Origin of the sequence: Pseudomonas sp. URIL14HWK12:I12 (genome assembly GCF_003097135.1) — a bacterium.
Taxonomy (GTDB): domain Bacteria; phylum Pseudomonadota; class Gammaproteobacteria; order Pseudomonadales; family Pseudomonadaceae; genus Aquipseudomonas.
Window position 1 is genome coordinate 1 of sequence record NZ_QEQL01000009.1, and the last position, 56,893, is coordinate 56,893.

Annotated in this window: 48 protein-coding genes, 1 tRNA gene and 2 pseudogenes (1 of these 51 cut by a window edge); 16 read left to right on the forward strand and 35 right to left on the reverse strand. The window is 63.1% G+C overall.

What is annotated here, in order from left to right; translation table 11 throughout:
• The 6 genes and pseudogenes from F474_RS21820 to F474_RS21845 form a co-directional block, all read right to left on the reverse strand.
• A pseudogene (locus F474_RS21820) lies at positions 1-456 on the reverse strand (transposase); the annotation flags it as partial.
• A gap of 342 nt (positions 457-798) precedes the next feature.
• Positions 799-872, reverse strand: a tRNA-Gly gene (locus F474_RS21825).
• Positions 873-989: 117 nt separating this feature from the next.
• Positions 990-1,682, reverse strand: a complete 693-nt coding sequence (locus F474_RS21830) for a pseudouridine synthase (protein ID WP_097089379.1) — start codon at positions 1,680-1,682, stop codon at positions 990-992.
• A complete protein-coding gene (locus F474_RS21835) occupies positions 1,672-1,893 on the reverse strand; it encodes a cysteine-rich CWC family protein (protein WP_097089377.1) in 222 nt (73 codons plus the stop codon). Before F474_RS21835 ends, F474_RS21830 begins: the two co-directional genes overlap by 11 nt.
• Complete coding sequence (locus tag F474_RS21840) at positions 1,865-3,352, reverse strand: diguanylate cyclase domain-containing protein (RefSeq protein ID WP_097089375.1); 1,488 nt, start codon at positions 3,350-3,352, stop codon at positions 1,865-1,867. The genes F474_RS21835 and F474_RS21840 overlap by 29 nt, the downstream gene beginning before the upstream one ends.
• A 78-nt stretch (positions 3,353-3,430) precedes the next feature.
• Entirely contained in the window at positions 3,431-4,060 is a 630-nt protein-coding gene (locus F474_RS21845; RefSeq protein WP_097089373.1) for an energy transducer TonB, read from the reverse strand.
• 95 nt (positions 4,061-4,155) lie between these two features.
• Between F474_RS21845 and F474_RS21850 the strand changes: the two genes are divergently transcribed.
• Entirely contained in the window at positions 4,156-4,947 is a 792-nt protein-coding gene (locus F474_RS21850; RefSeq protein WP_097089371.1) for a class I SAM-dependent methyltransferase, read from the forward strand.
• Here F474_RS21850 and glpD read toward each other — a convergent pair.
• The 4 genes from glpD to F474_RS21870 form a co-directional block, all read right to left on the reverse strand.
• Positions 4,944-6,470 carry a glycerol-3-phosphate dehydrogenase gene (gene glpD / locus F474_RS21855; RefSeq protein ID WP_097089369.1) on the reverse strand — a complete coding sequence of 509 codons (1,527 nt, stop codon included), beginning with the start codon at positions 6,468-6,470 and terminating at the stop codon, positions 4,944-4,946. The genes F474_RS21850 and glpD overlap by 4 nt on opposite strands.
• A 200-nt stretch (positions 6,471-6,670) precedes the next feature.
• Positions 6,671-7,429, reverse strand: a complete 759-nt coding sequence (locus tag F474_RS21860; protein ID WP_097089366.1) for a DeoR/GlpR family transcriptional regulator — start codon at positions 7,427-7,429, stop codon at positions 6,671-6,673.
• Positions 7,430-7,500: 71 nt separating this feature from the next.
• Complete coding sequence (locus F474_RS21865) at positions 7,501-7,983, reverse strand: GreA/GreB family elongation factor (RefSeq protein WP_097089364.1); 483 nt, start codon at positions 7,981-7,983, stop codon at positions 7,501-7,503.
• Between the two features lie 2 nt (positions 7,984-7,985).
• Positions 7,986-8,387 carry a hypothetical protein gene (locus F474_RS21870; protein ID WP_097089362.1) on the reverse strand — a complete coding sequence of 134 codons (402 nt, stop codon included), beginning with the start codon at positions 8,385-8,387 and terminating at the stop codon, positions 7,986-7,988.
• Positions 8,388-8,471: 84 nt separating this feature from the next.
• Between F474_RS21870 and earP the strand changes: the two genes are divergently transcribed.
• The gene (earP, locus tag F474_RS21875) at positions 8,472-9,632 is read left to right on the forward strand and encodes an elongation factor P maturation arginine rhamnosyltransferase EarP (RefSeq protein WP_097089390.1); all 1,161 of its coding nucleotides are present in this window, start codon (positions 8,472-8,474) and stop codon (positions 9,630-9,632) included.
• A 48-nt stretch (positions 9,633-9,680) separates the two neighbouring features.
• Entirely contained in the window at positions 9,681-10,250 is a 570-nt protein-coding gene (gene efp, locus F474_RS21880) for an elongation factor P (protein ID WP_097089360.1), read from the forward strand.
• Positions 10,251-10,606: 356 nt separating this feature from the next.
• Here the strand turns inward: efp and F474_RS21885 are convergent, their stop codons facing one another.
• Both F474_RS21885 and F474_RS21890 read right to left on the reverse strand, forming a co-directional pair.
• Positions 10,607-11,035 carry an organic hydroperoxide resistance protein gene (locus tag F474_RS21885; protein ID WP_097089358.1) on the reverse strand — a complete coding sequence of 143 codons (429 nt, stop codon included), beginning with the start codon at positions 11,033-11,035 and terminating at the stop codon, positions 10,607-10,609.
• 139 nt (positions 11,036-11,174) lie between these two features.
• Positions 11,175-11,645 carry a MarR family winged helix-turn-helix transcriptional regulator gene (locus F474_RS21890; RefSeq protein WP_097089356.1) on the reverse strand — a complete coding sequence of 157 codons (471 nt, stop codon included), beginning with the start codon at positions 11,643-11,645 and terminating at the stop codon, positions 11,175-11,177.
• A gap of 170 nt (positions 11,646-11,815) precedes the next feature.
• Between F474_RS21890 and F474_RS21895 the strand changes: the two genes are divergently transcribed.
• Positions 11,816-12,577, forward strand: a complete 762-nt coding sequence (locus F474_RS21895) for a sulfite exporter TauE/SafE family protein (protein WP_256577854.1) — start codon at positions 11,816-11,818, stop codon at positions 12,575-12,577.
• Here the strand turns inward: F474_RS21895 and F474_RS21900 are convergent.
• Complete coding sequence (locus tag F474_RS21900) at positions 12,567-13,421, reverse strand: LysR substrate-binding domain-containing protein (RefSeq protein WP_097089353.1); 855 nt, start codon at positions 13,419-13,421, stop codon at positions 12,567-12,569. The two genes, F474_RS21895 and F474_RS21900, sit on opposite strands and share 11 nt — an antisense overlap.
• Before the next feature lie 103 nt (positions 13,422-13,524).
• Between F474_RS21900 and F474_RS21905 the strand changes: the two genes are divergently transcribed.
• The gene (locus F474_RS21905; protein ID WP_097089350.1) at positions 13,525-13,719 is read left to right on the forward strand and encodes a DUF1127 domain-containing protein; all 195 of its coding nucleotides are present in this window, start codon (positions 13,525-13,527) and stop codon (positions 13,717-13,719) included.
• A gap of 49 nt (positions 13,720-13,768) precedes the next feature.
• On the forward strand, positions 13,769-14,944 hold the full coding sequence (locus F474_RS21910; protein ID WP_097089348.1) for a winged helix-turn-helix domain-containing protein: 1,176 nt from the start codon (positions 13,769-13,771) through the stop codon (positions 14,942-14,944).
• Here the strand turns inward: F474_RS21910 and F474_RS21915 are convergent.
• A complete protein-coding gene (locus F474_RS21915) occupies positions 14,925-16,271 on the reverse strand; it encodes a class II 3-deoxy-7-phosphoheptulonate synthase (protein ID WP_097089385.1) in 1,347 nt (448 codons plus the stop codon). The two genes, F474_RS21910 and F474_RS21915, sit on opposite strands and share 20 nt — an antisense overlap.
• A gap of 147 nt (positions 16,272-16,418) precedes the next feature.
• On the opposite strand from F474_RS21915, the gene F474_RS21920 reads away from it, so the two are divergent.
• Both F474_RS21920 and F474_RS21925 read left to right on the forward strand, forming a co-directional pair.
• Positions 16,419-17,150: a spermidine synthase gene (locus F474_RS21920; RefSeq protein WP_097089346.1), complete on the forward strand. Its 732-nt coding sequence runs from the start codon at positions 16,419-16,421 to the stop codon at positions 17,148-17,150.
• 258 nt (positions 17,151-17,408) lie between these two features.
• A pseudogene (locus tag F474_RS21925) lies at positions 17,409-19,114 on the forward strand (DEAD/DEAH box helicase).
• A 163-nt stretch (positions 19,115-19,277) separates the two neighbouring features.
• Here F474_RS21925 and F474_RS21930 read toward each other — a convergent pair.
• Positions 19,278-20,045: a class III extradiol ring-cleavage dioxygenase gene (locus F474_RS21930; RefSeq protein WP_097089342.1), complete on the reverse strand. Its 768-nt coding sequence runs from the start codon at positions 20,043-20,045 to the stop codon at positions 19,278-19,280.
• Positions 20,046-20,150: 105 nt separating this feature from the next.
• Between F474_RS21930 and F474_RS21935 the strand changes: the two genes are divergently transcribed.
• On the forward strand, positions 20,151-20,807 hold the full coding sequence (locus tag F474_RS21935; RefSeq protein WP_097089383.1) for a thiopurine S-methyltransferase: 657 nt from the start codon (positions 20,151-20,153) through the stop codon (positions 20,805-20,807).
• 59 nt (positions 20,808-20,866) lie between these two features.
• Here the strand turns inward: F474_RS21935 and htpX are convergent, their stop codons facing one another.
• Together htpX and F474_RS21945 are read right to left on the reverse strand one after the other, a co-directional pair.
• Positions 20,867-21,754 carry a protease HtpX gene (htpX, locus tag F474_RS21940; protein ID WP_097089340.1) on the reverse strand — a complete coding sequence of 296 codons (888 nt, stop codon included), beginning with the start codon at positions 21,752-21,754 and terminating at the stop codon, positions 20,867-20,869.
• 181 nt (positions 21,755-21,935) lie between these two features.
• Positions 21,936-23,147, reverse strand: coding sequence for a pyridoxal phosphate-dependent aminotransferase (locus F474_RS21945; protein ID WP_097089337.1), 1,212 nt, complete (start codon positions 23,145-23,147; stop codon positions 21,936-21,938).
• A gap of 157 nt (positions 23,148-23,304) precedes the next feature.
• On the opposite strand from F474_RS21945, the gene msrB reads away from it, so the two are divergent.
• Both msrB and F474_RS21955 read left to right on the forward strand, forming a co-directional pair.
• On the forward strand, positions 23,305-23,709 hold the full coding sequence (gene msrB / locus F474_RS21950) for a peptide-methionine (R)-S-oxide reductase MsrB (RefSeq protein ID WP_097089335.1): 405 nt from the start codon (positions 23,305-23,307) through the stop codon (positions 23,707-23,709).
• Positions 23,706-24,191, forward strand: a complete 486-nt coding sequence (locus tag F474_RS21955; RefSeq protein WP_097089333.1) for a glutathione peroxidase — start codon at positions 23,706-23,708, stop codon at positions 24,189-24,191. Before msrB ends, F474_RS21955 begins: the two co-directional genes overlap by 4 nt.
• Here F474_RS21955 and F474_RS21960 read toward each other — a convergent pair whose 3' ends face one another.
• Entirely contained in the window at positions 24,192-26,504 is a 2,313-nt protein-coding gene (locus F474_RS21960; RefSeq protein WP_097089331.1) for an ATP-binding protein, read from the reverse strand.
• 151 nt (positions 26,505-26,655) lie between these two features.
• Here F474_RS21960 and F474_RS21965 point away from each other — a divergent pair, with 151 nt between their 5' ends.
• Positions 26,656-27,543 carry an ATP-binding protein gene (locus tag F474_RS21965; RefSeq protein ID WP_097089328.1) on the forward strand — a complete coding sequence of 296 codons (888 nt, stop codon included), beginning with the start codon at positions 26,656-26,658 and terminating at the stop codon, positions 27,541-27,543.
• Positions 27,543-28,028, forward strand: coding sequence for a GAF domain-containing protein (locus tag F474_RS21970; protein ID WP_097089325.1), 486 nt, complete (start codon positions 27,543-27,545; stop codon positions 28,026-28,028). Before F474_RS21965 ends, F474_RS21970 begins: the two co-directional genes overlap by 1 nt.
• On the opposite strand, the gene F474_RS21975 is transcribed toward F474_RS21970, so the two are convergent.
• Together F474_RS21975 and F474_RS21980 are read right to left on the reverse strand one after the other, a co-directional pair.
• The gene (locus F474_RS21975; RefSeq protein WP_097089323.1) at positions 28,029-28,805 is read right to left on the reverse strand and encodes a hypothetical protein; all 777 of its coding nucleotides are present in this window, start codon (positions 28,803-28,805) and stop codon (positions 28,029-28,031) included.
• Positions 28,806-28,928: 123 nt separating this feature from the next.
• Positions 28,929-30,488, reverse strand: a complete 1,560-nt coding sequence (locus F474_RS21980) for a TerC family protein (protein WP_097089321.1) — start codon at positions 30,486-30,488, stop codon at positions 28,929-28,931.
• Positions 30,489-30,860: 372 nt separating this feature from the next.
• On the opposite strand from F474_RS21980, the gene nadA reads away from it, so the two are divergent.
• Complete coding sequence (nadA, locus tag F474_RS21985; RefSeq protein ID WP_097089319.1) at positions 30,861-31,919, forward strand: quinolinate synthase NadA; 1,059 nt, start codon at positions 30,861-30,863, stop codon at positions 31,917-31,919.
• 6 nt (positions 31,920-31,925) lie between these two features.
• Here nadA and F474_RS21990 read toward each other — a convergent pair whose 3' ends face one another.
• Positions 31,926-33,092, reverse strand: a complete 1,167-nt coding sequence (locus F474_RS21990; protein ID WP_097089317.1) for an OpgC family protein — start codon at positions 33,090-33,092, stop codon at positions 31,926-31,928.
• A 333-nt stretch (positions 33,093-33,425) separates the two neighbouring features.
• Here F474_RS21990 and F474_RS21995 point away from each other — a divergent pair, with 333 nt between their 5' ends.
• On the forward strand, positions 33,426-33,956 hold the full coding sequence (locus tag F474_RS21995; protein WP_097089314.1) for a hypothetical protein: 531 nt from the start codon (positions 33,426-33,428) through the stop codon (positions 33,954-33,956).
• Between the two features lie 44 nt (positions 33,957-34,000).
• Here F474_RS21995 and F474_RS22000 read toward each other — a convergent pair whose 3' ends face one another.
• The 3 genes from F474_RS22000 to F474_RS22010 form a co-directional block, all read right to left on the reverse strand.
• A complete protein-coding gene (locus F474_RS22000; protein ID WP_097089311.1) occupies positions 34,001-34,633 on the reverse strand; it encodes a hypothetical protein in 633 nt (210 codons plus the stop codon).
• 104 nt (positions 34,634-34,737) lie between these two features.
• Positions 34,738-36,366, reverse strand: coding sequence for an FMN-binding glutamate synthase family protein (locus F474_RS22005; protein WP_097089308.1), 1,629 nt, complete (start codon positions 36,364-36,366; stop codon positions 34,738-34,740).
• A gap of 85 nt (positions 36,367-36,451) precedes the next feature.
• Positions 36,452-40,729: a DEAD/DEAH box helicase gene (locus tag F474_RS22010; protein ID WP_097089305.1), complete on the reverse strand. Its 4,278-nt coding sequence runs from the start codon at positions 40,727-40,729 to the stop codon at positions 36,452-36,454.
• 82 nt (positions 40,730-40,811) lie between these two features.
• Between F474_RS22010 and F474_RS22015 the strand changes: the two genes are divergently transcribed.
• The gene (locus tag F474_RS22015; RefSeq protein WP_097089302.1) at positions 40,812-41,204 is read left to right on the forward strand and encodes an NUDIX domain-containing protein; all 393 of its coding nucleotides are present in this window, start codon (positions 40,812-40,814) and stop codon (positions 41,202-41,204) included.
• On the opposite strand, the gene metR is transcribed toward F474_RS22015, so the two are convergent.
• The 11 genes from metR to plsB all read right to left on the reverse strand — a co-directional run.
• Positions 41,191-42,114: a transcriptional regulator MetR gene (gene metR, locus F474_RS22020; protein WP_097089300.1), complete on the reverse strand. Its 924-nt coding sequence runs from the start codon at positions 42,112-42,114 to the stop codon at positions 41,191-41,193. The genes F474_RS22015 and metR overlap by 14 nt on opposite strands.
• Before the next feature lie 127 nt (positions 42,115-42,241).
• On the reverse strand, positions 42,242-46,672 hold the full coding sequence (locus tag F474_RS22025) for a dermonecrotic toxin domain-containing protein (RefSeq protein ID WP_097089299.1): 4,431 nt from the start codon (positions 46,670-46,672) through the stop codon (positions 42,242-42,244).
• Between the two features lie 68 nt (positions 46,673-46,740).
• Positions 46,741-48,063 (reverse strand): sigma-54 dependent transcriptional regulator, encoded by a 1,323-nt coding sequence (locus F474_RS22030; protein ID WP_097089297.1) that lies wholly within the window; start codon positions 48,061-48,063, stop codon positions 46,741-46,743.
• Positions 48,060-49,952, reverse strand: coding sequence for an ATP-binding protein (locus F474_RS22035; protein ID WP_097089294.1), 1,893 nt, complete (start codon positions 49,950-49,952; stop codon positions 48,060-48,062). The genes F474_RS22030 and F474_RS22035 overlap by 4 nt, the downstream gene beginning before the upstream one ends.
• An 82-nt stretch (positions 49,953-50,034) precedes the next feature.
• Positions 50,035-50,769: an amino acid ABC transporter ATP-binding protein gene (locus tag F474_RS22040; RefSeq protein WP_097089292.1), complete on the reverse strand. Its 735-nt coding sequence runs from the start codon at positions 50,767-50,769 to the stop codon at positions 50,035-50,037.
• Entirely contained in the window at positions 50,766-51,434 is a 669-nt protein-coding gene (locus tag F474_RS22045; RefSeq protein WP_165830360.1) for an amino acid ABC transporter permease, read from the reverse strand. The genes F474_RS22040 and F474_RS22045 overlap by 4 nt, the downstream gene beginning before the upstream one ends.
• Entirely contained in the window at positions 51,431-52,177 is a 747-nt protein-coding gene (locus tag F474_RS22050) for an amino acid ABC transporter permease (RefSeq protein WP_097089288.1), read from the reverse strand. The genes F474_RS22045 and F474_RS22050 overlap by 4 nt, the downstream gene beginning before the upstream one ends.
• Positions 52,178-52,245: 68 nt before the next feature.
• Positions 52,246-53,160: a glutamate/aspartate ABC transporter substrate-binding protein gene (locus tag F474_RS22055; RefSeq protein WP_097089286.1), complete on the reverse strand. Its 915-nt coding sequence runs from the start codon at positions 53,158-53,160 to the stop codon at positions 52,246-52,248.
• Between the two features lie 181 nt (positions 53,161-53,341).
• A complete protein-coding gene (locus tag F474_RS22060) occupies positions 53,342-54,040 on the reverse strand; it encodes a DUF4197 domain-containing protein (protein ID WP_097089284.1) in 699 nt (232 codons plus the stop codon).
• 15 nt (positions 54,041-54,055) lie between these two features.
• Positions 54,056-54,475, reverse strand: a complete 420-nt coding sequence (locus tag F474_RS22065) for a YbaY family lipoprotein (RefSeq protein ID WP_371916179.1) — start codon at positions 54,473-54,475, stop codon at positions 54,056-54,058.
• A gap of 109 nt (positions 54,476-54,584) precedes the next feature.
• Positions 54,585-56,893, reverse strand: the 3' portion of a protein-coding gene (gene plsB, locus F474_RS22070) for a glycerol-3-phosphate 1-O-acyltransferase PlsB (protein WP_097089279.1). It continues 166 nt past the right edge of the window; the window shows 2,309 of its 2,475 coding nt (coding positions 167-2,475); its start codon lies beyond the right edge, outside the window; its stop codon occupies positions 54,585-54,587.

The window sequence follows — 56,893 nt, forward strand, 5'->3', positions numbered from 1 at the left end:
ACATCTCCGCTTTCTAGCCAGGCGTGTTTGATCAAGCCAAGCAGACGTTGATCTTCTTTTGCTCGGGCAGATTGAGGCTCGGGCAGCCAGGCGTAGTAGCCGATAGGGTGCACCTTGAGGGTTTGGCAAAGGCGCCGAACCGGGTAATCAGTCGAGTGCTTCTTGATGAAGGCGTACTTCAGCCGCACTCCTTGGCAAAGTACGCGGCGGCCTTTTCAAGATGTCTCGCTCTTCCGTCACGCGCTTGAGCTCAGCGCGCAGCTTGCGCAGTTCGGCCTGCTGATCGCCGTCTTGCTGACGCTGCTCTTGGGGCTTGCTGTAGACCTTGATCCAGGCGTAAAGGCTGTGCACGGACATGCCCAGGCGCTGGGCGACATCGGCGACGGGTTTGCCTTTTTCGGTCACTTGCTTGACCGCTTCGATCTTGAATTCTTCGGGGTAACGCTGACGACTCATGGCACCTCTTATTTGGGCCTCATTATGAGGCTTGGAGGTGTCTATGAAACCAGGGGCGATTCACTATTTGGGTTGGGTCGGATTGGCTCGATTCGATTTGGGGTGACCTGAGGGTAGCGAGGGATGGCTCGCAGACATGGCGTCGGAACGAGTCTTTTAGGATGTATTCCAGGGCAGTGGGGCAGGTCGCTACCGGTCGATTCATCCGTACGGACAGCGTCGACGGTGCACCAGATTTTGGTGACTCTCGGGTAGGGATTTGAAAGCTGGAAGGATAGGCTTTGATGGGACTTCAGGGCTGGGTGGGATTGCCTGGAATGCCCGGGTTTACTGGTTTGGAGGTGGAGCGGGTAGAGGGAATCGAACCCTCAACTAAAGCTTGGGAAGCTTTCGTTTTACCACTAAACTATACCCGCTCGAAGGGTGCACTTTTTACCAGAACCACCCCCGGTTGGGAACCCCACCCTCGAAATAAATCTCCCGTTGCAGAGCCTGGCATCTCTCGCCCCTTCGCTCGCAGCCTGCCCAACCCGTCACACCAACCCGATCTCCTCGCTCCTCAAAGCCCTGTATTGCCCCGGCCTTAGCCTCGGGTCCAGCTGCAGCGGCCCCATGCTCAGCCGGTGCAGGCCAGTCACACGGTTGTGGAAATGGCCGAACATGCGCTTGACCTGATGGTAGCGGCCTTCCACCAGGCTCAGCTCGGCCTTATGGCTACCCAACCGAATGAGGGTGGCGGGTTGGGTGGTGAGGTTCTCGTAGGCGAAGTACAGGCCCTCTGCGAACACCTTGGCGTAGTACTCCTCAATCGGCTGCTCGGTGTATACGCGGTAGCGCTTGTGCTGCTGGCTGCCGGGCTGGGTGAGGCGGCGTGACCACTGGCCGTCGTTGGTGAGGATCAACAAACCCGTGGTGTGATAGTCGAGCCGCCCGGCCAGGTGCAGGCCCTGGCGGTGCTCGGGGGCGAGCAGGTCCAGCACGGTGCGGTGGCTGGGGTCGGTGGTGGCACTCACGCAGCCGGTGGGTTTGTGCAACATGTAGTAGCGTGCCGGCTCGCCGGCTTGCAGCAAGTGCTCGTCGACTTCGGCGCGGTCAAAGGCACTCACTTCATGCGCTGGCTCCCGGCATACCTGCCCATTGACCCGTGCGCGGCCTTGGGCAAGCGCGAGCCGCGCCTGCTGGCGGTTGAACGGGCCGCGTAGGGCAATCAGGCGGTCAAGGCGCATGCTGTTGCAGCTGTTCAAGCACGCCGGCGCAGCGCGGGCAAAGGCAACGCGCATTGCGCAGCTCGGGCGGCAGCGCCTGCAGGCGTTCGGCACTGATGCTCACGCCGAAGCACCAGCACGGTTCAGCTGTGCCGGCTGCCACGGCACAGCCGTTGCGAGCGCCGCAGGCCGGGCACAGGGTTTCAGGCGCGGGGGCTGTTGGCTTGTTCACTGCACACTCGGTTGCGGCCGCTCTGCTTGGCGCGGTAGAGCGCGTTGTCGGCACGGGCGATGATTCTTTCGAGATTGTCGCCCGGCTGCATCAGCGTCAGGCCTACGCTGGTGGTTATACGCAGCGCTTTGCCGCGGTAATGGAACACATGAGCCTCGGTGCGCTGGCGCACTTTCTCGGCGATGGCCTGGGCCGCGTTGCCGTCGGTGTCCTTGAGCAACACGATGAATTCTTCCCCGCCCCAGCGGCTGATGATGTCGCTGTGGCGCAGCGTGTCGCGCAGCACCTCGGCAAAGCCGGCCAGCACCTCGTCGCCGGCCAGGTGGCCGTGGGTGTCATTGAGCACTTTGAATTTGTCGAGGTCGAGCATCAGCGCGCTCAAGGGCGCCCCGGTGCGCTGCACGTCGCTCAGCGCCTGGCCGGCCAACAGGTTGAAGCCGCGGCGGTTGGGCAGGTCGGTCAGGCTGTCCTGGGTCGCCAGGGCTTCCACCTGGCGCTGGTAACGGCGCAATACATGGCTGAACACTAGCACCATCAGCACGATCGCCAGGCCGCAGATGGCAAGGTTCAGGTACAGCGACTGGCGGATGCCGGAGAGTGCGCCGTTTTCGCGCGTGTCGACGAACAGGTACCAGTGCAGCTCTGGCAGATAGCGAACGTTGAGGAAGTGGCCCGTGCCTTGCTCGCTGTACTCATACTGGCCATCAGCGGGCCTGGGCAGCCGCGCCATGAGGTCGGCCAGCGCCGGCAAGCTCTGAAGAGCAGTACCGGCACGCGCGCCGCCCGGCCCGCCATCGGCGCCTGTGAGCATTAGCGTGCCTTGGCTGTCAGCGAAATACACTTGGCGCCCGTAGCGCTGTTGGTAGCGGTCCAGCAGCTTGACCACTGCGTCCACCGTGAGCCCGACCCCGGTGGCACCGATGAAGCGGCCTTGGTAATCGAACACTTTGTAGTTGATGAAAAAGGTGAGCTTGTCCTGATTGGCCATGTCCAGGTCGACGTTGATCTCCGAGGGCTCGGCCATTTCGCGTACGCGCATGTACCACGCGTCGCGAGGCTCCGCCGGGTCGATGTGCTTGAGCACACCCTTGGCCTGGTAGTAAGTGCGGGTTTGCTCGGATACGAAGAACGCGGTGTAGGCGCCGTAGTGCTCCATCACCTCGTTGAGGTAGCGGGTCATCTGTTGCGGGTTTTGCTCGCCGCTCATCACCCAATCGCGCAGAAAGGTGTCGCGCGACATCATCGAGGCAATCAGCGCCGGGCGAATCAGGTCCTTCTGGATTTCCGAATAGACGGTGTCGGAGGTTAGCGGCAGCTCCGTATTGATGATGCTGTCGCGGATCGAGCTACGCGAGGCGTAGTAGCTGAGTAAGGAGGTGGCGATCAGCGCGCCGGCCAGCAGCATCACCAGTGCCGTAATCAGCGGCCTTTGGGAGAAGAGGGAGGAGCGCGAAGGCATGTCGGTTCCGTGAGCTAGTGTCCTGTTGCCAGCATTCTACGTGGAATACGTGGCGTGCGAAGCGCTAAAAGGCTGGGCTCAGGCGGCAACGCGGATGTTCTGCAGCACCACCGGGCGAGCCCAGGCTTCGTCGAACTGCAGCTCATATTGCTGCTGCGCCATCTCGGTGGCCGAGTAGGGCGTATTGGGGGGCGGCAGCAGGTCGGTCTCGAATTCCGCGATCGGTAAATAGAGCGAGCGGGGCGAGGGGCCGGGGCCCGGCGTAGGGATAGCTTTGCCGTAGTTCATCACCACCGGGCGTGCCCACGCTTCGTCGAATTGCAGCTCGTACTGCTGCTGCGCAATCTCCGCAGGCGGGTAGGGTGTCGCAGGTTTGGGCAGCAGGTCGGTATCGAACTCTGCAATCGGCAGGAACAGCGGCTTGGGTGGCTCGATCACCTTCTCGGTGATGGGGCAGGCACGCTGGTCGTTGATTTGTTCGAGGGTTGGCTCGCCACTGGCCGGCGCTGCGTTTTCGTCGATGGGCTGCGCGAGCAGTTCGAAGGCACCTTCGGCACCGGCTTCGATATCGCCCCGGCGCTCGGCCTGCGCGCGAGCGAAGAAGTCCTGCCACAGCGTGCTGCTGCCGCCAAGGGTCTGGACGTTGCGCTGGCTGTAGTTCCCGACAGGGGAGACGTAACCGACAGGGGCGGAGACGAAATCGGACATGGGATTCGGGCGCTGGGCTGAGTTCTGGCAAAATACCGGACACTGTTGCTATCGGCTAGCCCGGCCGTCGCTTTAACCCCGTTGCGAGAAACCCCATGCCAGACCGACAGACGGCGCCTGTATTGCAAGTCCAGGCCCTAGGCGATGCTTATTCCTCCCTTGCCCGGCAGTGGGCCGAGCGCCTGGGGTTGCCGTTGTTCGATGGCTCTGCAGAGCTTGCCTTGCAGGTAGGGGAGCCGGGCCTGCAGCTGCAACTGCTTGGCCCTCAGGCACCGGGGCCGGTGCGAGTGGACTTCGTCGAGGGCGCCGCAGCCCACCGGCGACAGTTCGGCGGTGGTAGCGGGCAGATGATTGCCAAGGCGGTTGGCCTGCAGGCCGGCGTACGCCCTCAGGTGCTCGATGCCACCGCAGGCCTGGGTGGCGACGCGTTCGTGCTTGCGTGCCTGGGCTGCCCACTGCAGTTGATCGAGCGCCAGCCGGTGATCGCTGCGTTGTTGGAAGATGGCCTGGCGCGCGCTGCGCAGTCGGCCGAGACTGCCGATATCGCAGCGCGCATGCAGTTGCTCCAGGGCAACGCCATCGACGTGATGGGCCACTGGCACGGCGAGCCTCCGCAGGTGATCTACCTGGACCCGATGTTTCCCCATCGCGACAAAAGCGCGTTGGTGAAAAAAGAGATGCGCCTGTTTCGGCCCTTGGTAGGGGATGACCTGGACGCGCCTGCGTTGCTGGAGGCTGCGCTGGCGCTGGCCAGCCACCGCGTGGTGGTCAAGCGGCCACGCAAGGCACCTGCCCTCGAAGGGCGGGCGCCTAGCTTGGTGATCGAGGGTAAGTCGAGCCGGTATGACGTCTACCCGCTCAAGGCGCTCAAGCCCCCGTCGCGTTAGGCTGCCTGGCTCTGGTGCTGCCGGCTCAGGTAGTCCCGCAGTGCCTGTTGCTGCTCGGGCGTGGTGAATAGGCCGAGCTTGGTGCGGCGCCACAGGATGTCGTCGGCTTCCAGTGCCCATTCTTCGCGGCACAGGTAATCCACCTCACGGGCCGTCAGGCCGCCGCCAAAGTCCTGGCCGAGGTCGTCGACGCCGCTGGCGCCTTCGAGCAGCGCCCAGCTGCGAGAGCCGTAAGTGGTGGCCCAGCGCTGTGCGATATCTGCCGGTAGCCAGGCATGGCGGGCGCGCAACTCGGTGGCCAGGGCTTGCGGGGTGGTCATGTTCTCGCCACCGGGCAGCGGTGCCTTGGCCGTCCAGCTGCCTTTCATGTTCGGGAACCATGGCGCCAGGTCGGCCATGGCCGACTCGGCCAGCTTGCGATAAGTGGTCAGCTTGCCACCAAACACCGACAACAGCGGTGGCTCGTTGCGTTCACCCGAAAGCGCCAAGGTGTAGTCGCGTGTAATTGCCGAGGGGTTGTCGGACTCGTCATTGCACAGCGGGCGGACGCCCGAGTAGGTGCGTACGATGTCATCGCGCGAGAGCTGCTGTTTGAAGTGGCCGTTGATCACCTGAAGGATGTAATCGGTTTCGGCTTCGGTGATCGCTACCTTGGCCGGGTCACCGGTGTATTCGCGGTCGGTGGTACCGATCAGCGTGAATTGCTCCATGTAAGGAATGGCAAACACGATGCGCTTGTCTTCATTCTGCAGAATGTAGGCATGCTCGCCTTCATACAGGCGGGGCACCACCAGGTGGCTGCCCTGGATGAGGCGGATACCGTAGGCCGACTCGAGCTTGAAGTCTTCACGCAGCAGTTGAGCGACCCACGGGCCTGCAGCGTTCACCAGCGCCTTGGCGCGAATCGAGAACTGCGTGCCGTCTGCCCGTTCCATGTTCAGGTGCCAGAGGCCCTGGCTACGGCGTGCACCCACGCAACGGGTGCGGGTATGGATGTGCGCGCCGTTGTCACGGGCAGCTTGAGCGTTGAGCACGACCAGCCGTGCATCGTCGACCCAGCAGTCGGAGTATTCGAAGCCACGCTTGAGTTCGGCCTTGAGCGGGTTGCGCGGGCCGAAGCGCAGGCTGCGCGACGCCGGGAGCTTTTCACGCTTGCCCAGGTGATCGTAGAGAAACAGGCCTGCGCGGATCATCCAGGCCGGGCGCAGGTGGGGCTGGTGCGGCAGCACGAAGCGCAGCGGCTTGACGATGTGCGGCGCTTTGGCGAGCAGCACTTCGCGCTCGGCAAGCGCTTCACGCACCAGGCGAAACTCATAGTGCTCAAGGTATCGCAGGCCGCCATGAATCAGCTTGCTGCTTGCCGACGAGGTGTGCTTGGCGAGGTCGTCGCGTTCGCACAGGAATACCGACAGGCCACGGCCAGCGGCGTCCGAAGCAATCCCGACGCCGTTGATGCCGCCACCGATCACGGCAACGTCATAGGCTTCGGCCAGAGGGGGGACGGGGGTAGTGTGTCGGGACATCGGGGCAGCCTCCCAGCATTCGCACGGCGGTGGTCGGTTTCGAATCCGCGTGAAACCGAACATTCAATGTTCATTTCCGAAAATAGTAGCGCAACAAAACGAGCATCGCTACCCACCTTCGATTGATAAATTCGATCAAAGTGCAAGAAAAAGAACATAAGCGAACATTGCCACCGCCGGCCGGCGGTGGCGGGGAGGGGTCAGACGACTTCCAGGCGTACTTTGTGCTCGTTGAGCACGGCCATCAGCGCGGGGGCGGGCGCTTCGTTGGTGACCAGGCAATCGACCAGCCCGATCGAGCCCATGCGCACCATGGCATTGCGCCCGAACTTGCTGGAGTCGGCGGCCAGGATCACCTGCCGGGCGTTGGCGATGATCGCCTGCGATACGCGCACTTCCTGATAATCGAAATCCAGCAGGCTGCCATCGCCTTCATCGATGCCGCTGATGCCGACCAAGGCGTAGTCGACCTTGAACTGCTGAATGAAATCGGCGCAAGCCTGGCCGACCACGCCGCCGTCGCGCCGCACGGTGCCGCCGGCCAGCAGCACTTCGAAGTCATCCTTGCCGCTCAGGATCGAAGCCACATGGATATTGTTGGTGATGATCTTGAGCTGGTGATGGTTGAGCAGCGCCCGGGCGATGCATTCGGTGGTGGTACCGATGTTGATGAACAGCGAGGCGTGATCCGGCACCTGCTCGGCCACTTTGTCGGCGATACGCTGCTTCTCGTCGCGCATCTGGTCGGCGCGCATGGCGTAGGCGGTGTTCTCGATACTCGAGTCATAGGCTGCGCCACCGTGGTAGCGGCGCAGCAGGTTGCTCTCGGCCAGTTGGTTGATGTCGCGGCGAATGGTCTGAGGGGTGACGACGAATTGCTGGGCCATCTCCTCGATGCTGACGTAACCGCGCTCACGCACCAGTTCGAGGATCTGCTGCTGGCGGGGGGGCAGGTTCATAGGAGTCCTTGGGCTGCCTTCGGGATGGCCGCATCATGCCGGAGCAGGCAGCCGCAAAACAATGCATGGGGTTATTGCACTGCGACGATGGCATAGCCTTTGGCGCCACCTTCGAGGCTGAGGGTGACTTCATCGCCTTCGCCCAGCCCCCGCAATGCCTGGCCTAACGGCGCCTGTAGGGTGATGACCAACCAGGCCTGGCCGCCCAGTTCCAGGCGCAGGCCCGCAGCATCCGGGCCCAGGAACAGGTTGCGGCTGCTGCCGTCATCGGCGCGCAGGTTGAGCATGTCACCGGTGCGAATGCCAATCTCTGGATCGTGCGGTTGCACCTTCAAGGCCCGGTAGCGCGCAAGCGCCTGGGCGATTTCCTGCAGCCGCCGAGCCTGGCCGTGGGCCAGGTATGAGGCTTCCAGCCCCCGGGTGTCATATTTGTTCTCGGCTTTGCTCTGTTCGTGAGTAGCGGCGTCGCGTGCGGTTTGCACGGCGCGCATCAGCAGGTCGTGATCTTGCTCGAGCTTGGCGACGATGCCCGCCAGTAACGCGGTTTTGTTCATGATCAATGGCACAGGCGCGCGACATTTTCGCGGCTTTGGTCGGTAGGGGCGTTGCGCGACTGCTCCAGCCAGAACTGGCATTGCAGGTTGCTCTGGTTGGCAGGGTCGCGGCGCGCGGCGTCTTCATACTGGCGCAGCGCCTGGCTGTGCAGGTTCTGCTGATATTGCTGGAACATAGCCTCGCTGCCCGGTTGGGCAGGGCTGGGCCCGGCTGGCACAGCTGCTTCTGGCGCCGGGGACGCAGCGGGTGCTCGGCTGGCAGTAGGCGCCGGGAGGGGCGGCAACGGCGCTGCAGGCAGGTAGCGCCACGCAAGCCAGGCGCTCAGCCCTATTGCCACTGCGCCGAGCCACAGGCCCAGGGCGATGCAGAGCACCAGTTGCAGAGGGGAAAAGCGGCTGTTCATGAGTGTGCCCCCAAGGCGGAATTAACGGCCATTGTGGCACAGCCGCAAGGCTTTGCTTGGCGGGTGCAGCGGGCTGCGCGCAAAATGCGCCTTCTTTTCAGTGAGGCATGGGTTTTGTCGCGGCCAAGTTGGGATATCTTCTGCAAAGTCGTAGATAACTTTGGTGACATTGGGGTCACCTGGCGCCTGGCACGGCAATTGGTGGCCGAGCACGGCTTGCAGGTGCGCCTGTGGGTCGATCATCTGCCCTCGTTCGTTCGCTTGTGCCCGCAGGCTATGGCGAACGCCCCGCAGCAGTGGCATGAAGGCGTCCAGATACGGCAATGGCCCGAGCCCTGGCAGCCTGCACAGGTGGCGCCGGTGGTGATCGAGGCCTTCGGCTGCAAGCTGCCAGAGGCTTATGTGCAGGCCATGGCCGCGCAGGCTCAACTCTCGCTCTGGCTGAACCTGGATTACCTGAGTGCCGAACCCTGGGTAGGTGGCTGCCATGGCCTGCCATCGTTTTCGGCAACGGGTTACCGCAAGTTTTTCTTTTTCCCCGGTTTTCGCCCCGATACGGGCGGCCTGCTGCGCGAGCAGGGCCTGCTCGCCCGTCGAGATGCCTTCGATGAAGCCGCGCGCGAGCGGTTCCTGCGCAGCCTGAGTGTCATTCGCCGGCCCGGTGCCTTGCTGGTGTCACTGTTCGCTTATGAAAACCCCAGCTTGCCCAGCTGGCTGGGCGCAATGGCTGCGGGCCCCCTGCCGATCCAACTGCTGGTGCCGGAAGGCAAGGCCCTGGGTGACGTAAACCACTGGTTGGGCCAGCCGCTGGCGGTAGGCGAGCAGGCAGAACGCGGGCGCCTGCACATCCAGGTGCTGCCGTTCGTGCCACAGCAGGATTACGACCGGCTGCTCTGGGCGTGTGACTTCAATGCGGTAAGAGGCGAGGACTCCTTCGTACGCGCCCAATGGGCGGGCCGGCCTATGCTCTGGCATATCTATCGCCAGGACGAAGATGTTCATCTGGACAAGCTCGAAGCTTTTCTCGAGTTGTACAGCCAGTGTGGTTTACCGGTGCCGGCCCAGGCCGCGCTGCTGGGGCTGTGGCGTGCCTGGAATCGCAGCCTTGACATGGCCGCCCCTTGGCAGCAATGGCTTGCCCACCGGGAAACACTGGTTGAGCATGCCCGCCAGTGGTGCGCCGAGCAGGCCGCTCGGCTGGACCTCGCTACGGCGCTGGTTAAATTTCACCGAAATTGGCTATGATATGCGGCTTGAATTTGTCACCACCCCCACCGAATCCGGAATTTTGTAATGAAAACTGGTAAAGAGCTGAAACCCGGTACCGTACTGCGCATCGATAACGATCCATGGCTGGTACAAAAGGCAGAGTTCACCAAGTCGGGTCGCAACAGCGCGATCATGAAGACCAAGCTGAAAAACCTGCTGACCGGTTACAAAACCGAAACTGTCTATTTCGCCGACGACAAGCTCGATGACGTGATCCTGGACCGCAAGGAAGTTACCTTGTCGTTCATCAGCGGCGACTCCTACACCTTCATGGACACCACCGACTTCACCATGTATGAGCTGAACGCCGAAGACATCGACGCCGTTCTGCCGTACGTCGAAGAAGGCATGGAAGACGTCTGCGCCCTGACCATGTACGAAGAGAAAGTCGTATCGGTCGAGTTGCCGACCACCATCAGCCGCAAGGTCGTGTACACCGAAAACGCTGCCCGTGGTGATACCTCCGGCAAGGTCATGAAGCCTGCGAAGCTGTCCAACGGCACTGAAATCCAGGTAGCCGACTTCATCGAGATCGACGAAATGATCGACATCGATACTCGCGACGGTTCGTTCAAGAGCCGTTCGAAGAAGTAATCGCCTCGTTGCGATGCAAAAAAACCCGCCGATGGCGGGTTTTTTGTTGCTGGTCGCTACCGAGCGACACAGGCGCCTCGTGGCGCTTCAGGGGGAGCCCGCCTGTTCGCCGACTACCCAGCGCCCAAACTTCTTGGCCGAAAACGAAAAACCCGCCGAAGCGGGTTCTTTGCCATTACCATTCCAGCATCCTGCCGGCAGCCTTTCATGGCCATGGTCGACCGTCCTTGATCGTCACACTGCATTCCGTCGCAGTGCGTTGGTAGGTGTAGATTAAGGCCGGCGCGGGTCGGCCAAAAGTGGTGATTGCCACTACCGCATGTAAGCCATTGCCGACTCGAGGCCTACGCCAGGGCTCAGACGCTCACATGCAGGCGCACATCGACGTTACCGCGGGTAGCGTTGGAATATGGGCAAACCAGGTGTGCGGCATCCACCAACGCTTGCGCTTGGGCTTGCTCGAGGCCCGGCAGTTCGATATGCAGGTCGATATCCAGGCCGAAGCCGCCTTCGATCTGGCCAATACCCACATCGGCACTCACCCGCACACTGGCCGGCACGCTGAGTTTTTGCTGGGCCGCCACAAACTTCAACGCCCCGATGAAGCAAGCGGAGTAACCGGCTGCGAACAGCTGCTCCGGGTTTGTACCTTCGCCGCCGGCGCCGCCCAGCGCTTTGGGGGTGGTCAGTTTCACATCCAAGGCGTGATCGTTGGAAACGGCACGGCCGTCGCGGCCGCCGGTGGCGGAAGAGGTAGCGGTGTAGATGGCGGTGAAATGAGTCATGATAGGGCCCTTTTGATGTGCATTAATATTTTGCGTACAAGATATATGGTTAAAGTTAGCGATGTTTTATTTTGCGCGCAAGATAAAATGTGGCTTTGTGGATGAGCGGTCAACGGCCCGACCGCATCACCCAGACTCCCTACATTTTTGCCTGTAGCTGCTTTCGCAGGCCCAGCAGTTGCTCCTGCATCTGCTGCAGGTCTTCAACGTCAGAACCCGTGGCCTCGACGATACACCCGGGTACCGACTGGGCCTTGGCCTTGAGCTGGCGGCCGGCTTCGGTGAGGTTTACCAGCACGACGCGCTCATCTTCCTTGCTGCGTGTGCGGCTGAGCAGGCCTTCACTCTCCAGGCGCTTGAGCAGAGGGGTCAGCGAGCCGGGGTCGGTCAGCAGCCGGTTGCTGATCTCACCCACGGTCAAGCCGTCCCGCTCCCACAGTACCAGCATGGTCAGGTACTGCGGGTAGGTCAGCCCCATTGCCTGGAGCAAAGGTTTATAAACCTTCGTCATCATCAACGAGGTCGAATACAGGGCAAAGCACAGCTGGTTATCCAGCAATAAAGGGTCGCTGGAAGCTGCGGGCGTTACGCGAGAAGTGTCGGTGCTCATGCTGGTCCTTCATCCAAGGCCGGTGCGGCAGTGCGTGCCGCTCATGTATTTAGTGTGCCAGTGAATGTCGCTGGGCTCCATTTGCGTTGGCTGGCCACATGAAATACTGAGCGGTGCGCGTTCGCATAAGTTCGTTCTATGTTGGTTTGCATTACCCTGCGCGCTCACCGGTGAGGAGATGGGTAGTGGATATCCTGTTTTACGCAGTGCTGGGCGCTGGCATGGGGGCCTTGGGGGGCTTGTTCGGCATTGGCGGAGGGCTGATCGCGATTCCGGCGTTGGGTTTGTTGTTCGGGCTTGATCAGGCGTTGGCTCAAGGCACCGCACTGGTGATGGTGGTCCCGAACGTGATGCTTGCCTTGTGGCGCTACCATCAACGCAATCGTATCGACCTTCGGCACGCGCTGGCGTTGGGCTTGGCCGGCTTCGTCTTCGCCTGGGCCGGCTCGATGATCGCGGTGGGCTTGGATGCCGCAGCGATGCGCTGGGGGTTCATCGTGTTCCTGGTGCTGCTGGCGGGCTTCAACGCGTGGCGCACCTTCCAGGTCACGTCGCCAGCGGCCGGGCAGGTGCGCCACGGTTGGCCGGCACTGGCAGCCTTGGGGGCGGCATCGGGCGCATTGGGCGGCTTTTTCGGCGTCGGCGGGGCAGTGGTGGCCACCCCGGTGCTGACAGGTACCTTCGGCACTACCCAGGTGGTGGCGCAGGGTTTGTCGCTTGCGCTGGCCTTGCCCAGCACGGGGGTCACCCTGCTCACCTATGCGCTGCATGACCAGGTACTGTGGCGCATGGGGGTGCCGATGTCGCTGGGTGGGTTGCTCAGCATCAGTTGGGGCGTGCGTGCGGCCTACGCCTTGCCCGAGCGCGCCCTGCGCCGGTTGTTCTGTGTGTTTCTACTGATATGCGCGTTGTTGCTCGCCTTCAAAGCCTGAACCCTTCGGCAATATGCTCAGCCAGGGTGTCGAGCATCGGCGAATGGCTGGCCGGGTTACGCAGCAGCATGATGTTGGCCAGGGGCAATAATGGCAGGCCCTCGGCCTCCCCGAGGATGCGCATGTCGGCGGTCATCAGGCTCTGCAGTTGCGCCGTGACCGCCAGGCCCGCACTCACCACTGCCATGATCGCCGCCAGGCTTGGGCTGCTGTAAGCCACTCGATAGGCTCGGCCGCCAGTGTCCAGGGCATTACAGGCCCATTGCCGGCAGAAGCAGTCGTTGTTGAACATCGCAAGTGGCATCGGGTCTTGCTCGTGCGGTGCAAAGCCCGCCGCTTCGGCCCAGACGAACCGTTCCTGGCGGAGCAGCAGGCCCATGTTCTCGCCGGGCTGGCGGGTGACGATAGTCAGGTCCAGGTCGTTGCGCTGCAGCAATTGCGTGGAGTTTTCGCAATGTACCTCCACCTGCACCAACGGGTACGCCTGGGCGAACCCCGAGAGGATGCCCGGCAGGAAGCGCATGGCGTAGTCATCCGGGGTGCCTATGCGCACGGTGCCGACCATGTGCGGCTGGCGCAGGGTATTGATCGCCTCACTGTGCAGTTTGAGGATGCGCCGTGCGTAGCCCAGCAGTACTTGGCCCTCGGCGGTCAAGCGCACTTGGCGCCCATCGCGCTCGAACAGCTTGCGCTGAAGCACGTCTTCTTCGAGCCGCTTGATCTGCATGCTCACGGCCGACTGGGTGCGGTTGACCTTGTCGGCCGCACGGGTGAAGCCGCCTTCCTCTGCAATGGTTACAAAGGTGCGCAGCACATCGGAGTCGATGCTTTGGTAGCCAGTCATTGCCATCAATCTCTGAGATGGGTCGCATAAGAAACATTCGTTGGATTGATCCTAACCTGCTCCCCGACACTGGCGCCATACCCACTGAGCGGGCAGCACGGTAATGAACAAGCAGAGAGGCTTTTTGCAACTGAGCGCAGCACCTTGGCGCATTGCCACGCGTTGGTACGAGCTGTTTCGCCAGCGTCAGCAATTGGCCACGCTGAGCGACGCAGCGCTCAAGGATCTGGGCTTGTCGCGGGCCGATATCTGGGAAGAAAGCGAACGTTCTTTCTGGGATGATCCGTTGCGCAAGTGAGGGGCGGGTTCTATGGTTGAGGCCTTCATGCCTTGGAGCCTCGCCCCCCATGATCGAGCTTTCGAATCGCCAGGCCCGCCGCGTCGCCCTGGCTGCGCAAGGGTTTGGTAGCCGCGCCGCCGGGACCGGAACCGATACCGGGGCTACTAACCGAGCCCTTCAAGCGATGATCCAACGCTTGGGCGCTTTGCAACTGGACTCGGTCAACGCTGTGGCGCGCTCGCATTATCTGCCGCTGTTTTCGCGGCTGGGCCATTACCCGCGCGAAACGCTCGACACGTTGGCCTGGGGCCCCAAGCGCCAGCAGCGGCTGTTCGAGGCCTGGGGGCATGAAGCGTCGTTGTTGCCGCTGAGCCTGCAACCGGCCTTGCGTTGGCGGCATGCATGCGCGGCCCGGGGCGAAGGTATCTACCAGGGCCTGGCACGGTTCGGTAGGGAGCGCCGGGAGGTGCTCGACCGTGTGCTGGACCAAGTGGCCAGCCGGGGGGCGCTGCCTGCCGGGGCGCTCAACACCCGCGAAGGCAAGGCCGGCCCCTGGTGGGATTGGAGTGAGGAAAAACAGGCGTTCGAGTGGCTGTTCGCCGCTGGGGAGCTGTGTGTCGCTACCCGGCGCGGCTTTGAACGCATCTATGACCTGCCCGAGCGCGTGCTGCCCGGCGCGGTGCTGGCACAGGCTACGCCCAGCGAAGCCGAAGGCCAGCGCACCCTGATGCTGCACGCTGCCCAGGCGCTCGGGGTGGCTACCGAGAAAGATTTGCGCGATTACTTTCGTCTTGTGCCGGCCGATGCCAAAGCGCGCCTAGCCGAGCTGGTGGAAGAAGGCGCATTGCTGCCGTGCCGGGTCGAAGGCTGGAAGCAGCCGGCCTGGTGCGTGGCAGGCCTGAAGGTGCCCCGCAAGGTCCAGGCCAGCGCCTTGCTCTCGCCGTTCGACTCGCTGATGTGGGAACGTTCGCGAGTGGAGCGCTTGTTCGAATTTCGCTACCGCCTGGAATTCTACGTGCCGCCCGCCAAACGCATCTATGGCTATTACGTGATGCCGTTTCTGCACCAGGAGCGGATCGAGGCCCGCGTAGACCTTCGCGCCGACCGTGCAACTGGCCGGCTGCGGGTGTTGGCGGTTCACGAGGAAAGCATTGGCCTGGACGCTCCGGCCCGTGCGGCGCTCGATGAGCAACTGCAGGGGCTGGCGACGTGGCTGGGGCTGGCTATCGAGCCGCTTGCTTGAGCGTTTCGGCGATCATGAACGCCAGCTCGAGCGACTGGTCGGCGTTCATCCGCGGGTCGCAATGAGTGTGATAGCGGTCGCTGAGTGCGTCTTCGGTGATCGGCCGTGCCCCACCGATGCATTCGGTCACGTTCTGCCCGGTCATTTCGATGTGGATACCGCCAGGGTAACTGCCCTCGGCCCGGTGCACCTGGAAGAACGCGTTCACTTCGTCAAGGATCTGCGCAAAATCGCGCGTTTTGTAGCCGCTGCTGGCTTTGATGGTATTGCCGTGCATCGGGTCGCTGCTCCAGAGCACCTGGCGGCCTTCACGTTGCACGGCTCGAATCAACGCCGGCAGGTGCGCTTCCACCTTGCCTGCGCCCATGCGCGCGATCAGGTTCAGGCGGCCTGGGTCATTGCTGGGGTTGAGCACGTCGATCAGCCGCAGTAACTCATCAGGGGCCATGCTCGGGCCTACCTTGACGCCGATCGGGTTGTTCACCCCGCGCAGAAATTCGACATGGGCGCCGTCGAGCTGGCGGGTGCGATCGCCGATCCACAGCATGTGGGCCGAGCAGTCGTACCAATCGTTGGTGAGGCTGTCGCGGCGCACGAACGCCTCTTCGAAGTTGAGCAGCAGCGCTTCGTGGGCGGTGAAGAAGCTCGTTTCGCGCAGTTGCGGTGCGTTTTCCATGCCTACTGCACGCATGAAGGCCAGGGTTTCGTCGATACGGTCAGCGAGGCGGTGGTATTTCTCAGCCAGGGCAGAGCCCGCGATGAAGTCCAGGTTCCAGCGGTGCACCTGGTGCAGGTCGGCGAAGCCGCCCTGGGCGAAGGCGCGCAGCAGGTTCAGGCTGGCGGTGGCCTGGTGGTAGGCCTGCATCAACCGCTCGGGGTCGGGGGTGCGGCTTTTCTCGTCGAAGCCGATGCCATTGACGATATCGCCCCGGTAAGCGGGCAGGGTGATGCCATTGAGGGTTTCATCCCCGGACGAGCGCGGCTTGGCGAACTGGCCGGCCATGCGCCCGACTTTCACCACCGGGCAGCCGGCCGCGAAGGTCATCACGATCGCCATCTGCAGCAGCACCTTGAAGGTGTCGCGGATCTTGGCGGCGGAAAACTCGGCGAAACTTTCGGCGCAGTCACCGCCTTGCAGAAGGAAGGCACGGCCCTGCGTGACCTCAGCGAATTGGCGGCGCAGTTCGCGGGCTTCGCCGGCGAACACCAGCGGCGGCATGGCAGCGAGCTTTTGCTCCACTGTGTGCAGGTGAGCGGCATCGGGGTAGACCGGCTGCTGGCCGATAGGCCGTTGGCGCCAGCTGTCGGGGGTCCAGGGTGTGGTCATGGCAGGGCTCTTGGGGCGGGCAAAAAGAGGGCGCCGATCATAGCACTGCTGGCGCCGGCCCATGGCATTGGCGACAATGGCCACTTTGAGCCCGAGCACCGCACCGTGGATCACAGCCCGCCAGACACTTCCCCGCGCCAGGAGCGCATGCTTGCCGAAGTCCGCGATGATTTCGGCCTGATCCGCGTCTGGGAGGTGGACGACTACCGCTTCCTCGAGTTTGGCGAAGCCATCGAGCAAAGCTGCACGTTCACTGCCGACCCGGCGTGGCTTGAGTACGACTACACCCGCGCCATGCTGATCGGTGCGTTGTGCCACCCGGCCCCGGAAACCGCGCTGTTCATGGGCCTGGGGGCCGGCACCTTGACCCAGGCGTGCCTGAAGTTCCTGCCACTGGAAGATGTCGAGTGCATCGAGCTGCGCCCGGACGTGCCGCGCCTGGCGATGGAGTACATGGGCCTTGTCGATGACCCCAGGCTGTACATCCGAGTGGGCGATGCTCGCGAACTGCTGCCCAGCGCCGAGCCGGCCGACCTGATCTTCGTCGACCTTTACACCGACCAGGGCCCCGGCCCTGCGCATCTGGCCTGGGGGTTTCTCGAAGCTTGCCAGCAGCGGCTCAATCCCGACGGGTGGTTGGTGATCAACCAGTGGGGCGACGATACGGGTAAGCCGTTGGGCGCCGCGCTGCTGCGAGGGCTCTACCATCGGCATTACTGGGAGCTGCCGGTGAAGGAGGGCAATGTGATCCTGCTGGTGCCGGCCAGCCTTGACCAGCACCTGGACATGCAAGGCCTAGTGGCCCGCGCCGAGGCTCTGGCACCGCGCCTGGGCTACCGCCTGGATGCACTGATCGGAGCCCTGCGCGCCGCCACCTGAAACCGTTCAGCCAATAGGCGTGATCTGACAAAAAACACTCACCAGGCACTGGCTTTTGAGGTATGATGCGCGCCGGCTCTGGAAGGGGCCGCGTTAAGTTGCGTTTTCTCCCGAAGGTCCCTTCGGCTGGACGCCCGCCTTGCCGGGCTCTCCTTGACGATTCACCCCCCACATCACAATCGTTTTCGCAAATCCCCGCCGCCGGAACTGCCAGGGCGACTCTAACCAGTCACAACATGGCATGCGCAGTTTCGGAGCATGGGTCTTTGCGGATGCACCTATGAGGCAGTCCCATGACCCAGGAAACCGGCGGTTTCGCCGCTCTCGATCTTCACCCGAGCATCGTTGCCGCAGTTATCGCCACAGGCTATGAAGAGCCTTCCGCGATCCAGCAGCAGTCGATTCCGCTCATCCTTGCTGGCCACGACCTGATCGGCCAGGCACAAACCGGCACCGGCAAAACCGCCGCATTCGCACTGCCGGTGCTGCACAAGATCGATGTGAGCAAGCGCGAGCCGCAAGCCCTGATCCTCGCTCCAACCCGCGAGCTGGCCCTTCAAGTGGCCACCGCGTTCGAAACCTATGCCAAGCAGATGCCCGGCGTGAATGTCGTCGCTGTCTACGGTGGTGCCCCCATGGGCCCGCAAATCAAGGCCCTGCGCCAGGGCGCGCAGATCATCGTCGCCACCCCCGGCCGCCTGTGCGATCACCTGCGCCGCGACGAGAAAGTGCTGGCTACCGTCAACCACCTGGTGCTCGACGAAGCCGACGAAATGCTCAAGCTTGGCTTCATGGACGACCTTGAAGTCATCTTCAACGCCATGCCCGAGTCGCGCCAGACCGTGCTGTTCTCCGCCACGCTGCCGCCGTCGATCCGCGCGATCGCCGAGCGCCATCTCAAAGAGCCCAAGCACGTCAAGATCCAGAGCAAAACCCAGACCGTAGCTGCCATTGAGCAAGCCTATATGCTGGTGCACGCTGACCAGAAGGTGGCAGCGGTGCTGCGCCTGCTGGAGGTCGAGGAGTTCGACGCCCTGATCGCCTTCGTGCGTACCAAGCAGGCGACCCTCGACCTGGCCAGTGCCCTTGAAGCGAAAGGCTACAAGGCCGCCGCGCTCAACGGCGACATCGCCCAGAACCAGCGTGAGCGCGTTATCGATTCGCTCAAGGATGGCCGCCTGGACATCGTCGTCGCTACCGACGTCGCCGCCCGTGGCCTGGACGTACCGCGCATCACTCACGTGTTCAACGTCGACATGCCGTACGACCCGGAGTCTTACGTGCACCGTATCGGCCGTACCGGCCGTGCCGGCCGCGAAGGCCGCGCGCTGCTGCTGGTCACCCCGCGCGAGCGCCGCATGCTGCAGGTGATCGAGCGTGTGACCGGGCAGAAGGTCAGCGAAGTGCGCATGCCGGCGCCTCAGGCCGTGCTCGACGCACGCATCAAGAAGCTCACCAACAGCCTCAAGCCGCTGGTGGCCGATGCCGAAACCACTCACGGCGAGCTGTTCGATCGCCTGTCGGCCGACATCGGCTGCAACCCGCGCGCCTTGGCCGCGGCCCTGCTGCGCAAGGCCACCAATGGTCAAGCGCTGGACCTGGCCAGCGTTGAGCGCGAGCAGCCCCTGGTGCCCAATGGTGCACCGCGCGAGCGTGGTGAGCGCTCCGAGCGCAGCTTCACCGGTGACCGTCCTGAGCGCCGCGCACCGATGCCGCTGGGCGAAGGCCGTGCACGCTGCCGTACCGCACTGGGTGCCCGTGATGGCATCGCCGCCAAGAACCTGCTGGGTGCCATCCTCAACGAAGGTGGCCTGGCGCGCGACGCAATCGGCCGTATCCAGATCCGCGAGACCTTCAGCCTGGTCGAGCTGCCCGAAGACGGCCTGGACCGCCTGTTGGCCAAGCTCAAAGACACCCGCGTGGCCGGCAAGCAACTCAAATTGCGCCGCTATCGGGAAGACTGAGCCGCGGCCACCGCGAAAGGGCGGGTTGCCGCGCGACAGGCGCTTTCAGGCTCCGTTACGTCGCCCGGCACGCTGGCCAGCCACGGTAGCTAGCGAAGCCTGAAGCAATGAAAAACCGCCGCCTGGGTGACCGGGCGGCGGTTTTTTCATGCCTGCACATTGCTCAGCCGAACCGGTAGATATCCATCCCTAGAGCACCCAGGGTAAAGCCGCTATGGGCCAGGCCAAACGTGCCACCGGCACCCCGGGCGAAGTAGAGTGGCAGCAGGTGTTCATCGGTAGGGTGGTTGCGCGCGGCAAAGGGCGCCCGCTGCCGGTAATCCAGCAATGCGGCCTCATCTTCCTCGGCCAGGCGCTCCACCACCCAGTCTCGAAAGGCTTGCGCCCAGGCTGTGGCGCTGTCGCCCTGGGCGTGCCAGTCCAGCTCGCGCAGGTTGTGAGTGATGCTGCCAGAGCCCACCAGCAGGATGCCCTGCTCACGCAGGCTCGCCAGGGCCCGCCCGATGAGCTGTTGCAAACGTGGGCCACCGGCACTGGGCAGCGAGACCTGCACCAGAGGAATATCTGCCTGCGGATACATCAGGCTCATAGGCACCCATGCTCCGTGGTCGAAAGGGCGTTCGGCATCCAACTGCGCCGGCAGGCCAGCAGCGTTGAGCAAAGCGGCGACCTCCTGAGCCAATGCAGGGGAACCCGGCGCGGGGTATTGCACGGCAAACAACGCCGGGGGGAAACCGCCGAAGTCATGCCAGGTCGCGGGGTTTGAAGCACCTGTCACGCGCAGGTCTCGGCTTTCCCAGTGGGCCGACATCAGCACAATCGCCTTTGGCCTGGGCAATTCGGCCGCCAGGCGCGCCAGCGCCGGGCCACTGGCCCCTGGCTCCAGCGCCAGCATCGGTGAGCCGTGGGAAATGAAGAGGCTGGGCAGCATCACTGGCCCTCCATGAAGATTAAGATAGTGGCATCTTGTGCCAGGCGAACCCTGCGGTTCCAACGGTATTTTTTGAGGCTGATGATCGATAAAGCTGAGGTATTCATGGACGCGAGCTTTTGGCACGACCGCTGGCAGCGCCAGCAGATTTCGTTTCACCGCGAGGTTCCCAACCCCTCATTGCAAACCTGGTGGTGCGAATGGGTGCCGGCAGGAGCGCGGGTGCTGGTCCCGCTGTGTGGCAAGAGTGTGGACATGGCCTGGCTGGCCGCACAGGGCTATGAAGTCGTTGGTGCAGAGCTCTCGGCACTGGCAGTCGAGGCGTTTTTCACTGAGCAGGGGCTTGAGCCCCGCGTGAGCCAGCAGGGGGAGTATCGCCTGTATGAGGCGGGCCCCGTAACTATCTGGCAAGGAGATTTTCTAGCCCTGAGCGCCGATCAGGTTGGGCCCTGCACGGCCTATTACGACCGCGCTGCGCTGATCGCACTGCCTTCATCCATGCGCGCCGCTTACGCCGAGCAATTGGCTACGCTGCTGCCTGCCGGGGCCTTGGGCATGCTGATCGGCCTGGACTTCATTCAGGGCCAGATCGAAGGCCCACCTTTCGCCACGCCCCAGAGCGAAATTCTGCAACTGCTGGGCGAGCGCTTGAGTGTGCGAGAGATGGGCCGCTCGGATGCGCTGCCCGGGGCCTCGCCCCGTTATCACGATGCGGGCCTGGCTTACCTGGATGAAACCACCTATTGGCTTTGCAAACGTTGATTCAGCCCGCCGGCGGGTGAGGCAACGAAAAAGGGCAGCTTTCGCTGCCCTTGATAGGCTCAACCGCGGCGGCGCAGCGCCTCGATCCGTTCTTCCAACGGCGGGTGGCTCATCAGCAGGCCCGCAAGGCCCTGCTTGAGGCCGCCATTGATACCGAAGGCCTGCAGGCTATCAGGCATCTGCACCGGCACACCTTGCTCGGCACGCAGGCGCTGGAGGGCGCTGATCATTGCACCGGTGCCAGCGAGTTGGGCGCCTGCTTCGTCTGCACGGAATTCCCGGCGGCGCGAGAACCACATGGTGATGATGCTGGCCAGAATGCCCAGCACCAGCTCGGCGAAGATGGTAGCCACGATATAGCCAATGCCATGGCCTTGTTCGTTGCGCAGGATCACCCGGTCGACGAAGTTGCCGATGATCCGCGCGAAGAACATGACGAAAGTGTTGACGACCCCCTGCACCAGCGCCAGCGTAACCATGTCACCGTTGGCCACGTGGCCGATCTCGTGGGCAAGCACGGCACGCACTTCATCGCGGGAAAACCGCTCCAGCAAACCCTGGCTCACCGCCACGAGGGCATCGTTGCGGTTCCAGCCGGTGGCGAAGGCATTGGATTCGTAGGCAGGGAAGATACCTACTTCCGGAGTGCGGATGCCCGCTTCGCGGGCCAGCTCTTCGACTGTGCTGAGCAACCACTGCTCATGGTGTGTGCGAGGCTGGGTGATGATCTGAGTGCCGGTGCTCATTTTGGCCATCCATTTGGAAATGAACAGCGACACCAGGGAGCCTGCAAAGCCGAACACGGCGCAGAACACGAGCAGTTGGTTGAGGTTCAGGCCCATACCCTGGCGGGCCATGTAGCCGTTGATGCCGAGCAGGCTCAGAGTGATGCTGGCGATCAACACCACCGCAAGGTTGGTGGCGACGAACAGCAGGATGCGCATCATGGTGAACAGGTACTCCAGACGGAAAGGTGCTTAGCGTAGTGGCGTATATAAGGCGAGCCGCCGGCCGATTCAACCTAGGTACTATTTCAAACTATGTCCCAGAAATGCCCTGCAACACGCCGGCGCCTTGCACACCTTGACCGCGACAAGCGGGCCCCGTTCATTAGGGCCCCGTAAGCAATTATTGCCGATAGTTACCGAGGAACCCGCCGATACGTCGGATCGCCTGCTCCAGGTCATCGACCCGTGGCAGGGTGACCACTCGGAAGTGGTCTGGCCATGGCCAGTTGAACGCGGTGCCCTGCACCACCAGCAGCTTTTCCGACAGCAGCAGGTCAAGCACGAATTTCTCGTCGTTGGCGATCGGGCAAACTTTCGGGTCGATGCGCGGGAAGGCATAGAGCGCGCCCATGGGCTTGACGCACGACACGCCAGGGATGTCGTTGAGCAGTTCCCAGGCACGGTTGCGTTGCTCGAGCAAACGGCCTGGGGGCAGTACCAGGTCATTGATGCTTTGATAGCCGCCCAGCGCGGTCTGGATGGCATGCTGCGCCGGTACGTTAGCGCATAGCCGCATGTTAGCGAGGATGTCCAGGCCTTCAATGTAGCTGTGCGCCTGGTGCTTGGGCCCGGAAATCACCAGCCAGCCGGAGCGAAAGCCCGCCACTCGGTAAGATTTCGACAGCCCGTTGAAGGTCAGGCAGAGCAGGTCAGGGGCCAGCGAGGCGGTGCTGATGTGCACGGCATCGTCATAGAGAATCTTGTCGTAGATTTCGTCGGAGAACACCACCAGGTTGTGCTGGCGGGCAATTTCAAGCATGCCCAGCAGCACCTCACGGGGGTAGACCGCGCCCGTTGGGTTGTTGGGGTTGATCAGCACCATGGCCTTGGTGTTAGGCGTGATCTTGGCCTTGATGTCGGCAAGGTCTGGCGCCCAGCCGGCCTGTTCGTCGCAGAGGTAGTGTACGGCGTTGCCGCCGGCCAGGCTGACCGAAGCCGTCCATAGCGGGTAGTCCGGCGCCGGGATCAACACTTCGTCGCCATTGTTGAGCAATGCCTGAAGCGACATCACGATCAGCTCGGAAACCCCATTGCCCAAGTAGATGTCTTCTATACCGACGCCGGCGATCTCTTTCTGCTGGCAATATTGCATCACCGCCTTGCGCGCGCTGAACAGGCCTTTGGAGTCGCTGTAGCCTTGGGCAGTCGGCAGGTTGCGGATCACGTCCTGAAGGATTTCTTCAGGGGCTTCGAAGCCGAAGGGTGCAGGGTTGCCGATGTTCAGCTTGAGAATGCGATGGCCTTCCTCCTCCAGCCGCTTGGCGTGCTTGAGCACCGGGCCGCGGATGTCGTAGCAGACGTTGGCGAGCTTGTTCGATTTGCTGAACTGCATGATCGGATCCTGGGAGAGGCAGGGGCGCCGCACAAAGAGGTTTGAACCGCCCCGGCGCGAGTGACAGACTGATGCACTGTTGCGGCGCAATGATACGTGCCGGCCGATTTCGCGAAAAGACACAGTGGATGGTTTTTCCACTGCAAAGGTGTAGCCAATGCCCAAGATAGACAAGACCCCCGAACAATGGCGCGAGCAGCTCGACCCCGAGCAATACCGGGTATGCCGGTTGGCCGGCACGGAGCGCCCCTTTACCGGCAAATACAACGAAACCAAGACCGCGGGCGTGTACCACTGCATCTGCTGCGATGCGCCGTTGTTCGATTCCACTACCAAGTTCGACTCCGGCTGCGGCTGGCCGAGTTTCTACGCGCCGATCGAAGACAACGCGATGATCGAGTTGCGTGATACCACTCACGGCATGATCCGCACCGAGGTACGCTGCGCCAGCTGTGATGCGCACCTGGGCCACGTGTTTCCGGATGGCCCGGCGCCTACTGGCTTGCGGTACTGCATCAACTCGGTGTGCCTGAACCTGGTGCCGCGCGAGGCGCAGGCATGAGCAAGGCATTCATGGATGTACCGTGCATCCTGATGAACGGCGAGCGCAAGACCCTGGCCGACTTCGGCGCCCGTGCGGTACTGGTGGTCAACACCGCCAGCCAATGCGGGTTCACGCCGCAATACAAGGGGCTGGAGCATCTATGGCAGCAATGGAAGGGCAAAGGCTTGCTGGTGATCGGCTTCCCGTGCAACCAGTTCGGCCATCAGGAACCTGCCGATGATCGGCAGATCGCGCAATTCTGCGACACAAGCTTCGGGGTGAGTTTCCCGCTGTGCCGCAAGGTCGAGGTCAATGGCGACCATGCTCACCGTTTGTTCGCCGAGCTCAAGGCCGCGGCCCCAGGCCTGATGGGCAGCCAGCGCATCAAATGGAATTTCACCAAGTTCTTGATCGACACCCGGTCAGGCCAGGTCCAGCGTTTTGCGCCCTTCACCAAACCAGACAAACTCGAAGGGGAGCTTGCCCGCCTGTTGGGTTGATCAGGCGCCAGGCACCCACTGGTCGATCATCGCCACCAGCTCCTCGCGGCGAAACGGCTTGGCCAGGTAGTCGTTCATGCCCGCTGCGCGGCATCGATCGCGCTCCTCGGGCATGGCATTGGCGGTCAGCGCGACGATCGGCAGGTCGGGCCAGCGGCCGCTCTGGCGGATGCGTCGGGTAGCCTCATAGCCATCCATCACAGGCATGTTGCAGTCCATCAATACCAAGTCGAAGTTGCCATTCTCAAGCTCGATCAATGCTTCGGCGCCTTGGGTAGCGACCGTCACATCACAGCCAAGCTTGGCCAGCATCCCGCGGGCGACCAATTGATTCACCGGGTTGTCTTCCACCAGCAGAATACGCGCACGGCGCTCTTTATTGCGCTCTTGCCCGACAGGCTCATGGCTGGGGAAATCTTCGTGGTGCAGCGTGCGTCGCAGTACCTGGCGCAGCGCTTCGCGCGAGAGCGGCCTTGCCATCTGCTGCAACGGCGCAAGGTGCGTTGCCTGGTCGCTGGGCAGAAAATTACCGTAGGCAGTTACCAGCAGGATCGGGGCCTGGCTGGTCGGGCGCAGCCGGTAGAGGCATTCGGGCGAGTCGGTGATCAACAGATCGGCCACTAATGGCTGGCCTGTGGCGTCCGGGTCGCGCCGCTGGTAGTCAAGCCCCCAGCCGGGTAGCAGGTTTTCGAGCAACTCGGCAAGCCCGCTGTTGGCCGAGCTCAACCCAATGATGCGACCTTTGAGGACCGGCAATAGCGGCGCGGGTGTATGGGTAGCCAAGGGCAACTCTGCGGTGAACTGGCTGCCGAACCCCGGCTCGGAACTGATCGACAGCTTGCCCTGCATTGCTTCACAGAGATTGTGGGTGAGTGCCAGGCCCAGCCCGGTCCCGCCGAATTGCCGGGTAATGCCGGCGGCTGCCTGCGTAAAAGGCTTGAAGATCTTGGCCTGCGCTTCTTTTGGGATGCCGATGCCGGTGTCTCGCACCTCGATCGTCACGCCGCTGACCGCTGCCCGCAAGCGGACGTCGACACGGCCGAAGCGCGTGAACTTGAGGGCGTTGGACAGCAGGTTGCTGACGATCTGGCGTACCCGGGTGGGGTCGCCCAGCACCAGATGAGGGAAATTGGGCGCGATCAGGCAGGTCAGCTCCACATTGGGCGCCGCGTTCTGCGACAGCAGGCTGGCGGTGTCTTCAACCAGTGCACCGAGGTCGAAGGGGATGCGCTCCAGTTCGAGCTGGCCGGCGTCGAACTTCGAGAGGTCGAGAATATCGTTGAGCAGCTCCACCAGCACCTTGCCAGAATCGTGCGCGATCGACAGTTGCTGGCGTTGCTCGCCGGCCAACGGGCTATCGAGGGCCAGGGCGATCATGCCCAGCAGGCCATTGAGCGGGGTGCGGATCTCGTGGCTCATATTGGCCAGGAACGCTGCACGGGCCTGGGCCATGTCCATGGCTGTACGCCGCGCCAGCTCAAGCTCTTCGTTGGACTGGCTCAAGCGCACATTGCTGGCCTTGAGTTCAGTGGTGCGGGCCGAAACGATGTTTTCGAGCTCGCCCAGGTATTCGGTCAGGCGGTTTTCAGCGGCGCGGCGCTGTTGGATTTCCATAGCCATGCTCACGAACTGCTGATTGGTCACTTTGACCAGCACGCCGATTTCGTCGTCCTCATGGCCGGGCGGGCATACCACCCGGTTGGGCTTGGCCGAGTGCGGGTCGCTGTCTGCGAGGTTACGAATGACCCGCACCAGCGGCTTGGTCAGCATCGCGTAGAACAATACGAGTAGTAGGGCGGTGAGCAATGCGGAGCGCAGGAAGCCGCTGAGCAGCGTAACCCCGGCCCGCTCGAGAAAACGGTCGCCGATGGTGGCAGTGTCGATGCGCAGGTTGAGCGTGCCAAGGGTTTCCTTCTCCATGTGGTTCAGGAACAACCGGTCGGTGTAGATGATATTGGTGCCGAACAGTGCATCGGTGAGCAAGCGGTAGCGGCTGGGTGGGCGTGGGCGATCGACATTGGCCAGCACTTGATTGTCGTTGTCGATCAGGCTCACGCCCACCACCGACTCCGAGCGCAACAACCCGCGGGTGAGTTCCTCTGCCAGTTCGCTGTCGATGTTGTAGGCAATGCGCGAGGCCGGATTGTGCGCCACTTCCAGCAAGGAGTTCATCTGACGTTTGATGGCTTCGTTGACACTGGCATAATCCAGCGCAATTTGCGCAAAGCTGAGCAGCGTGCCAATCACCAGGCCCACTACTACGGTCATTCGAGCCTGTTTATACGACAAACGCTGGGTGAACTGGATGTCCATGGGTACTGCGCCGTGTCCCTGAGGTTTATGGTGTCGCCACCCTTGGCAACGCCTGTGGGGCTTTGATTATCGACCTCTGCCTGTAGGGCGCGTTCACGCCGCGCCTGCCCTGAGCGCCTCTTTTACTCCCTTCACGCCTGGAGGTGAAGCGATGGATCCTCGTTTATCGGCATTTATCGACCGCGCCGAAGCCGTGCTGGTGCGGTTGGAGCCGTTGTTGCCGATACCCCGCCCGGCCATTGACTGGAATCACACCGTGGCCGCCCGTTGGCAGCGTGACGGGCGAGGCGGGTTTCTGGCCCCGCTCAACGCCCAACTCGACATGCGGCTGGCCGACCTGCTCGGCGTGGACCGCCAGCGCGATCAGTTGGCGCGTAATACACGCCAGTTCCTCGATGGGCTGCCGGCCAACCATGCCTTGATGTGGGGCGCACGGGGCACAGGCAAGTCGTCGTTGGTTCGTGCGCTGCTCGCCGAATACGCTGGCCGAGGGCTGCGGCTGATCGAAATCGAGCGCGACTACCTGGCCGACCTGCCGCGGGTGGTCGAGCAATTACAGGGCCTGCCTCAGCGCTTCGTGCTGTTTTGCGATGACCTCTCGTTCGAGGCCGGGGAGGGCGATTACCGCATCCTCAAGACCGTACTCGACGGCTCCCTGGAACAGGCGCCCGATAACGTGCTGCTGTATGCAACGTCCAATCGGCGCCATCTGGTGCCAGAACATCAGAGCGATAACGAACGCTGGAAGACGATCGAGGGCGAGCTACATCCCAGTGAAGCGGTCGAGGACAAGATCGCACTGTCGGACCGCTTCGGCCTGTGGTTGTCGTTCTACCCCTTCAGCCAGCAACATTACCTCGATGTTGCCTGCCATTGGATTGGCGTGCTCGCCCCCAAGGCCGGCCTGGCCTGGCAGCGTGACGATGAGCTGGAAAAGCACGCGGTACGCTGGGCGACCAGCCGCGGCAACCGCAATGGCCGCTGCGCCTATCAATTCGCCCGCCACTGGGTGGGCCTGAAACTGCTGGAGAACCCTTGATGATCGATCTGAATGCCGCCGGCGAAGGCCTTGAAGGCTATTCGCTGCTGTGCGCCCAACTGAAGGCCCTGCTGGCCGATGAGCGCGACTTCGTGGCCAACGCTGCGCAGTTTTCAGCGTTTCTTTACAGCGAGGTACCGGACCTGAACTGGGCCGGGTTTTACCTGAACCGGGAACAAACGCTGGTGCTCGGGCCCTTCCAAGGCAAGGTGGCATGCGTGCGTATCCCATTTGGAAGGGGCGTGTGCGGCGCTGCTGCGGCTACGTTGCAAACGCAGCGTGTGGAAGATGTTCACGCTTTCCCCGGGCATATCGCCTGCGACAGCGCCTCGAACAGCGAACTGGTGGTGCCACTGGTCAAGGACGGCCAGCTGTGGGGTGTGCTGGACCTGGATAGCCCGCTGGCGGGCCGCTTCAGTGAAAGCGACCAGCGCGGTATCGAGGCCTTGGTCGCGATCTTTCTGCGGTTGACCGAGCGCTTCTGATCAATCGTAGATCGCGCGTTTCTTCCACTGGGCCTCTTCCTTGGCACTCTCCTCATCGAGGCCTTGGGTCAGCTCACTGGATTCATTGACGTGGTGCTTGATGTCGTTCATCACCATGTCATTGGCACGGGCCAGCAGTTTTTCGAGGTAACGCAGCTGCTCGGAGTAGACCGAAGGTTCGGGTTGTTTCTTCAGGTATTGCACGCCGCGCTCGAAGGCCAGCCGTGCATGCCCCGGTTCGCCCGCCTGGAAGGCCTGCTGCCCGAGGTTGTTGAAAAACTCGATGTGCAGCAGCACCAGGATGTGGCGGATCTGATTGACCCAGTGGCGTGACTCGCCTGCGGCAAACAGGCCGTCCTGGGTCGCCCGGATCACCTGATGGTGCATGATCTCGAGCTGGTAGCTCACTTCCTTGGCGCGTTCTTCGGTCTGTATAGGGCTAGGTGGGTTGCTCACCTGCAATTGGTCGCCTTGAGCCACCAACGCTTCGAGCTCCGGGATGCGCTCTTTGAGCGCGGCGTTGGCTTTGTCCAGCGGGAGCAGCTTCTTGCTCATGTGCAGCTCGATCCGATAGAGCATCAGCTTCACTTCGGGTGTGATCAGCTGGCCTGGGAAGGTTTCGCTGATCTCGGCGCAGCGGCGCAGGCGATCGGCGAGCTCGAACTTCTCCCGGGTCCGCGCCACCTTGTTGGCCTCGACCATATTGTTCAGAAAACCGATCGCGATCAGCGATGCGATGCCTGCGGCGATGAGCAGGGTGATCATCATGGGCGTCACGATAGTGGCCTCTTCGTTTCCAGAGTATTTAGAGTAGCCACCCGGGCGAGCCGCGGGAGTTGGCTTTAGGCCATTATGCGCGCGGGACCGCCTGCGGGATAGCCTCAGAGCCTGCTTGGGCGATCACTCACGCCTGCACAGGCGAACGGTTTTGACCCGCCGTTCCTCGACGCTCTGCACGCTCAGCTGCCACGGGCCGCAATCAACCTGATCGCCGACCACCGGCAGCCGGTCGAGCAGACTCATCATCAACCCGCCGACGGTCTGATAATCGTCGCTGGGCGGCGCGTAAAAGCCGCTGCGTTCGGCCAAATAGGCAAGGCTTAGCGCACCACTGGCCAGCCAGCCATCGGCATCGCCTGCCAGCGCTGGGCCATTGTGATCGCTTGCATCGGGCAGTTCGCCAGTAATGGCCTCCAGCACGTCGGTCAACGTGAGCAGGCCGGTGAAGTCACCGAATTCGTTGACCACGAAAGCGATGTGCGCAGATTGGGCGCGCATTTGCTCCAGTGCGTTGAGCAGGTCGAATGTTTCGAGCAGGTGCAGGGGTTGGTGGGCGAGGGCCCGCAGGGTGGGCTCGCGGCCAGCCAGCAATTCGCAGAGCACCTCCTGTTTGCGCAGGTAGCCCAGTGGGGCATCCGGCGTGCCGGGCTCGATCAGCACCAACCGTGAGTGCACAGTGCTCGCCAGCACCTCGTTGAGCTGGTGCGCGGGGGTATCGACACTCAAGCTGGCGACATCGGTGCGCGGGGTCATGGCCATACGAATCGGCCGCTGGGCCAACTGCAGTACGGCGCTGATCATCACCCGCTCGCGGCGGCCGAACATCGGCGCGCCCTCGGTATCTGCCGGCTCGCTCACCAGGTCGGCCACATCCTGGCCCACCTCGCTTTCATCCAGCGGTTTACCACCCAGCAGGCGCAGTACGGCATGGGCGGTACGCTCGCGCATGGGCTGGTTGCCTCGCAGGCTCTTGCGGCGGCGGTGCCGCGCCAGCTGGTTGAACCCTTCAAGCAGCAACGAGAAGCCGATGGCTGCGTAGAGGTATCCCTTGGGAATGTGAAAGCCCAGCCCCTCGGCGGTCAGGCTGAAGCCGATCATCAGCAGGAAACCCAGGCACAGCATGATCACCGTGGGATGAGCGTTGACGAACCGGGTGAGCGGCTTGCTGGCGACGATCATCAGCCCGATGGAGACCATCACCGCGATCATCATGACCGCAAGGTGCTCGACCATGCCCACCGCAGTGATCACAGCGTCCAGCGAGAACACCGCATCGAGCACCACGATCTGCGCCACGATGGGCCAGAAGGCGGCATACCCGCCTCCGGCCTGCCGGCTGGCTGCGTGGCCTTCGAGGCGTTCGTGCAGCTCCATGGTGGCCTTGAACAGCAGAAATACACCGCCGAACAGCAGAATCAGGTCACGGCCCGAAAAGCCCTGGCCGAATACCTCGAACAGTGGCCGGGTAAGGGTGACCATCCAGGAAATGCTGGCCAGCAGGCCCAGGCGCATGATCAACGCCAGCGACAGGCCGATGACCCGAGCGCGGTCGCGTTGGTGAGGGGGCAGTTTGTCGGCCAGAATGGCGATGAATACCAGGTTGTCGATACCCAGCACCAGCTCCAGTACGATCAGTGTCAGCAGGCCCAGCCAGGCCGTGGGGTCGGCGATCCATTCCATGGTGCTCAGCCCTCCTGGCGATTAGGGGTAGAGGGTATTGATGCGCTGCGACTGGGAGGTTCCTGCGTGTTCATGAAGGCCTGTTCTGGCAGATAGGGCTTCCGATGCTAACGGGGCTGCGGAAAACCGCATCTGGGGAATTATTTCCAAAGGTGACAGAGTGGTGTGGGTGGGGCCAGAACATCACCAAGGGTCGTCACCCTTTGCCGGGTTGGGCGCTCTTGCTGCCTGCCCGGCAGCAAGTGTGCACCAGGCAGGCGACCGAAGGCCTCAAAACCACTTTGGAATCGGGCCATTTCGCTGTAGCCTGCGGCCGTCCCGCCACGGCGGGTGTACAGCCGCCATCGCCCCATGCAGCAGGTGCACGTTTCCATGACGCAGATTTCCGAACGCCTACTGGTCCAGGCTCACCTGGACGCTCGCCAGCCTCAAGCCCTGAGCCCACAGGAACAGGCCTGGTACCGCGAAGCCATCGCTGCCGAGCTCAAGGCTCGTGATGCCGTGCTGGTAGCGCATTATTACTGTGACCCGATCATTCAGGCACTGGCTGAGGAAACCGGCGGCTGTGTGGCCGACTCGCTGGAGATGGCTCGCTTCGGCCGGGAGCACCCGGCCAGCACCGTGCTGGTCGCGGGGGTGCGGTTCATGGGGGAAACCTCCAAGATCCTCACCCCTGAAAAACGCGTGCTGATGCCCACCCTCGAAGCTACCTGCTCGCTCGACCTTGGCTGCCCGGTCGAAGCGTTCAGCGCGTTCTGCGACCAGCACCCGGAGCGCACGGTAGTGGTCTATGCCAACACCTCGGCTGCCGTCAAAGCGCGAGCGGACTGGGTCGTGACCTCCAGCTGCGCACTAGAGATCGTCGAAAGCCTGATGGACAACGGCGAAACGTTGATCTGGGGCCCAGACAAGCACCTGGGCCGTTTCATCCAGAACCGTACCGGCGCCGACATGCTGCTGTGGGACGGCGCCTGTATCGTTCACGAAGAGTTCAAGTCTCGGCAACTCGAAGACATGAAGGCGCTTTACCCGGATGCCGCCGTGCTGGTGCACCCTGAATCGCCAGAGTCGGTGGTGGCGCTGGCCGACGCCGTAGGCTCCACCAGCCAGCTGATCGCTGCGGCGCAGCGCATGCCCAACAGCCATTTCATCGTGGCCACCGACCGCGGCATTTTCTACAAGATGCAGCAGCTGTGCCCGGGCAAAACCTTCATCGAAGCGCCAACTGCCGGTAACGGTGCAGCCTGCCGCAGCTGCGCGCATTGCCCGTGGATGGCCATGAACACCTTGCAGCGCACCTTGCAATGCCTGCGCGAGGGCACCAATGAAATCTTCGTCGACCCGGCACTGGTGCCCCACGCCGTGCGGCCGCTGTCGCGCATGCTCGACTTCACCCAGGCAGCGCGGCTAAAGCAGGCCGGCAACGCCTAGGCGGGCTCAGGCTACGGGGTGCCGAGCGGCGGCACTGCCGGCCCCGGGCAGCTTCGGGGCGGGGCGGGCAGTGCCCAGGCGTTTGTAGAGGTCAAGCCAGGCGGCCAGCGCCACCATCATCACCACGGCAAGCACCGCAGTGGTGTATTGCGCGATGGGGTGATCGTCGCACAGCGCATTGGCGATATCGGCCAGTGGTGCCAGTAGCACGCTGAAACAAAATACCTCCAGCGAATGCCGGCCCATGCTGCACAGCGGTTGGCAGAGTCGCGCGTTCAACCAGGCACCACCACGCGGCAGCAGGCAGGCGGTCACATAAGCCAACGCCAGGAAATTACCCAACCGCATCGGTACCAGGTCGGTTTTGCCCGGGCCGAATTTCATCAGCGGCATGTCCGGGGAAATGGCCTGCAGGCCTAGCGCCGGCCAGCGCCAGTTCAGCGCCAGCAGCAGGCAGAATGCGAGGTACCCCAGGCACAGCACAAAGAGCGGCTGGCGCAGCAGAGGCCTGGGCTGGGCCAGCGGGGCGCTTGTGGGCCGCACGGCCATCAGCCCGCCTATTACGAACAGCAGCTGCCAGGCGAACGGGTTGAAATACCACGTGCCGCCGCCTTCATTTGAAAGGTTCCAGCCGGTCAGGGTAGCCGGCAGATAAAGGCCCAGCGACACCGCCAGCGCCAGGGCCGGCAGGCGCAGGATCAGCGGTAGCATCGCCGGCAGGCCGAACAACAGCGCCACATACAGCGGCAGCGGGTCCATCAAGTTAGGTTTGAAGCGCAGCAGCAGTTCGTCGACCAGCGCCCTCTGCGGGTTCTCGACGAAATAGGTCAAGCCCATCTCCCGTACCAGGTCACGGGTTTCGACATGTTCGTTGGCGAAGAACATGATCCCCATCAGTAGCACCAATAGAAAGATGTGCGCCACATAGAGCGTCCAGCAGCGGCGCAGGATGCGCACAGTCGCAACGGTGAAACCGTCGCGCCGCGCCAGCTTGCCGTAGGCCAGCACCGCTGAATAACCGGCCAGGAATACGAAGATCTCGGCGGCGTCCGACAGCCCGAAATTGCGCAGCGTGACTTCACCCAAAGGGTTATGGGGAATGTGATCCCAGAGGATGAAGATCAGGGCCAGGCCCCGGAAAAAGTCGATGCGTAGGTCGCGTCCGCTGTTCATCGGCAGGCACCTTGGGAATACGGGTAAATATGAAGGTAGAGACTTGGGGGGCTGGAGCGGTTCCGCGCCGCTGGTCATCAGGCTGAGCGGCCGGTGTCGCAGCGGCGGGGAGGATCAGCGGTAACGGATCCAGATGCAAGGGCTACGTGTTACAGATTGTTTACAGGCGGTGCGCCGGCAGCGTGCTGCCAGGGATGAATGGCCGTTGCGCAGCCCACTTGCTGCTGGTCTTTGCAGGCATGGGCTGTTGTTCCCGCTTGATGGCATAATGCCTTCCTTCGACAATACGCCATCACTTAAACCAAGCAAGGACCTGCTGTGATAAAGCCTTACATGCCCCTCGCACTTTTCGCGCTGCTGTTGCAGGGCTGCGGTGTAACAATGGCTCGCTACGAGCCCGCCTACGACAACGTCCAGATACTCAAGCAGAACGCACCCATGCAACCTATGCGTGAGGCACAGGTGCAGGCCGATTCAGGGCAGGGGTCATTGCTGGTTCGGCTCAACCCAATTTCGTCGCCTGCCGGAAGCATCCCGCTGCATGTCCAGGCAGCTATCAACGATGAACTCCGCCGGGCAGGGCTGCTGGACCCTCAGGCCGCACGTCAATTGCAAGTGCAGCTGATCAAGAGCCAGTTGAACAGTGGCGTGGCGACAGGGGATGGTGAATTGGCCGCCCATTTCGTGCTGCGCCAAGGCGATCAGGTAGTGTTCGAAACTACCAAACAGGTAGAGCGCCGGTGGAGCAGCAGCTTCTTTGGGCCTATTGCAATTCCAGTTGCCGCTAACAACTACAATCCGATGTTGCAGTCGCTGCTCAGGTCGCTGTACAGCGACCCGCAATTTTTGAAAGCGTTGAAGTAACTGGTCAGCAAGGGAGCCACGCCAGCGGCTCTCTTGCTCGGGGGTCACGGGTTGTTCGCGCGAATGTCGGTGCCTGCGTAGCGAGCCTGATTGCGAGCCGCCCAATCCTTGAGCAGCGCATTGACCTGCCGGTCGAACGTGTCGTTGAAGGCAGCTTGTACGGTATGGCCCATTGCAGGCAGGAACCAGATACCCATCCAAGTGTGGATGGCGTCATGGTTACTCGCCTTGCTCACGGGTTGGTCGTGATCGTCCAGTGTTTCCAGGGTCATGGTGTACTGATCGGTGGCCATCGCGGGAATCACGCCCAAGGTCAATCCACTGAGCGCGCCCAATGCTACCTGCCCGCCGCTCGGCGCATGGTTGTAGACCTTTAACCGCAGGCGCGTATCGCCTGGCTGTTTTTCAAAGGCATCGAAACCGATACGTCCAAACAGTTCGGAATTACTGAGGGTGCGTTTGAGTTCCGGTTTGAGTGCATCGCGCACCTGTGGCAACTCGGTGGCCGACCCGGCAGGGTCGCCTTGGTAGAAATTGAAATCCACGTAAACGTTGGGTTTGCTCGTATACCCGCTCATCGATGGCAGAGTGACGGGCGCGACTTCGTCTTGGGTAAAGCTTGCGCAGCCGCTGAGGGTAAGCGCCAAGACGACACCCAGGGCTTTTAGCAATTGCATTTTCACTTCCTTGCTTGACTATCGAACGCCCGACCAGGGCGCGGGGATTGTATCGCTTTTTGGATAGTGGCAAAAGGCCTTATCGCTGGATGCCGAAAGCGGCCTCAGGCGACCGCCTCATCCACCGAAGCCCCTTCGAAGCTCGAAGCCCTGGCAATTGCCCACATGCGAGCGTAGAACTCCCCATTCACCTCGCCACTGAGCAGTTCGCCCGGTTTCAGAAACACGTGCATCTGCGAAAACAGCTTCACCTCGGTTGCGCTCATGCGCCGAACCAGATGCTTGGCAGTGAGCTGTGAAGGGTGTGTGAGGCCGGCGGCGGCGAGCATTTCGGCCAGGGCCTTGAGGGTGCTGCGGTGGAAGTTGTAAACCCGCTGGGCTTTGTCTGGCACGACCAGGGCGCGCTGGCGTAGCAGGTCTTGTGTCGCCACGCCGGTGGGGCATTTGTTGGTGTGGCAGCTTTGCGATTGGATGCAACCGATCGCGAACATGAAACCCCGCGCCGAGTTGGCCCAATCCGCCCCAATGGCCATCACGCTAGCCAGGTCGAAGGCGCTGATCACCTTGCCGCTGGCGCCCAGCTTGATCTTATCGCGCAGGCCGATGCCCACCAGGGTGTTGTGCACGAACAGCAAGCCCTCGCGCATTGGCACACCCAGGTGGTCGGTGAATTCCACCGGTGCCGCACCGGTGCCGCCCTCGGCACCATCGACCACGATGAAGTCCGGCAGAATGCCGGTTTCCAGCATGGCCTTGGCGATACCCATGAATTCCCACGGGTGGCCCAGGCACAGCTTGAAGCCCACCGGCTTGCCGCCGGAAAGCTCACGGAGCCTGGCGATGAAGTGCATGAGCTCCAGCGGAGTATCGAAGGCACTGTGCCGCGACGGCGACACGCAATCCTGATCCATTGGTACGCCCCGGGTGCGGGCGATTTCCTGGGTGATCTTGTGCTTGGGGAGGATGCCGCCATGGCCAGGCTTGGCGCCCTGCGACAGCTTGATTTCGATCATCTTGACCTGAGGCGAGCACGCCTGTTCGGCGAACTTGGCCGGGTCGAAGCGGCCGTCATCGGCTCGGCAGCCAAAGTAGCCGCTGCCCAGCTCCCAGGTCAGGTCGCCGCCGGCTTCACGGTGATAGGGGCTGATGCTGCCTTCGCCTGTGTCGTGGTAGAAATTGCCCAGTTTGGCGCCTTTGTTCAGCGCACGAATGGCGTTGGCGCTGAGAGAGCCGAAGCTCATCGCCGAGATATTGAACACCGAGGCCAAGTAAGGTTGGGTGCACTGCGGGCCGCCGATGCGCACGCGAAAGCTCTCCGGGTCGCTCATCGGTGCCGGGCGCATCGAGTGGCTGATGAATTCGTAGCCGGTCTGGTAGACGTTCATCAAGGTGCCGAAGGGTTTGTCGGAGGCTTCGTTCTTGGCGCGGGAATACACCAGCGCGCGCTGGGCGCGGGAGAACGGGGTCGCCTCTTCGTCGGCTTCGAGCAGGTACTGGCGGATCTCGGGGCGAATGCCTTCGATCAGGTAGCGGATGTTGCCCAGGATCGGGTAGTTACGGCGCACGGCGTGGCGGCTCTGCAGCAGGTCGAACAGCCCCAGCAGGCTGAGTGCTCCGGCGATCAGGGTGAAGATCCACAGCCACTGATGGTGCGGCGCGAAGGGCAGGGTGAAGAGGGTGAACAGCACGCAACCGACGAAGAACGCATAACGGCTCAGTAACGACAGGTTCATGGATATTCCTTATCAGCGGGGGCGCCAGTATCAAAACCATACCGCAGAAGGCGGCCCGACGCCTGCTACCGGCGGGTAATCTTCATCAGGGGCCAGCGTCGCGGATCAACAGATCACGCACGGCCGGCTCTTCGGCTTGCAGGTAGTGTGCTTTGCCGGCCGTGCGGGTGGCCACCAGTAGCCCATCGCGAAACACCAACCGGTTGCCTGGCACAGCGGGCACCTTGATACCCGGCAACAGCGTACCGGCCTGGTTCAGCGGGTCCAGCGCGCTGATGCACACCAGTTCCCCGCTTTCGGGCTGCTTGCGCAACTGGCGCAGCAATGGGATCGCCTCGGGCAAGGCGAACTGCTCACCGGCCAGGCCGTCGACGAAGCGCCCGCCGCGAATCTCGCCGCGCGCTTCGAGCCGATGCAGCGTGCGCAGCAGCACACGCCAACTGGGCAGCCAACTCGCCTCTCGCTCCAATAGGCGCCAGAACACAACGCCATAGCGGCGCAACAGCGTTCTGGCCACGGTTTCGGCTTTTTCTTCCTCGCTCAGGTCGCTGGCTGGGGCGCGCACCAGGGCCCAGCGCCCGGCATCGTCCATGCCGCCGATGTAGGCCCCGCGCCCACGCCGTGGGCTACGGGCTTGGCGGCGGCCGGCCGGAGTGATCAGCGCGCGCAGGCCGGCGAAGCTGTCGGCTGTGACCTGCCCGGTGGCAACCGCTTCTTGAAGCGCATTTTCAAGCTCGGTGGGTAGCAGCCGTGCCTCGCCCTGCAATTCGTCGAAGAACAGCGCGCCCTGGGCCCTGAGCGCCTCGACCACGCGCGCGGTGCGAGCGCTCAGCTCAGCAGGCTCGCTGCTGGCACTCAGGGCCCGCCAGAAGCCCGCTTGCGCCCGTGGCAGCAGGAGGATGGCCGAGCCACGCAGGGTGGTGCCTGCCTTGCCGGCCGCCCCGGGCCGTAACCAAGCGGCCCGGCCCTGGCGACAGGCTTCGTCCAACCAGGTACCGCTGTAGCCCTTCAGGCGCGGCGCTAGCAATTCCTGTTCCCAGCCCCCAGCGGCAGCGCTGTAGCCTTCCAGCAAGGCCAACACCTCCCCCAGGGCTTGGGCGCCTTGCAGGCGGCTGGCGGGCGCCAGGTGTTGCCACTGGAAGGCAAAGCGCATGAAGGTCTGCAGGCTGACCGGCTCGATCTCACGGCGCAGGCGCTTGACGGTGTAGCGGTGGATGCGCGCCAGCAGGTGGCGCTCGCACCACTGGGTGTGTGGTATGCCGGGGCGGAACTGGCCCCGCAGCACATAGCCCTCGGTTTCCAGCCGCGCCAGGGCTTGTTCGAGGTGATTGCCTGGCACCCGCAACGGCTCGGCCAGTTCCTCCAGCCGCAAAGGGCCGGCACCGCCAAGGCGGCCACGCACCAGCTCAAGCAACGCGTGGTCGGGGTCCTCGGGTTGGTCGAAACCAGGCGGCGCGTTCAGGTGTGATGCGACCGGCACCTGTGGGTACACCGCGCGCATGGCCATCAGGTGCTCCGTCGCAAACCACAAGCCGTGCCCATCGGTGAAGTCCATCCGAGCCGCACGGCCTTGCGTGGCCAGGGCCTTCAGCCAGGTTGCCCATTGCGCATGGGCACCCGCTTCGGCCTGCGTCACCGCGCCCAGGCTCATCAGCGCCTCGTGCATTTCATCGGTATTGCGCGGCGCCGGCCAGGCCTCGGCAGCCACCGCCTCGATGGCCTCGGCATCGAGCAGGCCCAGGTCGTCGGCGCTCTGTGGGTCGCTCCAGCGCCTGGCCAGCACTGCCTGTGTGCGCCGCTCTTCTACCGGGGCATCGTCGAGAAAGGCGTAGGGCCGCGCGTTGAGGATGGCAGCAGCCAAGGGAGAGGGGGCGGGCAGATCGCGGCACACCAGCCGCACCTGGCCTTGCTCAATGCGCCGCAACAACGCCAGCCAGCTCTCGGCATCCAGGGCCTCGTGCAGGCAGTCATCAAGGGTCTGGTTCACCAGGGGGTGGTCGGGCACTTCGCGCTCGCCGGCCAGGTTTTCAAGGCAGGCGATCTGGTCGGGGAACACTTGGGCGATGAGGTCTTCGCTTTTCATGCGCTGCAGCTGGGGCGCCACTTTGCGCCCACCGCTGTAGCGCGGCAGTGCGAGCGCGGTTGAAGCGTTCCAGCGCCAGCGCACGCCGAACAGCGGCGCTTCGAGCACTGCCTGGATGAGGATGTGTTCGGCACTCTGGCTGTTCAGGTACCGCCACACCTCGGCCAGCTCGAAGCTATGACTGGTCGACAGCGACAACACAATCGCATCTTCACTGGCCGCCGCTTGCAGTTCGAAATTGAACGCGCGGCAAAAGCGCTTGCGCAGCGCCAGGCCCCAGGCGCGGTTGACCCGGCTACCGAACGGGCTGTGGATGATCAACTGGGTAGCGCCGGATTCATCGAAGAATCGCTCCATCACCAGCGTATGCTGCGACGGCAGCGCGCTCAGTGCCTGGCGCGTGCGGGCCAGATAGTCCAATAGCTGCTCGGCGCTGTCTGCCGCCAGGCCTTTGTCTTGCTGCAACCACTCCAGCACGGGCCCAAGTTCACCATGGGCCGCCTGCAAGCGCAGGTCGATGTCGGCCTGCAACCGCCCCACCGAAGCCGAAAGCTCGTCGCTGCGCCCAGGTGCCTCGCCAAGCCAGAACGGGATGTTCGGTGCCTGCCCTTTGGCGTCCTCCACCCGCACCCGGCCACTTTCTACCCGTAGGATGCGATAAGGGGTGTTGCCGAGCTGAAACACATCACCGGCGATGCTCTCCACTGCGAAGTCTTCGTTGACCGTGCCAATGTTCAGCCCCTGGGGCTCGAGCACCACGCTGTAGTCGGCGTTGTCCGGGATGGTGCCGCCGCTGGTCACTGCGGTGAGCTGGCTACCGCGACGCCCCCTGAGGGTGCCGTTGACCGCATCGCGGTGCAGGTAGGCGCTGCGCAGGCCCTGGGCACTGGCGTAACCACCGGTCAAGGTGTTCAGCAGCGCCTGGTACTGGGCGTGGTCAAGGTCGCGGTAGGGCATGGCTCTGCGCAAGCAGTCGAACAGCGCCTGTTCGTGCCACTCCTGGCTGCTGACCTCCGCGACGATCTGCTGCGCCAGCACGTCCAACGGGGCGTGGCTGACCTTCAATTCGTCCAGCTCACCGCGCCTTACACAATCGAGCAAGGCTACGCACTCGATCAGGTCGTCCCGCGAGGTAGGGAACAGCCGGCCCTTGGGCGTGCCGCCGACGAAGTGGCCGGAACGGCCCACTCGCTGCAGAAAAGCTGCGATCGAACCGGGAGAGGCGACTTGGCAGACCAGGTCGACCTCGCCGATGTCGATGCCCAGTTCCAGTGAGGCCGTGGCGACGAGCACCTGCAGCTCGCCGGCTTTCAGGCGTTGCTCGGCGCTCAGCCGCTGCTCGCGGGCCAGGCTGCCATGGTGCGCAGCGACCGCGCCCTGGCCGAGCCGGTCAGACAGGTGCCTGGCCAGCCGCTCGGCCAGGCGACGGGTATTGACGAACACCAAGGTGGTGCGGTGCGCTCGTGCAAGGTCGGCCAGCCGCTGATAGATCAGCTCCCAGACATCGTTGGCCATTACCGCACCCAGGGGTACCGGCGGCAGCTCAAGTGCGAGGTCCCGCGGCCGGGCATGGCCGATGTCGACGATTTGGCATGGCCGGCCATCGCCAGCCAGCAGGTGCGCTACCCGTTCAATTGGCTTTTGCGTGGCCGACAGGCCAATACGCCGCAGCGCCCGACCGCTCAGGGCCTGCAGCCGCTCGAGCGTCAGCGCCAGGTGAGCGCCGCGTTTGCTGGCGGCCACGGCATGGATCTCATCGACGATGACGGTGTGCACCTGGCCGAGCATGCCACGCCCGCTGGCCGAGCCCAGCAAGACATACAGCGACTCCGGTGTGGTGACCAGGATATGGGGCGCCTCCCGGCGCATGCGCGCTCGGTCTTTCTGGGGGGTGTCACCGGTGCGGACAGCAGTGCGCAGGGTCGGCATCGCCGCGCCGAGCGCACCTAGCTGCTCGGCGATACCGGCCAAGGGCCGTTGCAGGTTGATCTGGATATCGTTGGACAGCGCCTTGAGCGGAGAGACGTATACCACCAACGTTGTGTCGGGTAACTCGCCGGCCAGCCCCTGGCGCACCAGTTCGTCGATCACCGCCAGGAATGCAGTGAGGGTTTTACCCGAGCCGGTGGGCGCAGCCACCAGCGTGGACTCGCCGGCCTGGATGAGCGGCCAGGCGAGCGCCTGCGCCTCGGTCGGCTGGCCGAAGGTGCGTGCGAACCAGGCGCTGACGGCCGGGTGCAGGCGGTCGAGGGCGGGAGCAAGCTCGGTGAGTGAATTCATGACCCTGTTATGCGGCCCCCCCGCTGCGGATGCAAGTACGTTCGTCTGGCGCTAAGCTGCGCGCTTTGCCTGCGAGGTTCCGATGCCCAAGACCATTTATATTGCCGCGGCGCTGTTGCTGGACGCCCAGGGCCGCTCCTTGCTGGTGCGCAAGCGCGGTAGCTCGATTTTCATGCAGCCTGGCGGCAAGATCGATGCGGGAGAAACCCCGCTGCAGGCGCTGGTGCGTGAGCTGGAAGAAGAGTTGCAACTGCGGATCGACCCGGCCCAGGCACGGCCGCTGGGCCAGTTCCGTGGGCCGGCAGCCAATGAGCCGGGCTTCGAGGTGTGCTGCGAATTGTTCGAGGTGCGCACCGAACAGGCCGTCGAGCCTGCTGCGGAAATCGAAGAGGCGCGCTGGGTGACCAGCCCAGACGGGCTACAGGTGGCCCCCCTTTCGCGCGATCAGATCTTCCCGCGTTTCATGCCTGCCTAGCGGCACTGACACCGTCAAGGGTGGCGAAGGAGGTGTCTTTGGCGGTCAGCAGAAAGTCGCGCATGAACGGCGCCTCGAGCATGTCGCTGCGCACGCCGGCGTAGAGTGTGGCAAACAGGCCTTTCTCCCCCAGCCGCTTGCCGCGCACATAGCCCCGGGCGCTGTATTCGTGCAACGCCCAGTGCGGCATGCCGCACACCCCGCGGCCGCTGGCAACCAGTTGCATCATCATCACCGTCAGCTCGGCGGTGCGCACTGCGGCCGGCTCGATGTCGGCCGGCTCCAGGAAGCGGGTGAAAATGTCCAGCCGCTCGCGCTCCACAGGGTAAGTGATCAGCGTCTGATCGCGCAGGTCGTCCGGCACGATGAAAGGCTTGTTGGCCAGTGGGTGCTGGTTGGCAACGGCCAGCATGGCTTCGTAGGTGAACAGCGGCACGTAGGTGATACCGGACAGCTCCAGAGGGTCGGAAGTCACCACCAGGTCAAGGTCGCCGCGGGCGAGCGCCGGCAGGGGGGCGAAGGCGAAGCCGGAGGCCAGGTCCAGCTCCACTTCAGGCCAGGCGTCGCGGAATTGATCAATGGTGGGCATTAACCACTGAAAACAACTATGGCACTCGATGGCCATGTGCAGGCGCCCCGCCGTGCCGCCGGCCAGGCGTGCCAGGTCACGCTCGGCGCCGCGCATCAGCGGCAGGGTGGCGTCGGCCAGTTGTAGCAGGCGCAGCCCGGCACTGGTGAAACGCACGGGTTTTGTCTTGCGGATGAACAGCGCCATGCCCAGGCGCTCTTCAAGCTCTTTGAACTGATGTGAGAGGGCCGATTGAGTCAGGTGCAAGCGCTCGGCGGCTTCCACCAGGCTGTCGGCTTCGCGCAGGGCATGCAAGGTTTTGAGGTGGCGGATTTCGAGCATGGGCGGTCCATGAGACAGAAGGTAGCAACATGTCAGGCATGTTGAATTTCGCTCATGATACGCGCCGCTGGGGGGTAGGGTGAAGCGTGGCCCCGGCCTCTGTAAGGCTGGGGGCCACAGCCGCAGGTCAGGCGTCGAAACGTGCCTGGTAGCGGTACATGAAGGTAATGTCCAGGTCTGCACGCAGGATGGCGGGTGCGTTTTCACCCTGGCTCAGTTGCCAGTTCAACCCGAGGTGGCGTTGCACCACGGTCTTCAGATGGGCCTTGCTGAAGTTGATCAGGCGCGAATTGCTATGAGGGTAATGAACATGCGCATACCACAGCACCGCGCCATTCTCGTTATCGATGATGCTGAATTCGTCCATGTAGCCCACCCCATCGGAGCCTCGCAGTGTACGGCGGGGGCCGACGCGCTCGATGCGGACCTGATTCTGGTCCAGCAGATACGCCAGCTTGGAGGCGCTGGGCGCTTCGGGGGCCTTGCTGAACCTCACCCGCAACATGTGGCCCTGGCGGCGCAGCTCCCCGGCATGGTCCAGCAAGCGCTGACGCAGGGTACCGGCCTCTTGATCATCGAAACGGATCAACTGGCGGGCATAGTCGTCGAGGCGGTCGGCCTCTATGTCCAGCATGCTCTGCAGGTCGGCACCGGTGATTGAAGACGACCCACTGGCTCGCTCGGCCCGGCTGACCGCATCGCGAGCTTTTTCCAGTGCCATGCGAGCGTGGGTGCGCACCTGGGTGGCGTTGACGGGGGCGGCTATTGGCCTTAAAGGTTCAGGCGCAGAGGCGCCCAGGCGATAGCGATCGGTTCGAGGCGCTGGAACCCAGCGTTCCTGAGTGCCGCCCAAGCGAGTGACGACCAGCTCCTCGCCTTCGCGATGGCCCAGATACCATTGGCCTTGATCATCCTGGAACGGGCGCAGTGGATGTTGGCCGGCCGGGCGGCCTGATGAGGTTGCAGCGGGATAGGCTGGAGTAGCGGTGCGGCGTTGCTTCATGGCACGGATCATCTCGAGCAGGCGTTCGTGAACGCGCTTGTCGATCATTTCCGGGTGAACGGCGGCGATTCCGTTCAGGGTGGCCTTGAATGTGTCCAGGCGCGTATGCAAGTCGTGGATCACTGCTGCTCGTTGCTCCTTGCTCAGCGAGCTGTTACGCAGGGAGACATCAATGTCCAGGGCGCGCTGCACGATATCGACCGAGCGCTGGTAATTGTTGACCACTCGCACCCATTCCGGAGTCTGGCCGTTGCGCATGAACAGGCGTGTCAGCACATCGAAGCGCAGGCCTTCGCCACGCTCGAAACTCCAGAGCGCCAGCGCTTGGTCGATGTGTTCATAGGTGGCGGCGGTTTGCTCGCCCAGCACGCGTATGTGCTGCGGCTTTACAACAGGCCGTGCCTCACGGGCGGCGTTGAGGGCGGTGAGCATTTCATCGGTTTCCACCAGCAGCCGAGCATCCAAAGGCCTCAGCCGCGCGCGGCTGTCCAGGAAGTCCTTCAGGGCAGAGAAGGTGGCACCTTCATCGACGGCAGAATCGATTGCCTGTTTCAAACGCAGCGCGAACTGTTCACTGGCTCGCTGGGCTTGTTCCAATGCCTGATCGGCAGCGCGGTAGCGTGCCATGCAGAGGTTGCGCTGCTGCCACTTGCAGAAGAACCTGAAGTGCGCGCAGCCGGCCACCGTTTTTTCTGGGTTGACAAACAGTTGCGTTCGTTGGCGTGGCGTCATTTCCTGCAAGGCGGCCCAGAGTTCGTCGTAGAGCGCTTCCTGTTGTTTCAGCAACGCCATCGTCGAGTGGAATTCCGACGGGTTGATTTCTTCACTATGAGCCCTGCGCATGACCGGAGCGACCTCGTCGAATATCCGCATCACTTGCTCTGATAGCCGAGCGACATGCTGCTGCCGGGTCTCGATCTGCAACAGCACCCGCCGGGGCAGATAACGGCGCAGCCACAACGGAACGCGACCATGAGCCGCTTCGGCCGCCCTTTGCAGCACGTTCCCTCCACCCTGGCCACCATGCTGTATGAGCCGCCCGAACAGGTTGCCGTGAGTCTCCCAGTTGCCGTCAGGGCTGAGTGCCACGGGCTGTTCTGCAAAGGCCCTGCCGGGCCTGCGCAGGCGCCAGGTTTGGAGCGTTGCATCCCACTGCACTTGGTAGACCTGGCCGTTGCGCAAGATCCAGTGATTGCCTTCATGTTGATAAACCTGCCTGAAGCGGCCCTGGGTGCCCACCGTCACGCCCTCGAGGCTGTGCTCTGTGGCATAGCCCTCGAAAGGGCGGTCCAGGCGCAACCGGTGGGCCGCCAGGCGCTGCAAGTTGGCCCTGGCCAGGCTGGCAGGGTGGCCGGCCCGAGCTACGGCAAGGTTAGCCTTGGTGGACAACACAGCACCGGTGGGTAACAGATCTATGGCCGCGCCCAACAAAGCCATCAGGGCCATCTGGACTTCCAGCAGCCCATCATCGCTCGCCCCCAGCTCGAAGTGGCGGGTAGCCTTGTACAACCCATACAGCCCTTCACCGATGTCGACCAAGGTGCTGATCCCTGGCACGAGGCCCAGTGCAATCGTGATGCCGTTGACTACCTGTTGGCGCGACAGGTCGGTTTGCAAGCCCAGGAGGTCGGCGTTGCTGCGGGCTGTCTCACGGTGCCTGCGCAGGTACACACCGGCGTGCTCATTGAGCAGCTGCTGGGCCATCGAACGCTCCAACGGCCAATTGGCCACGCTCTCGAACAGGTGATAGAAACCACTCTGCAGGGCTTGGCTGATCCGGGCGGCCAGCCAAGTGGGGTCGCCTTCGATGGCCCGCTGGGCAACGTAGTCGCGGATTTTGGGGTCAAGGCATAGGTCGGCCAGGTGCTCGAGCGCTTCGCTCACGCCCGCGTGCTGGGTCAAGGTGGCGCGCGGGGAGTACGGCAGATACAGCAGCACGCATGGCTGCTCAATGTCGACGATCAGCATGACGCTTTCGAGCTGTGCACCTGCGGTATGGACCTCTTGATTGAAGATCGCCAGGCGCACCGACTGCAAGCGTATGGACCCCCACTGCTCTGGGGTGTGGGCTCCCACTGCGCGTGCCAACATGGCCTGTGCGGTGCTATCGACCAGGCCCAGCACTTCGGCCGCCCTAGCCAGTACCCGCAATGCCGTTTCGAAGGGCCGGCGCAACACAGCCCTGCGTTCATCGGCATGCTCAGGGGAGGGGAAGAAATAGTGGCTCAGTACGTTTTCGTATCCCTGGGCCAGGTTCAGGGATTGCGCAGTGCGTTTGAGCCACTGGCTGTCGATGCCTGCACGGACACGGGCGGCGCTGGCAGGAAGCTCCGCTTCCACCTGCACAGTGAGAAAATCCAGGCGCCTGTCCAGCTCGCTGTCCACCGAAGTATTGATGTTGTGCAACAGGAACTGCCCAAGATCAACCTGCTCACGCTCGACGCTGGGCACCGTTTCGAAGGCCGGGATCTGCCGGGGGGCGCCAGCGTGCGGCAGGCGCCGAAGCTCAAGCCGTGCCGGCAGGTCGAGCGTTACCTGGCAGCGGCCTTCGATTGCGAAGTCGGCCTGAAGCTGGCGTACCACTTGATCCTGCACCCAACTCAAGCGTGAAGGCAGGTGCCCTTGCTGATGCAAGCGGGCCTCCTCGTGAGCCTGGCAGTGCTCGGCCAGGTCGTTGATCAGGGCGTGACGTTGTTCGTTGCTCAGCCGCTGTAGCCAGTCAAGGTTCACATCGCCGATCGCAAGCAAGCCTTGGCTGGCCAGCACCTGTGCCAATGCATGGTCGCGCGGCCAATGAGGGGTAGGGGTCAAGGCATCCACCAGTTCCAAGCGCACGGCATCCAGGGGTTCGGCTTCCTCGGCGGCGTTTACTGCACTTTCGATCGTGGCCAGCAGGGCGGCGGCAAAGGAATGCTCCGGAGCAGGGCGCGCAATGATCGAGTCCTGAGGCTCAAGCCCCAGCAGCAACGCCACATGCTCATAGGCCTCTTTGGGTGAAACGTAGCGTTTCAAGCCTCCGGGTAGCCGATGCCATGCCAGCAGCGTCGTGGCGGGCTGGCCGGGCTCAGCCAGTGCGAGGCGCTCGGTCATCAGCACGGGCCCCGGCAGCGGGTGCTCTGCTTGATCGATCACAAGCTGCGCCAACTGATAGCGGGGCGGTATCTGCTCGGCCTTGATCGAGTGGTCGCTGACGACGGTGACCAGTTCCAACTCGGACTCATTGAGCACACCCAGTGCAGCCTGTATCCGCGCCTCCATTGCAAGCGCGCTCAGGTTCAGCCGCGCCAGTGGTTCTAGTGCCTCCAGGCTGCTGTGTCGATCCCGCGTGACGGATTCGAGCAGCGGCCCGCTTAGCGCCAGGCTGGCCTGCCTGATTTTCTCCAATTCCAGATGGTGGTCGAGCAACTGCTCGAAGGTCTCGTTGGACTTGACCAGGCAAGCCAAAGCCAGCGCCCTTTGAGCGTCGGCTTCGGCCAGTGAGGGCAGGTGGTCTTCGAAATCGGTGGAGGCGCCAGAAAGCTCCAGCAGGGGTGCGTGATCGGCCGCTTGGGTCATGATGAGGGCTCCGTAGTGAAAGGTGCACGTATTCAAGCGCGCCCGATCATTTGCGAAGCCGTAGATAACTACCCGTTAAGCCCGTATTTCTTCACTTTGTCGAACAGCGTGGTTTTGGCCATGCCCAGCTCCTGGCTGGCCTGGCTGAGGTTACCGCCGGTGCGCGCCAATGCGTCGGTGAGCAAGTTGCGTTCGAAGGCTTCGACCGCTTCGGAAAAACTCAATCCCTGGCTTAGCCCGCTGCCCTGTTTGAATGCGGGCAGGCTCAGGGCGAAGCGCTCGGCCACGTTGCGCAGCTCGCGCACATTGCCCGGCCAGTCATGGCTCATCAGCTTGGAGACGGTGTGGCTGTCCAGCTCAGGGGCGGGGCGGTCGAAGCGCAGCGCCGCCTGCTGCAGAAAGTACTCGAACAGCTGAAGGATATCCTCGCGGCGCTCGCGCAGTGGAGGCAGCTCCAGCGTGACAACATTCAGGCGGTAGTAGAAATCGCTGCGGAACCCACCTTCACGGCCCAAAGCGTCGAGGTCGGCCTTGGTAGCCGCGATGACACGGCAATCGACCTCGACCGGCTGGTTCGAGCCCAGACGCTCGACCTGGCGCTCCTGAAGCACCCGCAACATCTTGATCTGCAGGTTCAGCGGCATGCTCTCGACCTCATCGAGAAACAAGGTGCCCCCGTTGGCGTGCTCGACTTTGCCGATACGGCGCTTGCCGGCACCAGTGAAAGCATTGGCTTCATGCCCGAAGATCTCGCTCTCGAACAGGCTCTCAGGCAGGCCGCCGCAGTTGAGCGCAACGAACGGCTCGCTCTGGCGCCGGCTGAAATCGTGCAGGCAACGGGCGATCAACTCCTTGCCGGTACCCGTTTCGCCTTCGATCAATACATTGGCCGCGGTGTCGGCGACATTGGCAATCAGCTCGCGCACTGCCTGCATGGCCGGTGAGCGGCCAATGATGCGCTGCTCCAGCGCGCCCCGCCCGGCCAGCTGTTTTTTCAAATGGTGCACTTCGCGCGCCAGGCCGCGATGCTCCAAGGCGCGACGGACCACATCTACCAGGCGCTCAGGGGAGAAGGGCTTTTCCATGAAGTCATAGGCACCTTGGCGCATCGCGCCAACGGCCATGGAGATGTCGCCGTGGCCGGTGATCAGCACCACCGGCAGGCTGGGGTCGCGAGCCCTGAGCTCGGCCAGCAGGGCCATGCCGTCCATGCCAGGCAGGCGGATGTCGCTGACCACGATGCCAGCGAAATCGCTGCCTACCCGCGCCAGAGCCTGCTCGGCGCTGCTCACGCCTTCGCAGGCAATGTCTTCCAGTGCCAATGCCTGCTGGCAGCCCAACAACACATGGGGGTCATCCTCGACAATCAAAACGCTCAAGGGGGTATTCATGGCGAGGGTCTCGCAAGGGTGGGGAAGGGCAGCAAAGGAATCCGCAGGACGAACGTGGCGCCCGGGCCCGGGTCGGCGGCAAGGGCCAGCTCGCCGCCGGCTGCTGCGGCCAGGCTGGCAGAGAGGGTCAGGCCCAGACCAAGGCCTTGTTCGCCCGGTTTTGTGGTGAAGAACGGTTCGAACAGGTGCTGGCGGGTGGCTTCATCCACGCCATGGCCGTTGTCTTGCACGCGCAGGCAGTAGTGCTCGCCCAGCGCCTGGCCGTGCAGGGTAAGGCAGGGGGCGTCGACACCCGCCATCGCGTCAAGGGCGTTGCCGATCAGGTTGCCCAGCACCTGCTCCAGGCGGGTCTGGTCGATGCCGACCCGTGCATCCGCCACCTGGCGGGCCACTTGCACGCCCACCAGGCGGGTGTCGAGCACCTGCAGCGCGGCATCCAGAGCGCTGCCGACGCTGGCCTGGCCATGATCGTCGCCGCGCCGCGCGAAGGCACGCAGGCTCGCGGTGATGCGCCCCATCCGGTCGACCAGGTCGTTGATGGTGCGAAGGTTGGTGCTGGCAACGTCCAGCGCGCCTCGTTCGAGAAACCGAACGGTATTGCCGGAGAGCGTGCGCAGTGCCGCCAGGGGCTGGTTGAGCTCGTGGGCGATGCTGGTAGACATCTGCCCGATGGCTGCGAGCTTGCCCGCACGCACCAGTTCATCCTGCGCCTGGCGCAGGGTCTCTTCAGCGTGGCGACGTTCGCGGATCTGCGCGCGCAGGCGTTCATTGCTTGCGCGCAGGTCGGCCGTGCGCTCTGCGATTCGTTTTTCGAGCAGGTTGTTGGCCTCCTCAAGCGCCTCTCGCGCTGCCAATCGCGTGGCTAGCACCTTGCGCCGTTCTTTCCAGGCAATGAACAGAAAAGCCATCAGCGCGAAAGCCACGCCCACCAGGGTGCCCATGATCATCGCTTCGTGGCGCTGCTCCCGCAGTGGCGTAAGCAGGGTGAAGCGCCACTGGGTGTCGGGCAGCACCCGGCTTTGTGCCAGGTAGGCCACTGCGCTGGCGTTGCCGCTGTCGTCGGTCTGCACCAGGGAAAGGCGTTCCACCCCCTGGGCCAGCGTCTCGCGCTCCACGGGCTCCAGCTCGGTGAGGCGGTACCAGTAATATTGCAGGCTGCGCGCCAGGCGCTCGAGGATCACTTCGTTGAGCGGGTAGATCGACTTCAGCCGCCGCGCCGGGTCGCTGGAGAGAATGATGATGCCGTTCTCGTCGCTGACGAAGGCCTCCAGCCGAGCGCGCTTCCAGCGTTCCTCCATGGCCTCCAGGCGCACCTTGATCACAGCCACCCCGATGATCCGCCCGTGGTCCTCAAGGCCGTGGGCCAGGTAATAGCCCGGCTCGCCGGTGGTGGTGCCGATGCCGTAGTAGCGGCCGGTCTGCCCGCGGATGGCATCCTTGAAATAGGGGCGGAACGACAAGTCTTCGCCCAGGAAGCTGTCGGTGTCGCGCCAGTTGCTGGTGGCCTGCACTCGGCCGGTGGGGTCGAGCACGTAAATAACCCGGGCCCCGCTGCGTCGCTGCAGGCCTTCGAGGTAGGTGTTCACCGCGCCGCGGCGGCCGCCGTCGGGCCAGGCCAGTAGGTCGGAGACGCTGGTTTCCAGCTCCAGAACACTGGGCAGGTAGCGATACTGGTTCAGTTCGATCTCAAGCGCGCGGGCGTTGAGCTCCATCTGTCGCGCACCAGACTCACTGAGCGAGCGAAGGCCGTACTGGTCGCTGATCCAATAGCCCAGCACCCCCAGGGCACTGGTGACCAGGATGATCAACGGCAACATCAACAGATGGCGGTGGGAACGTGGAAGCACGAGGAAGGTAGCAGGCCGCTGGGGAGTGAGGCGCCATTTCATCACAGCGCCCTGCCACTGCCCAGTGCCAGGCGCCTGGCCATGCGCAGCGGCATGGCCAGGGCAGGCAGGGCCGGGTGGCCGATCAATGCTGCAGGATCCGCGACAGGAAATGGCGAGCGCGTTCGGATCGCGATTCGATGTCACCGAAGAACTCGTCCTTGGCGCAATCCTCGACGATCTGCCCTTGGTCCATGAAGATGACTCGGTCGGCTACCTTGCGTGCAAAACCCATCTCGTGAGTCACGCACATCATGGTCATGCCTTCCTGGGCCAATTGCACCATTACGTCCAGCACCTCGTTAACCATCTCCGGGTCCAGGGCCGAGGTGGGCTCGTCGAACAGCATCACGATCGGGTCCATCGCCAGTGCACGAGCGATGGCTACGCGCTGCTGCTGGCCGCCGGAGAGCTGGCCGGGAAACTTGTGCGCGTGGGCTTTCAGGCCTACTCGATCGAGCAGCGCCAGGCCTTTCTCGGTCGCTTCCGCCTTGCTGCGGCCCAGCACCTTGATCTGGGCGATCGTCAGGTTCTCGGTGATCGACAGGTGCGGGAACAGTTCGAAGTGCTGGAACACCATGCCCACGCGCGAGCGCAGCTTGGGCAGGTCGGTTTTGGCTGCGCCCACCGAGGTGCCATCGACGACGATGTCACCCTTCTGGAACGGTTCCAGTGCATTGACGCACTTGATCAGGGTGGACTTGCCCGACCCGGACGGGCCGCACACCACCACCACTTCACCTTTCTTGACCTCGGTGCTGCAGTCGGTGAGCACCTGGAAGTTGCCATACCACTTGGAGATGTTCTTGATGGAAATCATACGGCCAACCTTTTCTGCAGGCGCTTGACCAGTGCCGAGGCACCGAAGCTGATGAGGAAGTACACGACGCCGGCGAAGATCAGGAACTCATTGGCCTGGCCGACGATGTCGCCGCTGGAGCGCGCGGAGTTGAGGAAATCCACCAGGCCCACCGTGTAGACCAGCGAGGTGTCCTGGAACAGGATGATGCTCTGCTGCAACAGCAGCGGGGTCATCTTGCGAAACGCCTGGGGCAGGATGATCAACCGCATCATCTGGCCGTAGCGCATGCCCAGCGCCTGGGCGGCCCCCATCTGGCCCTTGGGAATGGCCTGCACCCCGGCACGCACGATTTCACAGAAATACGCCGCCTCGAACATCATGAACGCCACCACGCACGAGGTGAACGCACCGATGGGTGTGTTAGTGCCGGTGATCCAGCCGATCACGAATGGCACGGCCAGGTAGAACCAGGTGATCACCAGCAGCAGCGGGATGGAGCGGAAGTAGTTGACGTAGAAGCCGGCCACCTTCGACAGCAGCGGGTTGTGCGACAGCCGCATCAGTGCCAGCAGCGTGCCGAGGGTGATACCGCCGAGCACGCCCAGGGCCATGATCTTGAGCGTCATGATCAGGCCGTTCCACAGCGCGGGCAGCGCCGGGACGATTCCAGAGAAGTCCATCATTTACCCCCTGCGGAAATCATGCCGGGCACCAGCGCACGTTTTTCAACCAGGCGCATCAGCAACATCAGGCTCATGTTCAAGGTGAAGTAGATCAGGGTGGCCAGTGTGAAGGCTTCGAACAGCCGCGCAGAAAACTCGGCGGTCTGCTTGGTCTGTGCCAGCAGCTCCATCAGGCCGATCAGCGAGGCCACCGAGGAGTTCTTGAACACGTTCAGAAACTCTGAGGTCAGCGGCGGGATGATGATCCGAAAGGCTTGTGGCAGTAGCACGATCCGGTAGATCTGGCGGGTGGTGAAACCCATGGCGCGCGCTGCGGCAGCCTGGCCGCGCGGCAGTGATTCGATGCCGGTGCGCACTTGCTCACACACCCGTGCGGCGGTGAAGAGCCCCAGGCAGATCATCACGCTGATGAACGCCGACGTCGTGGGGTTGAGGTCTTGCTTGAACCATTCCTGCGCGCCTTCTGGCAGCAGGTCGGGCACCAGAAAGTACCAGATGAACAGCTGCACCAGCAGCGGCACGTTACGAAACAGTTCGACATACGCAGTGCCGATGGCGCGCAGCCAGCGGTTGGGGACGGTGCGCAGTACGCCGAGCACGGTGCCGAGCGCCAGGGCGACGACCCAGGCGCTGAGCGCAATGGCGATGGTCCAGCCCAGGCCCGAGATGTACCAGTCCAGGTAAATCTCGTCGCCTACGCCGGTGGAGTCGAAGAATACGCCCCAATTCCAGGAATAGTGCATGGTAGTGGCCTACACGAAAGGGGTAACCGAAGAGGCCTGGCCGCCGGGCAGGCGGCCAGGTGCAGGGCTTACGACTGCTTGTCGGGCGCTGGCTTGTCGGTCGGGGTGGCGATCAGGGCTTTGAGCTTGTCGCTCATCGGGAACTGCAGGTTCAGGCCTTTGGGTGGCACCGGCTGCTCGAACCACTTGTTGTAGATGCCGTTGATCTCGCCCGACTTGTAGGTGGCAGTAATGGCATCGTCGACGACTTTCTTGAAGGCCTCGTCGCCCTTGCGCACCATGCAGCCATAGATTTCATAGGACTGCGGTGTGCCGGTCACTTCCCATTCGGTGGGTTTCTTGGCCTTGGCCATTTCGCCGGCCAGCAGCACGTCGTCCATCATGAAAGCCACGGCGCGGCCGGTTTCCAGCATCTGGAAAGCTTCGCCGTGGTCCTTGGCCGAGATCACGTTCATGCCCATTTGCTTGTCGGCGTTCATGGCCTTGAGCAGGCGCTCGGAGGTGGTGCCGGCGGTGGTCACCACGTTCTTGCCCTTGAGGTCGGCGAAGTCTTTGTAGGCGCTGTCTTTCTTCGACAACAGGCGAGTGCCGACCTCGAAGATACCGACCGAGAAGTCGACCTGCTGGCCACGCTCTGCGTTGTTGGTGGTCGAGCCGCATTCCAGGTCGACGGTGCCGTTCTGCACCAGCGGGATACGGGTCTGGGAGGTCACCAGGTTGTACTTGACCTCAAGGTTGGGCATGTCCAACTGCTTCTTGAGCGCGTCGACGACTTTCAGTTGCAGGTCGTGCGAGTAGCCGATCGGTTTGCCGGAGGCATCAGCGATATAGGAGAAGGGAATGGAGGAGTCGCGGTGGCCGAGGGTGATGGAACCGGAGTCCTTGATCTTCTTCAAGGTGCCGGTCAGTTCTTCTGCCTGGGCGCCGGTGCTGCACAGTGCGGCGAACAGAGAGAGGCTCAACAGGGTCGGGGCGATACGCATGCTTTGTATCCTCGAGGTTTGTTCTTTTTAGTAGGCCAAGTTTGGCTACCGAGGATAGAGCAGAACGCGTGCCAGCTTTTTGAAGCGCTCAAGGCCCCGGTTTTCGGGGCCTTGAGCTAGGTAATGGCGCCGGGCCATCCGGGATCCCGGATTTGACCTTTGGCGCCGTTCGGAAAACCGACTATCGGCCGCCCAAGGCACCGAACACTTTCTTGGCCAGGCCGCTGGCCGCCGCCGCCGGGTTCTGGCGGATCGATTCCTCTTGCTGGGCAATCATCTTGAACAGCCCATCGAGCGCCTTTTCGGTGACATAGCCTTCGACCGTGTTGGTCTTGCTGTCGAGCAGGCCCAGCGCACTGGCCTGGCCCGCAACCCCGTTGAATTTCTGTGCCAGGCCGATCTTGTCGGTATTGGCCTTGACGATGGGCAGGAACTTGGCGCGGATCTCTTCGCGGCTGCTTTTGTTGAGGTACTGGGTGGCCGAATCCTGGCCGCCCTGAAGGATGCCCTTGGCGTCAGTGACGCTCATGTTTTTCACGGAGTTGACCAGAATCGCCTGAGCCTGAGGCACGGCGGCCTCGGCGGCGGCGTTCATGCCGTTTTCCAGGTCTTGAACCTGCGAGCCCATCCCCAGCGCGCCCATGAGCTTGTTGGCTTTCTCGAGTTTTGCGGGCAACTGGATACGTACCTGAGGGTTGTTGTTGAAGCCGCCCGGCGTGCCGAGTTGCTTGACCGCGACTTGAGCACCTTGTGCCAGAGCGTCTTTGAGGCCGCCGGTCGCATCGGATTGCGACAAATCGTTCAGCGACAGCGCCAATGCGTTGGCCGAAAGCAGTACGCCTGCGCACAGGGTGGCCAGGGGAGCGAAGCGACGAAGCATGGGAAGGTCCTTGTGTCAGTGAATGATCGGTGAGCCAGTATGCACCGGTTCAACGCGGATACGCAGCGGGGATGAGGCTTGGCTGTCGAGGGTTACGCTGTGCTGCTCGGTAGTGACCCACAGGAGCTTGCCGCTCACCTCGATGCGCGCACTGACCGCATAGCGATGGCCGCTCTTGAGCTGGTTGGGGTTGTAGGTAAGGGTGAACGGCAGAGGAACCTGGCGGCCTTCGGTGGGGCGGCTTTGCTTGCTCAGCTCCACGGCGGGCGCATCGGCCAGTGAGACATCCTGAAGGCTCACGCTCAACACGGCCTCTGGTGGCAATGCGCTGCGCTGTAGGTAGTACACCTCGCCTGCCAGGGTGGCCTCAGGTTTGGGAACCTGTGTGCATGCCCCCAGCGCGAAGACAGGCAGGCACAGTAACAAGGGGCGAATTCGCATGGTCCGGGCTCCAGTCAAAAGGTCCAAAGGCTAACGCCGTGGGCTGGCGGTGCAACCTGGCCGGGCGTTTTCGCGAGTTTTCCGAGAAGGGCCGGTGCTGGGGTCATACCGCAGGGGCCTCAGGTTGCAAAGCTACCTGGCGGATCGACAGCCTGAGCTCGGCCGACAGCACGCGCTTGGCCGCGCCCTCGGCCAGCTCACCCAACCGCGCCTGGTAACCCAGCCGGCCCTGATCGTCCGTGAACACCACCCCGACCGTTTGCAAGGTTTCGATGAAATGGCGAAACAGCGTTTTGTCGAAGAACTCCGGCGCATTCAAGCCATGGAGCATCGATAGCCGCCGTGCCATGACGGTGCACAGCTCTTCCAGCGACTCGGCCGTGAGCTGGTGCTGCCCGGCGTTGAGCAACAGGGCGATCGCCATGTAGAAGCGTTGAAGGGTCTGGGTGATGCAGCGCGCAAGCAGCGTCAGCAGCACGAACTCTCGCGAGCTGGGCGCGGCGCGTACGTAGGCATCGCCGTCCAGGCGCAGCAGGCCTTGCGCGACGAATGCATCCAGCCACAGGTCGATGACCTCGTCCAGCGCCTCGACCGGCCAGCGGATGAACAGCTCCGCTTGCAGGAATGGATACAACGCCCGGCTGAAGCGCTGCATCTGTTCGCGGTTCATCCGCGAGCCGCTCAGGAAGAAACTGGCCAGCAAGGCGGGCAGGGCGAAGGCGTGCAGGATGTTGTTGCGGTAGTAGGTCATCAGCACGGCATTGGGCTCATCCAGGTAAAGGATGCGCCCGAGCCGATCGTGTTGTTCGGTCAACAGCCCCATGCCGCGCACGTGTTCGATCAGCGCCTTGCCATCACCCTCGGGCAAGGTGGCGAACGGCGAGTAGGGCACTGCGCGCTGCAGCGCCAGAAACAGGTCCAGCGCTCGCTCCAGGGCGGCCTCATCCAGTGCCTGGCGGCTGCTGGACAACAGCGCCAGTGCCACCAGGTTGACTGGGTTGATCGCTACCGCCTCGTTGATGCTGCGGGCGACCTGATCACCCAGCTGGCGCGTGACCGGGTGCAGCCACTGCGGGCGCTCGCCCTCGGCCTGGGCCTGTTGTTGCCAGCCCGGCTGGGCGATGTCGAGAAACTGGCCGAGGCGAATGGGCTCTCCGAAGTTGACTGCCACCTCACCGAATCGCTGCTTGAGCGCGCCGAGCACCTTGAAGATGTCGAATACCGACTCCTTCTTCTTGCTTGCCCCGCGCAGCTCGCCCAGGTAGGTCCGGCCTTCGAGCACTCGCTCGTAGCCGATGTAGACCGGAACCAGCACTACAGGGGTGCGTGAAGAGCGCAAGTAACTGCGCAAGGTGATCGACAACATGCCCGGCTTGGGGCGCAGCATGCGCCCGGTGCGCGAACGGCCGCCTTCGACGAAATACTCCACCGGGAACCCGCGGGTGTGCAGCGTGTGCAGGTATTCGTTGAACACCGCGGCGTAGAGTGGGTTGCCTTTGAACGTGCGGCGCATGAAGAACGCCCCGCCGCGGCGCAGCAGGCTACCGATCACCGGCATGTTCAGGTTAATGCCGGCAGCGATGTGGGGGGGAGTGAGGCCATTGCGAAACAGCAGGTAGGAAAGCAGCAGGTAGTCGATGTGGCTGCGATGGCAGGGCACATAAATGACTTCATGGCCTGGGGCGATAGCCTTGACCTGGTCGATATGGCCGATCTTGATGCCATCGTAGATTTTGTGCCAGAACCAGCTCAGCACCACTTCCAGAAAGCGGATCGCGGTATAGGTGTAGTCCGAAGCGATCTCGTTGCCATACCTTAAAGCAAGCTTTTCGGCTTTCTCCTGTGTGATATGGCTGGCCTGCATTTGTTCGGCGATGGCCTCGCGCACCTGCGGTGCATGCACCAGGCCCTTGACCAAGTGGCGGCGGTGGGAGATGTCCGGGCCTATCACAGCAGCCTTTTGCTGGCGGAAATGCACCCGCAGCAATCGCTGGGCGCGGCGGGTCGTGCGCTCCTCGGTGTGGCCGCTGTTGATCAGCTCCCGCAAGCGCAGCGGCGGGGCGAACTGCACCCGGGTCTTGCGGCCCAGGATGAGGATGGTCACCAACCGGCGAAGGCGCCCGGTGACCGCCCAGCTGTCGGCGAACAGCAGCTTCCAGGCGCTGTTCTCACTGGCCGGCGACAACCCCCAGAACACGCTGACCGGCACGATCTGGGCGTCGACGCTCGAATCCTCGGCTGCCAGCCGGACCAGCCGGCTTAGGGTCGGTGGGGCGCCGCGCTTATCGTGGCGGCCCAGCCAGTCGGGGTCAGGGGTAAGGTAGAAGAACGCTGCCGGCTCCAGCACCGCATCCAGCGCCACGGGCCATACCGGCCGCGGCAGGCCCAGTTTTGCACATTCCCTGTCTACCA

What these genes read in the sequence shown, in the direction of transcription:
- F474_RS21915 (WP_097089385.1), bottom strand. Translation starts at nt 16,271, where the DNA reads ATGACCACACCCTGGACCCCCGACAGCTGGCGCCAACGGCCTATCGGC.
- F474_RS21840 (WP_097089375.1), bottom strand. Translation starts at nt 3,352, where the DNA reads ATGCCTTCGCGCTCCTCCCTCTTCTCCCAAAGGCCGCTGATTACGGCA.
- F474_RS21930 (WP_097089342.1), bottom strand. Translation starts at nt 20,045, where the DNA reads ATGCTGCCCAGCCTCTTCATTTCCCACGGCTCACCGATGCTGGCGCTG.
- F474_RS21885 (WP_097089358.1), bottom strand. Translation starts at nt 11,035, where the DNA reads ATGACTCATTTCACCGCCATCTACACCGCTACCTCTTCCGCCACCGGC.
- F474_RS22055 (WP_097089286.1), bottom strand. Translation starts at nt 53,160, where the DNA reads ATGCGTATCGCCCCGACCCTGTTGAGCCTCTCTCTGTTCGCCGCACTG.
- msrB (WP_097089335.1), top strand. Translation starts at nt 23,305, where the DNA reads ATGCCCAAGATAGACAAGACCCCCGAACAATGGCGCGAGCAGCTCGAC.
- F474_RS22050 (WP_097089288.1), bottom strand. Translation starts at nt 52,177, where the DNA reads ATGCACTATTCCTGGAATTGGGGCGTATTCTTCGACTCCACCGGCGTA.
- F474_RS21955 (WP_097089333.1), top strand. Translation starts at nt 23,706, where the DNA reads ATGAGCAAGGCATTCATGGATGTACCGTGCATCCTGATGAACGGCGAG.
- F474_RS22035 (WP_097089294.1), bottom strand. Translation starts at nt 49,952, where the DNA reads ATGAAATGGCGCCTCACTCCCCAGCGGCCTGCTACCTTCCTCGTGCTT.
- F474_RS21905 (WP_097089350.1), top strand. Translation starts at nt 13,525, where the DNA reads ATGAACAAGCAGAGAGGCTTTTTGCAACTGAGCGCAGCACCTTGGCGC.
- F474_RS21945 (WP_097089337.1), bottom strand. Translation starts at nt 23,147, where the DNA reads ATGCAGTTCAGCAAATCGAACAAGCTCGCCAACGTCTGCTACGACATC.
- efp (WP_097089360.1), top strand. Translation starts at nt 9,681, where the DNA reads ATGAAAACTGGTAAAGAGCTGAAACCCGGTACCGTACTGCGCATCGAT.
- F474_RS21965 (WP_097089328.1), top strand. Translation starts at nt 26,656, where the DNA reads ATGGATCCTCGTTTATCGGCATTTATCGACCGCGCCGAAGCCGTGCTG.
- F474_RS21890 (WP_097089356.1), bottom strand. Translation starts at nt 11,645, where the DNA reads ATGAGCACCGACACTTCTCGCGTAACGCCCGCAGCTTCCAGCGACCCT.
- F474_RS21980 (WP_097089321.1), bottom strand. Translation starts at nt 30,488, where the DNA reads ATGGAATGGATCGCCGACCCCACGGCCTGGCTGGGCCTGCTGACACTG.
- nadA (WP_097089319.1), top strand. Translation starts at nt 30,861, where the DNA reads ATGACGCAGATTTCCGAACGCCTACTGGTCCAGGCTCACCTGGACGCT.
- F474_RS21900 (WP_097089353.1), bottom strand. Translation starts at nt 13,421, where the DNA reads ATGACTGGCTACCAAAGCATCGACTCCGATGTGCTGCGCACCTTTGTA.
- F474_RS21830 (WP_097089379.1), bottom strand. Translation starts at nt 1,682, where the DNA reads ATGCGCCTTGACCGCCTGATTGCCCTACGCGGCCCGTTCAACCGCCAG.
- F474_RS22005 (WP_097089308.1), bottom strand. Translation starts at nt 36,366, where the DNA reads ATGAACCTGTCGTTACTGAGCCGTTATGCGTTCTTCGTCGGTTGCGTG.
- F474_RS21860 (WP_097089366.1), bottom strand. Translation starts at nt 7,429, where the DNA reads ATGAACCTGCCCCCCCGCCAGCAGCAGATCCTCGAACTGGTGCGTGAG.
- htpX (WP_097089340.1), bottom strand. Translation starts at nt 21,754, where the DNA reads ATGATGCGCATCCTGCTGTTCGTCGCCACCAACCTTGCGGTGGTGTTG.
- earP (WP_097089390.1), top strand. Translation starts at nt 8,472, where the DNA reads ATGCGCCTTCTTTTCAGTGAGGCATGGGTTTTGTCGCGGCCAAGTTGG.
- F474_RS21995 (WP_097089314.1), top strand. Translation starts at nt 33,426, where the DNA reads ATGCCCCTCGCACTTTTCGCGCTGCTGTTGCAGGGCTGCGGTGTAACA.
- F474_RS21970 (WP_097089325.1), top strand. Translation starts at nt 27,543, where the DNA reads ATGATCGATCTGAATGCCGCCGGCGAAGGCCTTGAAGGCTATTCGCTG.
- F474_RS22010 (WP_097089305.1), bottom strand. Translation starts at nt 40,729, where the DNA reads ATGAATTCACTCACCGAGCTTGCTCCCGCCCTCGACCGCCTGCACCCG.
- glpD (WP_097089369.1), bottom strand. Translation starts at nt 6,470, where the DNA reads ATGTCCCGACACACTACCCCCGTCCCCCCTCTGGCCGAAGCCTATGAC.
- F474_RS21845 (WP_097089373.1), bottom strand. Translation starts at nt 4,060, where the DNA reads ATGTCCGATTTCGTCTCCGCCCCTGTCGGTTACGTCTCCCCTGTCGGG.
- F474_RS21935 (WP_097089383.1), top strand. Translation starts at nt 20,151, where the DNA reads ATGGACGCGAGCTTTTGGCACGACCGCTGGCAGCGCCAGCAGATTTCG.
- F474_RS21865 (WP_097089364.1), bottom strand. Translation starts at nt 7,983, where the DNA reads ATGAACAAAACCGCGTTACTGGCGGGCATCGTCGCCAAGCTCGAGCAA.
- F474_RS21910 (WP_097089348.1), top strand. Translation starts at nt 13,769, where the DNA reads ATGATCGAGCTTTCGAATCGCCAGGCCCGCCGCGTCGCCCTGGCTGCG.
- F474_RS22025 (WP_097089299.1), bottom strand. Translation starts at nt 46,672, where the DNA reads ATGACCCAAGCGGCCGATCACGCACCCCTGCTGGAGCTTTCTGGCGCC.
- F474_RS21870 (WP_097089362.1), bottom strand. Translation starts at nt 8,387, where the DNA reads ATGAACAGCCGCTTTTCCCCTCTGCAACTGGTGCTCTGCATCGCCCTG.
- F474_RS21920 (WP_097089346.1), top strand. Translation starts at nt 16,419, where the DNA reads ATGCTTGCCGAAGTCCGCGATGATTTCGGCCTGATCCGCGTCTGGGAG.
- F474_RS21850 (WP_097089371.1), top strand. Translation starts at nt 4,156, where the DNA reads ATGCCAGACCGACAGACGGCGCCTGTATTGCAAGTCCAGGCCCTAGGC.
- F474_RS22060 (WP_097089284.1), bottom strand. Translation starts at nt 54,040, where the DNA reads ATGCTTCGTCGCTTCGCTCCCCTGGCCACCCTGTGCGCAGGCGTACTG.
- F474_RS22030 (WP_097089297.1), bottom strand. Translation starts at nt 48,063, where the DNA reads ATGAATACCCCCTTGAGCGTTTTGATTGTCGAGGATGACCCCCATGTG.
- F474_RS22000 (WP_097089311.1), bottom strand. Translation starts at nt 34,633, where the DNA reads ATGCAATTGCTAAAAGCCCTGGGTGTCGTCTTGGCGCTTACCCTCAGC.
- F474_RS21960 (WP_097089331.1), bottom strand. Translation starts at nt 26,504, where the DNA reads ATGGACATCCAGTTCACCCAGCGTTTGTCGTATAAACAGGCTCGAATG.
- F474_RS22040 (WP_097089292.1), bottom strand. Translation starts at nt 50,769, where the DNA reads ATGATTTCCATCAAGAACATCTCCAAGTGGTATGGCAACTTCCAGGTG.
- F474_RS22015 (WP_097089302.1), top strand. Translation starts at nt 40,812, where the DNA reads ATGCCCAAGACCATTTATATTGCCGCGGCGCTGTTGCTGGACGCCCAG.
- metR (WP_097089300.1), bottom strand. Translation starts at nt 42,114, where the DNA reads ATGCTCGAAATCCGCCACCTCAAAACCTTGCATGCCCTGCGCGAAGCC.
- F474_RS21990 (WP_097089317.1), bottom strand. Translation starts at nt 33,092, where the DNA reads ATGAACAGCGGACGCGACCTACGCATCGACTTTTTCCGGGGCCTGGCC.
- F474_RS22045 (WP_165830360.1), bottom strand. Translation starts at nt 51,434, where the DNA reads ATGATGGACTTCTCTGGAATCGTCCCGGCGCTGCCCGCGCTGTGGAAC.